Annotated in this window: 57 protein-coding genes and 2 tRNA genes; 21 read left to right on the top strand and 38 right to left on the bottom strand. The window is 70.9% G+C overall.

From position 1 onward, the window contains the following. Positions 1–5 precede the first annotated feature (5 nt). From ACWEK3_RS33390 to ACWEK3_RS33290, 21 genes are all read right to left on the bottom strand, one after another. Positions 6–326 carry an SCO5918 family protein gene (locus ACWEK3_RS33390; RefSeq protein ID WP_453251358.1) on the bottom strand — a complete coding sequence of 107 codons (321 nt, stop codon included), beginning with the start codon at positions 324–326 and terminating at the stop codon, positions 6–8. Positions 327–387: 61 nt separating this feature from the next. Then, positions 388–735 (bottom strand): CBS domain-containing protein, encoded by a 348-nt coding sequence (locus ACWEK3_RS33385; protein WP_453251357.1) that lies wholly within the window; start codon positions 733–735, stop codon positions 388–390. Between the two features lie 55 nt (positions 736–790). Next, on the bottom strand, positions 791–2281 hold the full coding sequence (locus ACWEK3_RS33380) for a DEAD/DEAH box helicase (RefSeq protein ID WP_453251356.1): 1491 nt from the start codon (positions 2279–2281) through the stop codon (positions 791–793). Between the two features lie 179 nt (positions 2282–2460). Next, a complete protein-coding gene (locus ACWEK3_RS33375; RefSeq protein ID WP_028799214.1) occupies positions 2461–2664 on the bottom strand; it encodes a cold-shock protein in 204 nt (67 codons plus the stop codon). A gap of 994 nt (positions 2665–3658) precedes the next feature. Continuing rightward, positions 3659–3847, bottom strand: coding sequence for a transposase (locus ACWEK3_RS33370; RefSeq protein ID WP_453251359.1), 189 nt, complete (start codon positions 3845–3847; stop codon positions 3659–3661). A gap of 9 nt (positions 3848–3856) precedes the next feature. Then, the gene (locus ACWEK3_RS33365; protein WP_453251355.1) at positions 3857–4873 is read right to left on the bottom strand and encodes a DNA-directed RNA polymerase subunit alpha; all 1017 of its coding nucleotides are present in this window, start codon (positions 4871–4873) and stop codon (positions 3857–3859) included. Positions 4874–5098: 225 nt separating this feature from the next. Beyond that, a complete protein-coding gene (locus ACWEK3_RS33360; RefSeq protein WP_453251354.1) occupies positions 5099–6652 on the bottom strand; it encodes a terminase large subunit domain-containing protein in 1554 nt (517 codons plus the stop codon). Continuing rightward, positions 6636–7229 carry a hypothetical protein gene (locus tag ACWEK3_RS33355; protein ID WP_453251353.1) on the bottom strand — a complete coding sequence of 198 codons (594 nt, stop codon included), beginning with the start codon at positions 7227–7229 and terminating at the stop codon, positions 6636–6638. Before ACWEK3_RS33355 ends, ACWEK3_RS33360 begins: the two co-directional genes overlap by 17 nt. A 40-nt stretch (positions 7230–7269) precedes the next feature. After that, positions 7270–7446 carry a hypothetical protein gene (locus ACWEK3_RS33350; protein WP_453251352.1) on the bottom strand — a complete coding sequence of 59 codons (177 nt, stop codon included), beginning with the start codon at positions 7444–7446 and terminating at the stop codon, positions 7270–7272. A 180-nt stretch (positions 7447–7626) separates the two neighbouring features. Continuing rightward, complete coding sequence (locus ACWEK3_RS33345; protein WP_453251351.1) at positions 7627–8091, bottom strand: hypothetical protein; 465 nt, start codon at positions 8089–8091, stop codon at positions 7627–7629. Between the two features lie 75 nt (positions 8092–8166). Continuing rightward, the gene (locus tag ACWEK3_RS33340; protein WP_453251350.1) at positions 8167–9618 is read right to left on the bottom strand and encodes a methyltransferase domain-containing protein; all 1452 of its coding nucleotides are present in this window, start codon (positions 9616–9618) and stop codon (positions 8167–8169) included. Further along, positions 9615–10373: a ParB/RepB/Spo0J family partition protein gene (locus tag ACWEK3_RS33335; protein WP_453251349.1), complete on the bottom strand. Its 759-nt coding sequence runs from the start codon at positions 10371–10373 to the stop codon at positions 9615–9617. The genes ACWEK3_RS33340 and ACWEK3_RS33335 overlap by 4 nt, the downstream gene beginning before the upstream one ends. Positions 10374–10433: 60 nt before the next feature. After that, on the bottom strand, positions 10434–11447 hold the full coding sequence (locus ACWEK3_RS33330; protein ID WP_453251348.1) for a DUF2637 domain-containing protein: 1014 nt from the start codon (positions 11445–11447) through the stop codon (positions 10434–10436). A gap of 198 nt (positions 11448–11645) precedes the next feature. Beyond that, complete coding sequence (locus ACWEK3_RS33325; RefSeq protein WP_453251347.1) at positions 11646–11981, bottom strand: hypothetical protein; 336 nt, start codon at positions 11979–11981, stop codon at positions 11646–11648. Next, positions 11953–12267 (bottom strand): hypothetical protein, encoded by a 315-nt coding sequence (locus ACWEK3_RS33320; protein WP_453251346.1) that lies wholly within the window; start codon positions 12265–12267, stop codon positions 11953–11955. The genes ACWEK3_RS33325 and ACWEK3_RS33320 overlap by 29 nt, the downstream gene beginning before the upstream one ends. 41 nt (positions 12268–12308) lie before the next feature. Continuing rightward, positions 12309–12722 (bottom strand): hypothetical protein, encoded by a 414-nt coding sequence (locus ACWEK3_RS33315; protein ID WP_453251345.1) that lies wholly within the window; start codon positions 12720–12722, stop codon positions 12309–12311. 6 nt (positions 12723–12728) lie between these two features. Further along, the gene (locus ACWEK3_RS33310; protein ID WP_453251344.1) at positions 12729–13064 is read right to left on the bottom strand and encodes a hypothetical protein; all 336 of its coding nucleotides are present in this window, start codon (positions 13062–13064) and stop codon (positions 12729–12731) included. Between the two features lie 260 nt (positions 13065–13324). Continuing rightward, positions 13325–13579 (bottom strand): hypothetical protein, encoded by a 255-nt coding sequence (locus tag ACWEK3_RS33305; RefSeq protein ID WP_453251343.1) that lies wholly within the window; start codon positions 13577–13579, stop codon positions 13325–13327. Between the two features lie 57 nt (positions 13580–13636). Beyond that, positions 13637–14758 (bottom strand): ParB/RepB/Spo0J family partition protein, encoded by a 1122-nt coding sequence (locus tag ACWEK3_RS33300; protein WP_453251342.1) that lies wholly within the window; start codon positions 14756–14758, stop codon positions 13637–13639. Between the two features lie 168 nt (positions 14759–14926). After that, a complete protein-coding gene (locus ACWEK3_RS33295; protein ID WP_453251341.1) occupies positions 14927–15112 on the bottom strand; it encodes a hypothetical protein in 186 nt (61 codons plus the stop codon). A gap of 109 nt (positions 15113–15221) precedes the next feature. Further along, positions 15222–15461, bottom strand: a complete 240-nt coding sequence (locus ACWEK3_RS33290; protein ID WP_453251340.1) for a hypothetical protein — start codon at positions 15459–15461, stop codon at positions 15222–15224. Positions 15462–15647: 186 nt separating this feature from the next. Between ACWEK3_RS33290 and ACWEK3_RS33285 the strand changes: the two genes are divergently transcribed. Continuing rightward, a complete protein-coding gene (locus tag ACWEK3_RS33285) occupies positions 15648–16613 on the top strand; it encodes a hypothetical protein (RefSeq protein WP_453251339.1) in 966 nt (321 codons plus the stop codon). A 21-nt stretch (positions 16614–16634) separates the two neighbouring features. Here ACWEK3_RS33285 and ACWEK3_RS33280 read toward each other — a convergent pair whose 3' ends face one another. Continuing rightward, positions 16635–17594: a recombinase zinc beta ribbon domain-containing protein gene (locus ACWEK3_RS33280; RefSeq protein WP_453251338.1), complete on the bottom strand. Its 960-nt coding sequence runs from the start codon at positions 17592–17594 to the stop codon at positions 16635–16637. A 12-nt stretch (positions 17595–17606) separates the two neighbouring features. Further along, the gene (locus ACWEK3_RS33275; RefSeq protein ID WP_453251337.1) at positions 17607–17837 is read right to left on the bottom strand and encodes a DNA-binding protein; all 231 of its coding nucleotides are present in this window, start codon (positions 17835–17837) and stop codon (positions 17607–17609) included. A 164-nt stretch (positions 17838–18001) separates the two neighbouring features. Here ACWEK3_RS33275 and ACWEK3_RS33270 point away from each other — a divergent pair, with 164 nt between their 5' ends. After that, positions 18002–19567: a tyrosine-type recombinase/integrase gene (locus ACWEK3_RS33270; RefSeq protein WP_453251336.1), complete on the top strand. Its 1566-nt coding sequence runs from the start codon at positions 18002–18004 to the stop codon at positions 19565–19567. 93 nt (positions 19568–19660) lie between these two features. On the opposite strand, the gene ACWEK3_RS33265 is transcribed toward ACWEK3_RS33270, so the two are convergent. The 3 genes from ACWEK3_RS33265 to ACWEK3_RS33255 all read right to left on the bottom strand — a co-directional run bounded on the left by ACWEK3_RS33265 (position 19661) and on the right by ACWEK3_RS33255 (position 22915). After that, a tRNA-Arg gene (locus ACWEK3_RS33265) sits at positions 19661–19736 on the bottom strand. A gap of 55 nt (positions 19737–19791) precedes the next feature. Further along, the gene (locus tag ACWEK3_RS33260) at positions 19792–21441 is read right to left on the bottom strand and encodes an IclR family transcriptional regulator domain-containing protein (RefSeq protein ID WP_453251335.1); all 1650 of its coding nucleotides are present in this window, start codon (positions 21439–21441) and stop codon (positions 19792–19794) included. A gap of 184 nt (positions 21442–21625) precedes the next feature. Continuing rightward, positions 21626–22915, bottom strand: a complete 1290-nt coding sequence (locus ACWEK3_RS33255) for a M6 family metalloprotease domain-containing protein (protein WP_450543959.1) — start codon at positions 22913–22915, stop codon at positions 21626–21628. 393 nt (positions 22916–23308) lie between these two features. On the opposite strand from ACWEK3_RS33255, the gene ACWEK3_RS33250 reads away from it, so the two are divergent. Together ACWEK3_RS33250 and ACWEK3_RS33245 are read left to right on the top strand one after the other, a co-directional pair. Next, the gene (locus tag ACWEK3_RS33250; protein WP_450543958.1) at positions 23309–23962 is read left to right on the top strand and encodes a TetR/AcrR family transcriptional regulator; all 654 of its coding nucleotides are present in this window, start codon (positions 23309–23311) and stop codon (positions 23960–23962) included. A gap of 233 nt (positions 23963–24195) precedes the next feature. Next, the gene (locus ACWEK3_RS33245; RefSeq protein ID WP_453251334.1) at positions 24196–25743 is read left to right on the top strand and encodes an MFS transporter; all 1548 of its coding nucleotides are present in this window, start codon (positions 24196–24198) and stop codon (positions 25741–25743) included. Between the two features lie 106 nt (positions 25744–25849). Here the strand turns inward: ACWEK3_RS33245 and ACWEK3_RS33240 are convergent, their stop codons facing one another. Next, the gene (locus ACWEK3_RS33240; protein ID WP_450543956.1) at positions 25850–26383 is read right to left on the bottom strand and encodes a MarR family winged helix-turn-helix transcriptional regulator; all 534 of its coding nucleotides are present in this window, start codon (positions 26381–26383) and stop codon (positions 25850–25852) included. A 101-nt stretch (positions 26384–26484) separates the two neighbouring features. On the opposite strand from ACWEK3_RS33240, the gene ACWEK3_RS33235 reads away from it, so the two are divergent. Together ACWEK3_RS33235 and ACWEK3_RS33230 are read left to right on the top strand one after the other, a co-directional pair. Further along, complete coding sequence (locus ACWEK3_RS33235) at positions 26485–27276, top strand: dioxygenase family protein (RefSeq protein ID WP_453251333.1); 792 nt, start codon at positions 26485–26487, stop codon at positions 27274–27276. 445 nt (positions 27277–27721) lie between these two features. Next, complete coding sequence (locus ACWEK3_RS33230; protein WP_450543953.1) at positions 27722–28720, top strand: sigma-70 family RNA polymerase sigma factor; 999 nt, start codon at positions 27722–27724, stop codon at positions 28718–28720. 387 nt (positions 28721–29107) lie between these two features. Here ACWEK3_RS33230 and ACWEK3_RS33225 read toward each other — a convergent pair whose 3' ends face one another. Continuing rightward, positions 29108–30106, bottom strand: a complete 999-nt coding sequence (locus ACWEK3_RS33225) for a helix-turn-helix transcriptional regulator (protein WP_450543951.1) — start codon at positions 30104–30106, stop codon at positions 29108–29110. 62 nt (positions 30107–30168) lie between these two features. On the opposite strand from ACWEK3_RS33225, the gene ACWEK3_RS33220 reads away from it, so the two are divergent. The 5 genes from ACWEK3_RS33220 to ACWEK3_RS33200 all read left to right on the top strand — a co-directional run bounded on the left by ACWEK3_RS33220 (position 30169) and on the right by ACWEK3_RS33200 (position 36334). Beyond that, complete coding sequence (locus ACWEK3_RS33220; RefSeq protein WP_453251332.1) at positions 30169–31725, top strand: MFS transporter; 1557 nt, start codon at positions 30169–30171, stop codon at positions 31723–31725. 216 nt (positions 31726–31941) lie between these two features. Beyond that, positions 31942–32703: a DeoR/GlpR family DNA-binding transcription regulator gene (locus tag ACWEK3_RS33215; RefSeq protein WP_450543948.1), complete on the top strand. Its 762-nt coding sequence runs from the start codon at positions 31942–31944 to the stop codon at positions 32701–32703. Continuing rightward, positions 32700–33647, top strand: coding sequence for a 1-phosphofructokinase (pfkB, locus tag ACWEK3_RS33210; RefSeq protein WP_450571493.1), 948 nt, complete (start codon positions 32700–32702; stop codon positions 33645–33647). The genes ACWEK3_RS33215 and pfkB overlap by 4 nt, the downstream gene beginning before the upstream one ends. 136 nt (positions 33648–33783) lie before the next feature. Further along, positions 33784–35967 (top strand): PTS fructose transporter subunit IIABC, encoded by a 2184-nt coding sequence (locus tag ACWEK3_RS33205; RefSeq protein ID WP_453251331.1) that lies wholly within the window; start codon positions 33784–33786, stop codon positions 35965–35967. A 112-nt stretch (positions 35968–36079) separates the two neighbouring features. After that, a complete protein-coding gene (locus ACWEK3_RS33200) occupies positions 36080–36334 on the top strand; it encodes a hypothetical protein (RefSeq protein ID WP_361412040.1) in 255 nt (84 codons plus the stop codon). Positions 36335–36401: 67 nt separating this feature from the next. Here the strand turns inward: ACWEK3_RS33200 and ACWEK3_RS33195 are convergent, their stop codons facing one another. Further along, positions 36402–37148: a DUF6227 family protein gene (locus tag ACWEK3_RS33195; protein ID WP_450543942.1), complete on the bottom strand. Its 747-nt coding sequence runs from the start codon at positions 37146–37148 to the stop codon at positions 36402–36404. Between the two features lie 206 nt (positions 37149–37354). Beyond that, positions 37355–38383, bottom strand: coding sequence for a P1 family peptidase (locus tag ACWEK3_RS33190; protein WP_453251330.1), 1029 nt, complete (start codon positions 38381–38383; stop codon positions 37355–37357). 95 nt (positions 38384–38478) lie between these two features. On the opposite strand from ACWEK3_RS33190, the gene ACWEK3_RS33185 reads away from it, so the two are divergent. Continuing rightward, positions 38479–38661, top strand: coding sequence for a hypothetical protein (locus tag ACWEK3_RS33185; RefSeq protein ID WP_450543939.1), 183 nt, complete (start codon positions 38479–38481; stop codon positions 38659–38661). Between the two features lie 29 nt (positions 38662–38690). On the opposite strand, the gene mscL is transcribed toward ACWEK3_RS33185, so the two are convergent. The 6 genes from mscL to ACWEK3_RS33155 form a co-directional block, all read right to left on the bottom strand. Next, positions 38691–39149, bottom strand: coding sequence for a large conductance mechanosensitive channel protein MscL (gene mscL, locus ACWEK3_RS33180; RefSeq protein WP_390727548.1), 459 nt, complete (start codon positions 39147–39149; stop codon positions 38691–38693). A gap of 63 nt (positions 39150–39212) precedes the next feature. Then, on the bottom strand, positions 39213–39812 hold the full coding sequence (locus ACWEK3_RS33175) for a hypothetical protein (protein WP_453251329.1): 600 nt from the start codon (positions 39810–39812) through the stop codon (positions 39213–39215). Positions 39813–40048: 236 nt separating this feature from the next. Beyond that, on the bottom strand, positions 40049–40882 hold the full coding sequence (locus tag ACWEK3_RS33170) for an S-methyl-5'-thioadenosine phosphorylase (protein WP_453251328.1): 834 nt from the start codon (positions 40880–40882) through the stop codon (positions 40049–40051). A 75-nt stretch (positions 40883–40957) separates the two neighbouring features. Next, complete coding sequence (locus ACWEK3_RS33165) at positions 40958–41296, bottom strand: FmdB family zinc ribbon protein (RefSeq protein WP_450543935.1); 339 nt, start codon at positions 41294–41296, stop codon at positions 40958–40960. Positions 41297–41363: 67 nt separating this feature from the next. After that, the gene (locus ACWEK3_RS33160; RefSeq protein WP_450543933.1) at positions 41364–42659 is read right to left on the bottom strand and encodes an MFS transporter; all 1296 of its coding nucleotides are present in this window, start codon (positions 42657–42659) and stop codon (positions 41364–41366) included. A 203-nt stretch (positions 42660–42862) separates the two neighbouring features. Further along, on the bottom strand, positions 42863–44374 hold the full coding sequence (locus ACWEK3_RS33155; RefSeq protein WP_361412090.1) for a potassium/proton antiporter: 1512 nt from the start codon (positions 44372–44374) through the stop codon (positions 42863–42865). A gap of 214 nt (positions 44375–44588) precedes the next feature. Between ACWEK3_RS33155 and ACWEK3_RS33150 the strand changes: the two genes are divergently transcribed. Continuing rightward, entirely contained in the window at positions 44589–47402 is a 2814-nt protein-coding gene (locus tag ACWEK3_RS33150; RefSeq protein ID WP_453251327.1) for a penicillin acylase family protein, read from the top strand. 115 nt (positions 47403–47517) lie between these two features. Here the strand turns inward: ACWEK3_RS33150 and ACWEK3_RS33145 are convergent, their stop codons facing one another. Further along, positions 47518–48132, bottom strand: a complete 615-nt coding sequence (locus ACWEK3_RS33145) for a 5-formyltetrahydrofolate cyclo-ligase (protein WP_450543929.1) — start codon at positions 48130–48132, stop codon at positions 47518–47520. 103 nt (positions 48133–48235) lie between these two features. On the opposite strand from ACWEK3_RS33145, the gene galU reads away from it, so the two are divergent. The 7 genes from galU (at position 48236) to ACWEK3_RS33110 (ending at position 53830) form a co-directional block, all read left to right on the top strand. Next, on the top strand, positions 48236–49162 hold the full coding sequence (gene galU / locus ACWEK3_RS33140) for a UTP--glucose-1-phosphate uridylyltransferase GalU (protein ID WP_450543927.1): 927 nt from the start codon (positions 48236–48238) through the stop codon (positions 49160–49162). A gap of 5 nt (positions 49163–49167) precedes the next feature. Then, positions 49168–50490, top strand: a complete 1323-nt coding sequence (gene glp / locus ACWEK3_RS33135) for a molybdotransferase-like divisome protein Glp (RefSeq protein ID WP_450543926.1) — start codon at positions 49168–49170, stop codon at positions 50488–50490. A gap of 86 nt (positions 50491–50576) precedes the next feature. After that, entirely contained in the window at positions 50577–51089 is a 513-nt protein-coding gene (gene moaC / locus ACWEK3_RS33130) for a cyclic pyranopterin monophosphate synthase MoaC (RefSeq protein WP_326802854.1), read from the top strand. After that, entirely contained in the window at positions 51086–51628 is a 543-nt protein-coding gene (locus ACWEK3_RS33125; RefSeq protein WP_450543924.1) for a MogA/MoaB family molybdenum cofactor biosynthesis protein, read from the top strand. Before moaC ends, ACWEK3_RS33125 begins: the two co-directional genes overlap by 4 nt. A 20-nt stretch (positions 51629–51648) precedes the next feature. Further along, entirely contained in the window at positions 51649–52275 is a 627-nt protein-coding gene (locus ACWEK3_RS33120) for a GNAT family N-acetyltransferase (protein WP_450543922.1), read from the top strand. 195 nt (positions 52276–52470) lie between these two features. Further along, positions 52471–53682, top strand: a complete 1212-nt coding sequence (gene sepX, locus ACWEK3_RS33115; RefSeq protein ID WP_453251326.1) for a divisome protein SepX/GlpR — start codon at positions 52471–52473, stop codon at positions 53680–53682. Positions 53683–53756: 74 nt separating this feature from the next. After that, positions 53757–53830 (top strand) — tRNA-Ala (locus tag ACWEK3_RS33110). Between the two features lie 241 nt (positions 53831–54071). On the opposite strand, the gene ACWEK3_RS33105 is transcribed toward ACWEK3_RS33110, so the two are convergent. Then, positions 54072–54554, bottom strand: coding sequence for a GNAT family N-acetyltransferase (locus tag ACWEK3_RS33105; protein WP_390727557.1), 483 nt, complete (start codon positions 54552–54554; stop codon positions 54072–54074). Between the two features lie 81 nt (positions 54555–54635). Between ACWEK3_RS33105 and ACWEK3_RS33100 the strand changes: the two genes are divergently transcribed. Continuing rightward, entirely contained in the window at positions 54636–55439 is an 804-nt protein-coding gene (locus tag ACWEK3_RS33100; RefSeq protein WP_453251325.1) for an exodeoxyribonuclease III, read from the top strand. Positions 55440–55530 lie beyond the last annotated feature (91 nt).

Here is a 55530-nt window from a genome sequence, read left to right as displayed (position 1 = left end):
CGTCGTCATACCGTCACGGGGCCGGTGCCGCCGAGCAGTGCCGACGCGGTGCGGGGCGGAGCGGGAGCGCCCACGCCCACAGGCGCGGCCTCGGCACGGTCGTGGCAGGTGAAGCCGAGGCGTGTCATGGCCGGCGTGACTTCGCCGACGGTGAAGTCACGCGGGTCCTGTGGCGTGATGATCTGGCCCACCTGCTTGACGGGGTAGTGGCGGCGGCCGATGGCCACGGACTCACCCGTGACGAGCTCGGGCCTGACGCCCTTCATCGAGGCCAGTGCCCCGGTCTTGGTCAGGTCGAACGGGTACCGGGCCATGACGCAGCGCATGATGCCTCGCAGGTGAGAAGTCGCGGGGAGAAGGAGAACGGGCTGCCCGGAGCGAGGCGGATCAGCGCGAGAGGGTGAGCGCGCCCGGAATCCGGCCGTACTCACCGACGCCGCCGGGGCGGGCGCCGGGCGAGGACAACGATCCGTCGAGGACGTCCCGCAGACGGATCCGGTCCGTGTACGCGGAACTGTCGCGGAGAACGGCGAGCCGGACCAGGGTGATCACACCCGTGCTCTGGTCGTCCCCGTCGCACATAGTCAGGTACTCGACCCGGGCACCCGCCATGACGGCCAGAGCCACCTCGACGGTCATGTCGTCACATACTCGCAGCGCGGGCCCTTCGATGTCGTCGACCACGGTCACGGGGGCGGGGTCCGGCATGCGGTACTGCGTCCGCGCTGGCGTCAAGGGTGTCTCCTTCGGTAAGGGATGGTCGGCTTGGGGCCCCGAGCACTGCGCCGGCCTAAGCAGCCGAGTTGCTCCCGGGCCGCCGCTGTGTCCTGCGGCGCGCCCCCGCGCCGACGGGTCGGCCCTGGCCGGTGCGGCCCCGGCGGTCCCGGGACGGCGAAGACGCGCGGCGGGGGCGTTCCAGGACAGGCGCGGTGATGACCATCGGGACACCGGAGGGCGCCTGGGCACCTGTGATGCGGCTCAGCTCCGCCTCACCCGAGCGGACCGGGGTGACGTGCGGGGTGATGCCGGCCGAAGCCATCAGCCGGGTCATACCGCGGCGCTGATCGGGGGTCACCAGGGTGACGACGCGGCCGGACTGCCCGGCGCGGGCAGTCCGGCCGCCACGGTGCAGGTAGTCCTTGTGGTCGCTGGGCGGATCCACGTTGACGACCAGGTCAAGGCTGTCGATGTGGATGCCGCGGGCCGCGACGTTGGTGGCCACCAGGACGGTGACGTGACCGTCCTTGAACTGCGCGAGAGTCCGGGTGCGCTGCGGCTGGGATCGGCCACCGTGCAGGGCCGCGGCGCGGACACCGCTGTTCAGCAGGTGCTTGGTCAACCGGTCCACGGCGTGCTTGGTGTCCAGGAACATGATGACCCGGCCGTCCCGAGCCGCGATCTCGGTGATCGTGCGGTGCTTATCCGCTTCGTGCACGTGGAGTACGTGGTGCTCCATCGTGGTGACGGCACCGGCCGACGGGTCGACGGAGTGAACGACCGGGTCGGTCAGGTAGCGGCGGACCAGCAGGTCGACGTTGCGGTCCAGGGTGGCCGAGAACAACATCCGCTGGCCCTCGGGGCGCACCTGGTCGAGCAGGGCGGTGACCTGAGGCATGAAACCCATGTCGGCCATCTGGTCGGCCTCGTCGAGAACCGTGATGCCGACGTCGGCGAGCCGGCAGTCGCCCCGGTCAATGAGGTCCTTGAGCCGACCCGGCGTCGCTACGACCACCTCTGCACCGGCGCGCAGCACACCGGCCTGCCTGCCGATGGACATTCCTCCGACGACGGTGGCGAGCCCCAGGCGCACGGAGCGGGCGTAGGGAGCAAGCGCGTCGGTGACCTGCTGGGCCAGCTCACGGGTGGGGACGAGGATCAGTGCCAGTGGCCGACGCGGTTCGGCGCGCCGGCCCGCCGTACGGGCCAGTACCGCGAGACCGAAGGCGAGGGTTTTGCCCGACCCGGTGCGGCCGCGACCGAGCACGTCACGGCCGGCCAAGGAGTTCGGCAGGGTCGCCGCCTGAATAGGGAACGGTACGGTCACGTCCTCCTGGCCGAGCGCGGCCAGCAACGGAGCCGGCATGGCGAGATCGGCGAACGCCTCGACAGCGGGCAACGCGGGCGTGACCGTCTTGGGCAGGGCGAACTCGCCCCCCGCGGACTGCCGGTTTCCGAAACCGTTGGAGCGGCGCGGAACGCCGGAGCGGCCTGTAGCGGCACTTTCCCCGAAGCGGCCGTATGTGCGATTGGTGCGTGCGCGAGTGGTACGTGTGCGGTACATGTGGAACTTTCCTTGATGCGGGCACGTATCAAGGAATTTCCGCAGCAGGATGAGCGGCGCAGAGAATCGCGAGAACGGGCCGAACATGCCAGGGTCGAATCACCCTGGGAATAAAGCGAGCCGGGAACGCACCCCAAGGTGCGGGTCCCGGCTGCGAAGTATGCGGCAGCGCCGGTGCGTCAGGCGGGAACGATGTTCTCGGCCGTCGGACCCTTCTGGCCCTGCGCGATGTCGAACGACACCTTCTGGCCTTCCAGCAGCTCGCGGAAGCCCTGGGTGGCGATGTTGGAGTAGTGAGCGAAGACGTCGGCGCCGCCGCCGTCCTGCTCGATGAAGCCGAAGCCCTTTTCCGCGTTGAACCACTTCACAGTGCCAGTAGCCATTTGTTTCTCCTTCGGAGACGGTGTCAGGAATGAACCTTGTGCACATTCCGTGTCGCCGTAATGATCAGCCGTCGGAAAAACCTTCTGGCAACCACACCCGCAACAGATGACGACAGTAGCACGTCGGCGTCGACCTCGCCTGGTAAATAATTCTGCGCCGCCTGCGGTCGCGGGAATATTTATCGTGTGCCGCGTCGATTTCTTACGTAGCGACCACAGATATTCGTTCCCGGCGGTGCAGTATTGCCGTCGAGCGTTTCTGCTCACAACGCTGTGACCTACTGTGAAGGTCTGTGCGCGGCCACTGTCATCATCGGCGGACGAGACACCGACGAGCGCGCCGGGACCCCGGGACGGAGACAAAGGCCACATGGCGGGCGGGGCGCGGCATTTCTGCCCTCAGCTCCTGCAGTCGCGCAGTCGCGCAGTCGCGCAGTCGCGCAGTCGCCGCATCGCGCTCCGCCTCCAGCCGAGTCCGCTCTCTACTGAGTGGGGGCGTCGGCACAGGCGTGCATCCACGTCCCGCAGAGCAGGCCCTTCCGGCTCCGAGTCGAGCAGGTTGCCCCCCGCGGCCTTGCACGACTCGTCATCAGGGGACTTGGCGGTGGCCCGCAGGTTCTCCCGGGTGCAGCGCCCCGCCTCCACCGAGGCCGCCTCGCGGGCCTGCGCGGAGGCTGCGATCTAGCTGAAGAGCAAGCGGCGACGGTTGCCGTTCAGCAGCGCAGCACAGCAACCACCGCAACCGCAGCCGGTCGTCGCGAACCGCCCCCTGCACCCCTGGCTCAACTCCGGCATGTGACGCGCTGGACGCTGGCGCAGCTGTCCGGCAACTTTATGGGCGAGGAAGGTGTCTGTGACAGGTTGCAGTGGGGTCTGCTGCCGGCTTCAGGTCAGTGAGCCGATGGCAGTGATGGCCGGCTAGAGGATGCGCGTTCCTGCTGGTGTCTCGCAGCCCAGGGATGGTCAGCCACTGACATGAGGTGTGCTTTGCGGCTCAGAGAACTGCCATGCGGCGGCACATCCCCAGGTGGTTGACTGCCATGAGGGCGGCAGATCGCAGCAGGCCGGTACGGAACTTGAACATGATGCCCTCAAGGACGTGGCGGTGATCCCGCCACCGGCCGCGAGCCTGGCCCGGAGGCGGCAGCAGCGGCGTGATCACTGCCCACGAGGCGTCAGAAATCTCCTTCGTTCAGTACTGCTCGTTCTCCATGAAACCTGTGCTCGCGTTATCGTCCGCGTCGAGGGCAGCGGCGGTCGGGTCGAATCCGGGCGGGCTGTCCTTGAGGGCCAGGCCCAGGCCGGCCAGCTTCGCCTTGACCTCGTCGATCGACTTCGCACCGAAGTTGCGGATGTCCAGCAGGTCGGCCTCGGAGCGCGCCAGGAGCTCACCCACCGAGTGGACGCCCTCGCGCTTGAGGCAGTTGTAGGAGCGGACGGTGAGCTCCAGCTCCTCGATCGGCAGCGCCATGTCGGCGGCGAGGGTGGCGTCCGTCGGGGACGGGCCCATGTCGATGCCCTCGGCGTCGATGTTCAGCTCGCGGGCGAGACCGAACAGCTCGACCAGGGTCTTGCCGGCCGAGGCAATGGTGTCACGGGGACGCATGGCCTGCTTGGTCTCGATGTCGACGATCAGCTTGTCGAAGTCGGTGCGCTGCTCGACACGCGTGGCCTCGACCTTGTACGTGACCTTGAGCACCGGCGAGTAGATCGAGTCGACCGGGATACGGCCGATCTCCTGACCCACCTGCTTGTTCTGCACGGCGGAGACGTAGCCGCGACCGCGCTCGACGGTCAGCTCCATCTCCAGCTTGCCCTTGCCGTTGAGCGTGGCGAGGACGAGGTCGGGGTTGTGTACCTCGACACCGGCCGGGGGCGCGATGTCGGCGGCGGTGACCAGACCCGGGCCCTGCTTGCGCAGGTACATCACGACCGGCTCGTCGTGCTCCGAGGAGACGACCAGCTGCTTGATGTTGAGGATCAGGTCGGTGACGTCCTCCTTGACGCCCGGCACGGTGGTGAACTCGTGCAGGACACCGTCGATGCGGATGGACGTGACGGCCGCACCTGGGATCGAGGACAGGAGGGTGCGGCGAAGGGAGTTGCCGAGGGTGTAGCCGAAGCCCGGCTCCAGCGGTTCGATCACGAACCGGGAGCGGAACTCGTCGACGACCTCTTCGGTCAGTGAGGGACGCTGAGCGATCAGCACGGGGTATTGCCTCCAGTGTTTGGCGCCCGCTATGTGACGCCGTAGAGACCACGAAGGGTACGGGCGGTTCAGCCTCCTATGAGACCGAACCGCCGGACCCCGCCCGTCCGCTGGCCGGTATGCCCTTGATCGTCATGGGCGGTGACGCTAGCAGCCGTGGCGGACAGGGGGTATTGGCGTAGCGTGCGGGACCGTTTGCCTTTATGGGGCCGTTTCCGGGGAGGGCTATCGGCGTCCGCCGAGGCGGTCGTCGTGAATGTGTCCGGCCACGGCGGCGAGCTGGTCGGGGTCGGCGAGTTCGGTCAAGCCATGGACGGCGGCGTCCATGCGGTCGGGGCTGTCCATGCCGACGACCCAGGTGACCATCTGGTCTTCCAAGGCTACGTGCGTGCCGACGTGGTGGACGAGGCCCTGGTCGTAGAGCTGGGCGATGGGTTCGGCGCGCAGGCGTTTGCCGATCTTGGCGGTGACTTCGAGGACGCGGGGCATGAGCTGGCCTTGGATGGTGCCTTCGCGGCGCAGCTGCTCCCACGCCTGGGAGAGGACCTGCCGGGCCATGTCGCCGCCGTAGTTCGACTCGACCACGATCGCGTCGGCCTTGAGGGCGAGGGCGAGATGGCAGGCGGTGCGGCCCCAGTCGTTGGCGCCCATGCTCCCGGAGTGGTCTTCGAGGACGTACAGGTGGCCGTCGTAGCCACGAGCGAGGCCGATGATGCCGGTTTCGTCACCGATGGCGGACTCTCCGCCGGCGGGGTCGACGGCGACGATGACGCGGGCGAGGTCGAGGCCGCCGAACTCGACGGTGGTGATGCGGTGCTCGGTGATCCAGGCGCGCTGCCAGACGCCGCCCTCGGGCGGGCGTGGCTTCTGCTGGTAGAGCGCGGCCCACACGCGTTCGCCGACGCGGCGGCGGGTGGTGGCGTGGTGCTCGGCGTCGAAGCGTTCGGGCCACAGCGGCGCGCCGACCTTCCGGCCGAGCGGGTCATCGTCGCTGTCGGCGAGGGCGGGCAGGTCGATGATCTTCCACTCGTTGGCCTGCGCGTCGGCGAGGATGCGCCCGGCGAGGTCGTCCTCGTTCCAGCGGGTCTGGATGACGCAGATCGCGCCGTCCGGCTCCAGTCGGGTCTGCAGGACGGACTGCCACCACTCCCACGTCTTGCGGCGGATGTTGGGCGAGTCGGCGGAGGCCATGTCCTGCACGGGGTCATCGACCAGGGCGATGGTCGCGCCCTTGCCGGTGAGGGTGCCACCGATGCCGGCTGCGACGAGGCCGCCCTGATGGCCTGCGATGTCGAAGCGCATCGCCGCCCGCGAGGACGGGTTGAGGTGGATGCCGAGCTCGTCGCCCCACGTCTCGATGGCGTCGCGGATCCACCGCGAGTGCTCCTCGGCGAGGTCTCCGGAGTAGGAGGTGATCGCCACGCGGCGGTCGGGGTGCTGGCGCAGGTACCACAGGGGCGCCCAGCGGGAGGCCCGGCGCGACTTGCCGTGACGCGGAGGCATGGTGATCATCACGCGGTCGGCGCGGCCCTCGGCCATGTCGATCCACGCCTGGTCGATGAGGTGGAGGTGCCGGGCCTGCATCTCGCGGCGCTCGGTGAGGACGGCGGCCATCGCACCCGGTGAGGCGTCCATGGCGATGCTGCGCTCGACGCGGGCGAGCTGGACCCGCAGCTCGGGGGACGCTTTCGCGGCCATGGCGCGGCGCAGTGCCGACGGCTGGGCCCGGTAGGCGGCCAGCAGCTTCGCTTCGCGTTCGGGGCTACTCGTCCGAGCCATGCGCGGCCTCCTCCGATATGCCGATCAGCGCCTCCAGCTCATCGAGGGCGACCGCGGTCAGCTCGCCGCCTGCCGTCTCCGGGGTGACGACCTTGGAGGGGGCTTCCTTGTCGAGGCGGTTGAGACGGGAGCGGCGTTCGAGGATGCGCAGCGCGCGGTCGATGGCCTGGAGGTTGCCGTCCTTGACGGCTTGGCGGTAGGCGACGAAGAACAGGCGGTCCAAGCGCAGGTTGTCGACCGCCCGCATCTCCTCGACCTTCTCCTCCAGGTCGGTGGTGCGTTCCTTCAGGGCCAGGCGCACGTCCTTGCACGCGGCGTGGATGAGCTGCTTGTCGTCTGGGGGTTCCAGGCCCTTGGCGTACCGCTCGATGCCGTAGCCCTGCGGGTAGGCGATGCGGTCGGAGTTGACGGCCGGGTCGGCGGCGAGCTTGCGGCCTACGGTGAGCCAGTCCACGCCGGCGAGATGTAGGTCGATGGCGTCCGCTCGCCGCCGTGCGATGGCGGCGCGCGCGGCCTTGTCGGGGCGTCCCACCGGCAGGGTCCTCTCGCTGATGCGCGCCCCCACGCCGAGATTCATGATGGCACTGCAAGATCCGGGAGGGTGTAGCGAGCAAGCGCTACCGGAATCGCGGGCGGTGCCGGGGAGGGGTGGGCATGGCGCCCTGGTTGGTGCGGGCTGTGGGCCCGGCCGCGATGCGTAGGCCGTCGTGCGGCCACTGGAACAGGCAGCGGATCTCTACGGCGGTGTCGCTCAGTTGCACGTCGACCTGGTAGAACTCGCGGCCGTCTGCCACTCCTGCCGGGCTGCTACGGGCGCCCGCCGCCATGCGCCCTGTGACCACACCTCGAGCACCGGTCGGCCGGACCGCGGGTACGTGGTGGCCTCCGGCTCGGGCCCGTCCTCGTCGCGGGGCCACGGGCGGGCCGGTACGGGCTCGGCCCGGCGCCGTGGGTTGGTCGCCGGGCCGCCTGGCCTATGGGAAGGTCAGCTGCTGTGGTGCGTTGGGATCTTCCGGCGGCTGCCAGGTGGAGGGCGGTGCGTCGGGTGCCTCCCGGTTGGTTCGCAGCCACCACGCGAACTGCCAGTTGCGGCAGGTCCGGTACCTCCACGAGTCCCGTTTGCGGGCCCAGGCGGGTATCGACTGCTCTCCCCATCCGGTGACGGGGCGAGCGTTCTCGAGGGTGACCTGCAGGCCACGCACCATGGCGGGGCCTTCCCACTGGTGGCCTTCGGCGTACTCGAAGCCCAGGTGCGCGTTCTTCGACCAGTCCCACGGGTGGGGCAGGGCGCACAGGTACCAGGCCAACGGCGGGTCCTCCGCCGGCAGGGTGACGCTCTGGCGGGGGGCCCGCGGGTTGACTTGGTGGCGGTCGGAGACGCCGAACGATTCCAGGCAGTGGCGGTCGAGGTTGATGTTACGGACCCCGGCGAGCCACATGATTAGGTACGGTGCGGCGCTGTTGATACCGACCCTTACGGGCGGCTGCGGCATTCGATATTTCCCATCTTGGTATTAGGCGGAGGGGCTTTCCCTTTCTTTAACCAATTTTATCAAAATTTCCACGAGTTGCTTATGGCGCCCATGCCGGAATTCGTTGGGGTAAGGCATATTGAATTCCTCATCGAGGGCTTTCTCGTAATCGTGGTCCGAGAGCCTGAGGGGGTTCTTGCAGACGGCGCGCAGCGTGGCGTTGGAGCGGCCGGCGACCTTCACCTCCCCGAAGTACGCCTCCAGCAGCTCCTGCAGCGACTCGGGGGTGTGGTACCTGATCCGCATCCACTTGCCCTGCATGAACCGCATGTCGACGTTCTCGGCGTCGAGGAAGCTCAGCCGGGTGGACTCGCGGCTGGTGGAATGCTGCGAGTTCTCGAACGCCTGCTCGGCCAGCAGGTTGCGGGTGCCGATGCACACCGTGCCGTCGGCGGCGCACAGCGCATTCACCGTGGTGAGCACCCAGTGCTGGTAATCCAGCGAGGTGGTCGCGTTGATGACGGAGTCGAGGACCACCATGTTGTACAGGCCGTGCGCTTCGAGCCGCTTCTCGACGGTGCGGACCATGCCGACGACGCCCTTGATGTCGACGGCGTACTTCCCCGGCGTGGTGCGGTACGGCTCGTAGTCGTCGATGCTGTAGCCCTCGGGCCGCAGCTTCTTGGCGTAGTCGCCGTGCCCGGCGCCGAAGTCGACCACCCGCAGGTCGGGCTGCTCACGCAGCCGGGGCAGCGCCAGCTTCTCCCACACCTCCGACTTGTAGGCCAGCTTGCCCTGCTTGCGCAGCGAGGTGTACTTGCGCAGCCGCTTGGGCTGCACGATGTGCTGGTTGTAGACGGGCGCCTGCTCCTCCAGGCCGGACCAGTCGTACACGCCGTACTCGCCGGTGAGGTCCGCAACCAGCATGGCCGCCTCCGAGGAGGGGCAGGTCCAGGCGAGGACGTCGAAGTGGTTCTTCGCGGCGACGACCGCGTACTCGGCGTTCAGCGCGATCTGGCCCTGGTCGTCGACGACGACGCTGCCCCACGCGCCGTGCCCGCCGGTCATGTACGAGATGGCCTGCTGGAACGGCTTGTTGCGGGAGTTGACGACGTCGATGCTCTGCCACGGGATCCACGACCACTCGCCGATGGGGCCGGGCTCGGCGTAGACGATGCTCGCCTCGGTCTCGACCCTGTTGTGGAGGAGGTTGAACTGGATCTCGTCCGTCAGGCGCACCTTCGTGCCGAGCATGACGGCCGGCGTGTGGCTGATGCCCAGCGCCTTCATGGCCTTGGTTCTCTGGTGACCCGCGACCAGAGTGCCGTCAGCATTGAGGATGACCGGCTTGACGATGCCGTGCTTGCCGATGGACTCCTTCAGCCGTGCGAAGGCCTCCTCGGACAGGTGGCGCGGGTTGTAGTCGGCGGGCCGCAGGTCCTTGAGCGGGTACGCCTCGTAGAACGTGGTGGTGGGGGCGCTGCTGCCGCTCATGCGTCCTCGTCCTCCCCGTCCTCGTCCTCGTCGTCCAGGTCCTCGCCGTCCTCGCCGGCCGCGTCGGCGGGCGCGGGCTCGACGGCGACGGCCGGGGCCTCGACGACATCGGAGTGGGCCTCCTGCAGCAGGTGCCAGCCGAAGCCGAGGTCGGAGCGGGACTCGGCCACGAACCGCTCGTAGATCGCGTTGAGGGTTTCCACCTCGGCCGCCGTGATCTGCACGCGGATGGTGGACCACTGCAGGTAGCCCCACTGCAGGTACTCCAGCTTGGCCATGGACCCGGTGCCCGCACCATCCGAGGGCAGGTCGATCGTCTCGGGCAGGGCCCGGGAGTCCAGGAGCTTGTCCAGCGCGTCCTGGTCGTAGCCGGTGCCGTCGAGGTCGGGCAGTTCCTCGAGGAGGTCGGCCAGCAGCTCGCTGTCGTAGCCGGCGAGGTCGGAGGTGCGGTTGTCGACGACGACGATGCGGGCCGCGTCCTCGTCGGCGACGTCGATGAAGGTGGCGGCGATCCGCTCCCAGCCGAGCTGCTTGGCAGCAGTCCAGGTGTGGTTACCGGCCAGGATCTCGTTGGGGCGGCCGGTGTGGGTGCCGCGGTTGACGACGATGGCCTTGTACTGGCCGTTGACGCGCAGCGATTCGGCGATGGCGTCGACGTCGCCGGTCCGCGGGTTGCGGTGGTAGGCGACCAGGTCGTCGATCGGCACCGCCAGCGGCAGCAGCGACTCAGGGATGCGGGCGGGCGCAGCACTCACAGCAAGGTGCCCTTCGTGTAGGAGCGTGCCCCCGCGCCCTACGCCCGCCAGATTAGAGGATCACGCGCTCAGCAGCTCCAGCTGAGCCTGCGGTTCGTCGTCGGCGGGCGGCTTGCGGGCCGCGCGCAGCAGATCCCGCGCCCGCGTCTCGCCCTTGCTGATGTCCACCGACCACTGCGGTGCTGCCAGCTTGGGTCGGCCGGTCAGCGCCTCGCGGGTCAGGGCGACGCGCTCCTCCTCGGTGCTGCACTCCTCGTACAGCACCGCCCAGGGCCTGCTGGTGTCCGGCTGCAGCGGGGGCCGCTGCCGCTGCGGGCGCTGCTGGGCGCTGTCGTCGGCGACCGTCTGGTGCTGCTGCTCCTGCTGTTCGGGCTCGGTGTGCTGCCGCTCGGCGTCGTCGGCGTGCTGCGTGGTGCTGTCGTCTGCTGCCGCTGCTGCCTCGTCCGGCGCTGCCTCCGGTGCTGGCGCTGTCTCGGGTGCTGCCGCCGCTGCTTGTGCTGCCGCTGCGGGCGCTGCTGGCGCTGCCTCGGGCGCTGGGGCAGCTGCTGGCGCTGGTGCTGCCACGGGTGCTGGCGCTGCCTCAGGTGCCGCTGCTGGTGCGGGCGCTGCCTCGGGCGCTGCCGCTGCTGCTGCCGTGCCGGGCTGCTGCAGCAGCAGGGCGCGCAGCTCCTGCATGCCCATCTCCAGGGCGACCATCTGCGCGAGCGGTGCGACGGTGGCGACCGCCCACCCTCCGGCCGTACGGGGCGCGTTGGAGACGTTGAAGCCCCAGCTGACGAGGGTGAAGCCGATCGTGACGATCCAGTACGGCCTGGTGGAGCGGCGGCCTGCCAGGGCGCGGACGACGCCGATGGAGCCGAGGACGATACCGCCGTCGACGAGGACGGGGAACATCCACGCGGAGTGCTCGGGGACGGCGTTGTCGACGGCGACGGTGTGCAGGGCCTCGTAGGAGAGGCGGAAGCCGACAGACTCGAACGCGGCGACCGCGACGAGGAAGACGCCGGTGACCAGCACTCTGGTCGTCCTGGTGCGGCCGGTGGCTGCGGGCGCGGTACGGTACGGATCAGGCACGGGAGGCTCGCTCTCCTGCTGCTCAGGCCCTCGGCTGGTGTGACCGCACCGCCGGGGGCCGTTTCGTTGTTGGGTTGTGCTGCCTACCGTAGCGGTGCTGCCGAAGGCCTGCAGCAGCAACAGCAGTGCCACCAGCAGCGGTTGGCGGCGGTGCTGGTGGCAGGTGCTGGCGCTGCGGTGCTGGCGGCGGGGCGGCGGTCAGGTGCTGGTGTCGTGACCGGGCAGGCACAGCACTGCTGTGTGGGTGCGGATGCGCAGGTACTGCTGCTGCCTGGTGTGCCCGTCATGGCGGGCGCGGACGTCGCCGGCGGGGACCCGCTTGACGTGGTCGAACAGCAGCAGGTCGGCGGGCGGGATCGGCCAGGTGAACTGCCAGCCCCCGGCGCGCAGGAACAGCATGTGCCAGCCGTCGCCGGCGTCGGGTGCGGGCGCCAGCACGCTGGTGTGGAAGGCGGCGAGCCACGCGGCGAGGTGGTTGCGCTCGCGCAGCGCGGCGGTCACGGCCTTATCGACGACTTGGGGGGATGTGCTCATGTGCTGTTCCTGTGGGCAGTGCGGCGGCGGCAAGGCGCCGGGCGTGCGGGGCCGGGATGGGATGGCCGAAGCGGTTGACGCACGGGCAGCTGGTGGCGGCCTGGCAGGTCGGGCATTCGACGTCGAGGGCGGGGCGGGCACCGTTGGCGAGCTGGCGTGTGAGGCGTGCCGTATGGGCCGCAAGGCCCGTCTGGCTGGCGATCAGGTGCTCTACGCCGGCGCGGAGCCGTTCGGCCTCCGCGGTGGTGAGGGCGCGGGATTCGGTGTGGCCGAGCAGGCTCCGCATCTGCTCTACGGTCGGCTGTTCCCGGCCGCGGCGGGCCCGGCTCACCGGCTGTGCGCCCTGTCGGCTTTGCCCCAGCGTCGCAGCAGGGTGCGGCGCTGGTGGGGGTTGAGCCGTACGGCGCGGGTGTAGACGGACAGGATGCGGGCGGTGGGTGCGCACCAGGTGGGGAAGGGGTCCTCGGTGGAGGGCTCCAGCTCGCCGACCGGCTCGACGGTGTAGAGGTCGCCCAGCCAGTAACGCGAGGCGTAGAAGCGGGCGTAGTCGCGGTCGGTGGTGATGTAGACGCGGTCGGGGCGGCCGGTGGGCGGGTCGATGGGTCGGCCGCCGGCGGTGGTGGCCGTGCGGCCGTTCGCGCGGGCCTCGCAGACGGCGCAGCCGTCGATGACGTTCGGGGCGTGCGGGGTGATGAGGTCCCCGGGCTTGAGCCTGGGGACTCCACCGTGCCAGTAACGCAACGCCGCCTACCGGTTGTTGCAGCCGCAGATGCCCTGCGGGGTGCACCAGCTGTCGCACGCGTAGCACCAGACGGCGCCGACGTAGGGCGGGACACGCTCGGTTCCAGGAACGGAGCGGCCGTCGACCTGGGCGACCTCCTTCTTCAGCACGGCGTAGTGCTCGGCCGCGTGAGGGTCGGGCATGGACTGGTAGGCGGGGGCCATCTGACGTCTCCGGTTACGGGCAGGTCGGGGCGGTTGGCTTTCGGCCAGGACCTTGTCCAGCGGTCCGTAGCGTTCCCTCATGAGCCGTTCGAACAGTTCGGGGTCGGCGGCATGGTCGGAGCGATAGGTCGCGGTCACAGGGTTACTCCTGGGGACGCGGGGACCCGCCCGGCCGGAAGGCGTGGGCGGGTCCATTCGCGGGTGCGCGCAGCGGTGTCCCCGTGTGGCGCCGCATGGGCGGGGCCGGCGTCTGACGGGCAGGGCGCGGGGGTTTTGCCGCCCGTCAGACACCGTTGGGGGATGCCGCGTGCCACGGCATTGCTGAGGGGCCGGTTCCGCGGCTGCAGCCGTTCCCGATCAGCGAGCAGAACATAACACGATCGAGTGTTGTGGCACATCTAGTGGCCGGGGTGGTCTGGATCGGCCGGGGGCTTGCCGTCCTGGTCAGCCCACAGGGGGGCGGCGTCGTAGCGCAAGCCGCCCGGGACCTTGGTGCCGCCGTCGTCGGCCTCGTCGACGGGGAACAGCGCATCGGTGCCGCCGGCGTCGAGCTCGTCGACGAGGATCAGCGCCTTCTGATCGGGCTTGATGCGGCGGCCGAAGTCGGCGGGCTTCATCCGCGACCAGTCGGGGCGGCCGGTGGTGTCGCTCACAGGGTTTCCTCTCGCTGGATGGGGCGGCCCGCCCCGGGTGGGGCGGGCCGTGCCGGGTCAGACCGCGGCGGGCTTGGCGGGTTTGGGAGCGGCGGCCTTCTTGGCGGCCTGCCGCCTGGGCGCGCGCGGCTTGGGGACGGCGCGCTCGGGTGCGGCCTTCTTGGCGGGGGCCTTCGGCTTGGGCCCCGGCTTGGGCGCGGCCGACTCGGCCTTGGCGGCGTCCTCGGCCTGGGCCTGCGGCTTGGCCTTGGCGGCCAGGCTCTCGTGCTCGGCGTCGGGGTTCAGGCGGGCGATCTCGCGGGCCTCGGCGTGCGCCTTGGCCTGCCGCAGGTTCCAGCGGGCCTTGGCGACCGCGTCGGCCACACGGTCCATCTGGTCCATGCGCTTGCCGACCTCGCCCTCCAGGGCCAGGGCGAGCTTCATCGGGTCGGCCTTGCCCAACTCCTCGAGCAGGCCGAGGACCCGCTCGATCCGGTCGATCTTGTTGCGGGTCTCGGTGCGCTCGCGCTGCCGCTCCTCGCGCTCCTCGGGGCTCATGTCCTCGACGAGCATCGCGACGACCTGGCCCTGCTGCTGCTTGAGCGCGTACGCGAAGTGGACGAGCTCGTTGTCGCCCGCGAAGGCGCCCTTGGCCCACTTGGCCATGACCGCGCGCTGGTTGCCGGGGGTCAGGGCCGCGATCTGAACGGCGGCCTGCGTGCCGATCGCGCCCGAGTTGACGTGCTGCTGGACCTCTTCGGTGAGGTTCAGCAGGGCCAGGCGCAGCATCACGTACTGCGAGGACTTGCCGAACTCCTTGGCGACGTCCTTGGCTTCGGCGCCGTCCTGCTCGTCGAGGAGGCGGCGGAACGCCTTGGCCTCCTCCATCGGCGTCATGTCGGCGCGGTTGATGTTCTCGGCCACCGACCGCTTGAACCGCTCGATCTCGCTCAGGCCGTCGTCGGTGATGATGGCCTTGATCTCCGTGAGCCCGGCGAGCTGGTGGGCACGCCAGCGGCGCTCGCCCGCGACGATCTCGTAGCCGCCGGCCTCGGCGTCCTTGCGGACCTCGATCGGCTGCATGAGGCCGAACCGCTTGATGGAGTCGGCGAGCTCCTGCAGGGCGGTGGGCTCGAAGAACTCGCGCGGCTGGCGCTCGTTGCGGCGGATGTCGCTGACCGGCAGGGTCTGGATCGTCACGGCCTGTCTCCAAGAGGCTGGTGGGCTGGGGGCTTTTCCCCTGCCCGCTGCCTCTCATTCTAGCGACAATGTGGGTTTGGGGCTAGATTTTTTGGGGCAATTTTCGCAGGTCAGGACATGCGTCAGGGCGGGCACCACGTGCCCGCCCCAATCGAACGCAACGGCCGCTCAGCTCGCCCGCACCAGCGACACCTCGGCGCGCGAGACCTCTCGCGGCACCTGCTCCGGCGCCTCCTCGACCACCACGGCCAGCGCACGCAACGCCACGCGCGCCTCCCAGACACCCGGAGCAGGGCGGCCGGAACGCTCGGCCTCCTCCATACGTCTCCGAATGCGTGCCGGATCGATCGCCACTTCGCTACCCCTCCCGTACGGCGGGACTCCCCGCCCCAGACCTACGCCACGCTTGCCAGCTCCACACGCCCAAGATGTGGTGCGGTCCCCCCTGGGCGCTCACGGCCGGCTACCAGGTGGTGTCGGCCCGCTCGACGGTGTGACCGCCGTTGGCAGCGTTGTCGACGGGAACGGACCAGGTCGTGTCGTCCGGCTGGGCCGTGAAGTCGCCACCGGCGACGGGCACGTTCCAGGTCGTGTCGGCCTTGACCCGGTGCTGCGCCGCCTGCGGCGTCCCCACCGCGACGAGAGCGACGAGCGCGGCGAGCGCGACAGCGAAAGAGGCACGGAAAGCACGCTTGAATACCACTGATTCCCCTGAAGTCACATACGCGATGGGAGACGGGCAGGCGTCCGAGCGGGCAGCAACCATCCAGCTAGGGCCACGAGTTCGCGCCATGCACCCGTCACCACTCACCTTGTAACGGAGATGTGGGCAAGATCAAGTCGAAGAGTTACCGTACTTTCACGAGTCGCATAACTCAGGGGATGTTAGGTGCCACAAGTTCCCGACCTGCCGGATCTGTCCGAGCAGGCAGCAGCCGTGTACCAGCGCATACTTGACGGGCAGTCAATCCCGCCGGACACCCCGGGGCTGGCCGAATTGCTCATGGCCGGTCTCGCAGTGGAGACCCCTCCGCGCAAAGACACCTACAGCGCCGTCCAACCCCAACACCCGGCGCTGAAGATAATCCAGCAGATTCACACCCACCTATCCACGCTCGCCGCGTATGCAGGGGAATTGCCGGGATTCCTGGCCACTCTCCAGGGCCAGTACGACGCATCAAGGCCGCCGCACGAGTCGATCCAACACCTGGTCGGCCGCGACCTGGTCAACCGGCACATCTCCCAAGAGCACTCCGGTGCCCGCACTGAGATCATCTCCGCGCAGCCCGGCCAACGCAGGCCTGAAGAGTTGGCGTTCTCCTTCGGCCGCGACCGCCGCGCCCTCGAACAGGGCGCGCAAATGCGGACGCTGTACCACAGCTCCGTACGCCGCGTCGCCACGGTCGGCAACTGGGCGAAGGGCATGGCCGCCGCCGGCGCAGAGGTCCGCACGTTCAACGGCCGCTTCCCCCGCAGCATCATCTTCGACCGCCGTGTGGCCTTCATCCCCGTGCACACCGCGGGCGACCCTTCCCCCGACGAGGCCGTCATGGTGTCCGATCCGCTGATAGTGGCGCGGATCGTCGCGGTCTTCGACCTGTTCTGGGAGCGCGCCACCCCGTGGCACGGTCGAACCGCCGGCGACAAGAGCCTGGTCACGACCGCCAGCACGCGCGCAATCCTGCGGGAGCTGTGCGCGGGGCGCACGCAGGCGCAGGCCGCGAAGAACCTCGGGTTCGGCTCCGCCTGGGTCAACGAGCAGCTGGGTCAACTGCGGCGAAAGCTCGGCGTGCAGACCCTGAATGAGGTCATTTACTGGTGGGCGACTTCCCCCGACCACGAGGTACAGGACTGACGCACCCGGCGTACGCCACCCTTACGCGGCGACCGGGCTGTGCCACGTCAGCGTGACCCGGTCGTCCACATCGCGTACTCCACGCGCCCGCGCCGAGCGGACCTCGACCCTCTTCAGCAGCAGCATCGCCAGCCCCCGCTTGGAGCTGGACGGGGCGTGCTCCCACCAGCGCGCGAGGTCCTCGACCCCGCCCAGTGGCACATTCACGGCCTGCTCCAGGAACCGCAGCCGCGCCCGTTCCTTCTTCACGCTGGCGGTGACCTGCTGGTCGACGGCGACGTACGCGCTCCGCGACAGCTGGCCGGCCGCGTATGGCTCGGCCAGCTCCGTCCGTGACCTCTCCAGGTCGGCGATCCGGCCGCGCACCTGCTCGGCCTCGGCCGCCAGGCCCTCCTGGACCTGCTCCAGCGCGGCCAGCGCGCCCGGGCGCATCAGCTCACCGAGAACATGCTCGGCGACGTGATCCTCCAGCAACGACGCGGTGATGCGGACCTTGCCGCAGCCGCCGCGCCCCTCGAAGGTGGTCGGGCAGCGGTAGGACGGAGTGCGCGCGCCAGTGCGGCCACCGGTCAGTTGCTGCCCGCACAGGCCGCACACGGCCAGCCCGCCGCTCAGCCAGTAGTCGTAGTCGGGTTCGCGATTCTCAGCACTTCGCACACTGCCCGCCCGGCCGGGACGCTGCTCCAGCCACCGGAACTCCTCCGGTGTGATCAGCGCCTCCCGGCCAGTCTCACGCAGCTCACCGCTCACGGGGTCACGCTCCAGGCCGGCGATCGCCGGATTGTCCAGCAGGCGACCCAGCGTCATGGTGGTCCACTCGCCGCCCATGGTGCCCCGGTGACCCTCGGCCGTCATCCAGGCCGCGACCGCAGCCTGCGACTGCCCGGCACGCAACCGACCGACGGCCTCCCGTACAACTTGCCGCTCCGCGTCACGCACACGCGTCAGAGCCTGGTTGTCGAAGCCGTACAAGCGCGGCATGCCACCCGTTCCCTATTCACTCGCCGGTCTACGCAGGTCCCCCTGGCGCAGAGAGCCAACTCCAAGCGCCTCCCACAGGGCGGCCGTCGGAATGCGGATCGTGCTCCCCATCGTCAGGGTCCGCACGGGGAACTGACCGGTCTTGATCAGGTCATACGCCTTGTTGTGTCCGATACCCAGCGCACGGGCCGCGGTCACCACGTTGACCGTCGCGGGAAGCGCCAAGACCTCGTCCAGGCTCATTCCGCGCCGATCGGCGGTCAGAGTGCTTGATGTCGCCATCTCGTTGTCGCGTTCTCCCCCGCGCCAACCTGCGCACACGATACACGGGGAAGCAATGTATGGCCCGGGAACTTCCGGTAAGAATGGGCGCCGACAGTGACAACCCGGCGTAGGGGTGGGGGACGGTGTTCGAGGACAAGACGTACAAACGGTGCTCCTGTAAAGGGCCGCTGGTCGATAAGGACGGCAGACCCGTCATAGACGGCGACGGCAAGCAGAAGATCGGCCACCTGGAAAAGACCTGCCCCAAGCTGAAGCAGCGCGACCACGGTTCCTGGTACTACTCCATCGAGCTGCCGCCCGGCCCGGACGGCAAGCGCCTTCCCCGGGCGAAGAAGGGCGGCTTCCGCACGAAGAAGGACGCGGCCGCCGAGGCTGAGAAGGTGTGGAAGCTCGCCCAGAGCGGCGTGGACGTCCTCAGCGAGGAAACCGTGGCGGACTACCTCCACCGCTGGTTCGCCAAGCGCGTCGACCTGAAGAAGTCCACCCGCAAGGGATACGAGGACTACATCGAGCGGGTCTTCATCCCCTACCTCGGCGCGATCAAGCTGCTGTCGCTGCGCACCCGCCACATCCAGGCGATGTTCGAGAAGATGTGGGCCGACAACGAGGTCCACGCAGAGAACCGCATCAAGGCGCACCAGGCCGTCGCGGCCGAACGCGCCGCCCACACGGCGTGGAAGGACTGCGTGGAGCGGCCCCGGCCCAGGGAGCTGCGCCAGGCATGGGAAGACGCCAAGGCCGCCGTGAAGGAAGCCCGCGCCCTGCCCTGGCATGTGACCGGCCCCGGCACGCAGGTGAAGATGCTCAACACCCTCTCCGGCGCCCTGGACGACGCCGTGAACGAGAAGCTGGTCGCCGAGAACTGGACGAAGCAGGTCGTCCTGCCGAAGTACGTCCGCCCCAAGCCGCTCGTGTGGACGCCGGCCCGGATCGAGGCGTGGCGCCAGACCGGCGAGAAGCCCGGCAAAGTCATGGTGTGGATGCCGGAACAGACAGGGGAGTTCCTTGACGCTGTCGCCGGGCACCGCCTGTACCCGATGTTCCACCTGATGGTTTTCAGGGGGCTGCGCCGCGGCGAGGCGGTCGGCCTTCCGTGGGCCGAGACCGACCTGGCACTGGGCACCGTGCACATCAGCGAGCAGCTGGTGGCCTCGTCGTACGACGTGTGGGGGGACACCCCCAAGAGCGAGAGCGGCGAGCGGACGATCAAGCTCGACTCGGAGACGCGGACGCTGCTGGCACTGTGGCGCGAGCGGCAGGACAAGGAGCGCGCCGACTGGGAGGCGCACGCCAAAGCCTGGAAGCGCACCGGCCTGGTGTTCACCTGGGAAGACGGAAGCGCCTACCACCCGGAGTACCTGTCGCAGGTGTTCATGCGCCTGATGAAGAAGCTCAACCTGCCGCCGGTGCGCCTGCACGACCTGCGGCACTGCGCGGCGACCCTGTCTCTGGCCGCCGGACTGCACATGAAGGCCATCCAGACACTGCTGGGGCACTCCTCCTACTCGCTGACCGCTGACACGTACACCTCGGTTCTGCCGCAGTTCGAGGAAGCTCAGGCCGAGGCCCCGCTTGCTCTGGTTCCGCGCAAGTCTCCGGCGCGGCGTAACGACCCCCAGGAGCAGAGGGAGGCGCTCGCCGTTCCCACGGAAGAGGGCGCTGAGGCTCCCACGGAGGACGCTGCATAACGGCCCGTTCCCATGGTGTTCCCATGGAGGTTCAAAAGGCCCCTCGGAGATCACCTCCGGGGGCCTTTCTGGTGCATCGCGCCTGGTCAGACATGGTGCCCCCGGCAGGATTCGAACCTGCGACACCCGCTTTAGGAGAGCGGTGCTCTATCCCCTGAGCTACGAAGGCGGATCGTGGCGTGTGGGCCACAGGCGTCAGCGTACCGGATTGGGGCGGTGGGGAGTCAGGTCAGGGCGACACGGGTGAAGCGGGAGGCCATGTGGAGGTCTTCCTCCAGGTGGTGGGCGGTTCGGGTCAGGGCGGGGAGGAGGTCCTCGACGCACTCCTCGCGGGTGTGGCGGGCCGCGTGCAGGGCGATGTTCGTCGCGGCGACCGCTCTGCCCGCGCGGTCGCGGATGGGGACGGCGATCGAGCGCACGCCCGGTTCCAGTTCCTCGTCGACCAGGGCGTAGCCGTGGCCTGCCAGGAGGGCTCGGCCCAGGGACGTCGCGCGGGCCGGGAGGCGGGCGCCGACCGTGATGTCGACGCTCATGATGCGGCTCGTGGTGGCACGCGCCGTGTACTGGATCTCCTCGCCGGACGGCGTCAGCACGGCGAGGGAGGTCGTCTCGTGCACGTGGGCCGCCAGGTCCTCCAGATGCGGCTGGGCGATCCCGGACAGGGAGGCGCGGGAGAGGGGCGGGAAGCCCAGGGACAGGACCCGGGGGGTGAGGGTGAACGTACGGGTGTCCCGGGACTGGCTCACCAGGCCCAGGTGCTCGTAGGTGATCAGCGCCCTGCGCGCCGTCGCCCTGGCAAGGCCCGTGGCCTTGGCCACCTCCGTCAGGGTCAGGGCGGTCCGGCCCTCGTCGAAGGCCGTCAGGACCGTCAGTCCGCGGGCCAGGGATTCGATGAAGTCGCGGCCCAGTTCCTGTTTCGAGGCGGCCGTCCAGGTCGCCAGGCCCGACGGCGGCGGGACGGGCGCCGGGGGCGGGGTCTCGCGCAGGTCCCGTTCCATGGCCGTGATCGTCTCCCGCAGGCGGGGCAGCAGCGTCGTGCGCAGGTCACGTGCAGAGTGGCGGCTGGTGTGGCTCACCACGCTCGCCACGCACGCGATCCGGCCGTCGGCGGGGTTCCGTACCGGGACGGAGACCGCGACCAGGCCCGGTTCGATCAGCTGGTCGTCCAACGACCAGTCCTCCCGGCCGGCTTGAGTGGTTCGTTCCTCGAAGTCGTCCGGCTGTCCCGGGGAACGTGGCGGTACCGCCGGGAAGTTCCGGTCCTCCGGGTCGGCCGAGCGGCGCTCGTGCCAGCGGCGCCAGTCCTCGTCCGTCCACTCCGTGGCGAACAGCGCGCCCGGCGCGGTGCGTTCGGCCGGGAGCAGGTCGCCGATGCGGAAGCTCAGGGACATCGCGCGGCGGCGGGTCGCCTGGTGGATGAAGCGGATTCCGTCGCGGTCGCCGACCGCCAGGGACACCGACTCGTCCAGTTCGTCGGCGAGTGCGTCGGCGCGCGCGCCGAGCAGGGCCGGCAGGTGCAGGGCGGCCAGGTAGGCGTTGCCCAGTTCCATCAGGCGGGGGGTGAGGACGACGTCCCGGCCGTCGAGGCGGACGTATCCCATGCGGGCGAGCGTCGCCGTGATGCGGTCCACCGTCGAGCGGGCGAGGCCCGTCGCGCGCTCCAGGGCGCTGGGGCTCAGCGCGCCCCCGGCCAGCGTCAGCTGCCGCAGCACCGCCACGCCCCGCATCAGCGGGGCGACCGCCTCGGCGGGGGCGGCGGGTGCCGCAGGTGCGGCGGGTGCGGCCGGGTGCGTGCCTGCCGTGGAGGGCCCGGTGCGGGCGTCGGCGCCGGCGACCCTGTGGGCCTCCGGATCCGTCGTGGTGTTCGCGGGCATCGGTTCGGCTCTCCGGTACGGCGGCGGTCGCAGCAGGCCTACGGTAGTCCGTTCGCGAACTCGTCCGCGTCGCTCACCCCGCCTCGCCGCCGGCCTCACCCCGCCTCCCCCTATCTCATATCTCACCCCATCTCGCCCACCTGCCTCGGCCCCAGTGCGCTCCCGCTCCCGCAGACTCCGCGCGTCACTGCCGAGTGACCCGCACCCGGTAGTTCCCCGCGCGGTCGGCCGAGATCACGTCCACGCGGATGTGTGCCTTGGGGTCCTTGAAGGACTCGCCCGGTGCGAAGGGCGCGTCGGAGAGTTCCGCCTCGACGTTGGGGCTGCGGGTGCAGCCGCCGGAGTGGGGGTGGGAGTCGTGGACCTTGATCGGGCCCTGCCCGGTGTCGACTTCGGCGTTGACCTTGTAGACCAGGATCCCCGGCCGGCACACCTCCTCGTCGTTGCCCTCCCGGGTGCGCAGTTCGAGGGCGTAGCCGGTCCGTCCGTCGAGGGGGACGAAGACCAGTTTGTGGCCGCCCGCCCGGCCCAGCGGGGTGAGGGTGTACTCGGCGGACCCCTTCTTGGACGCGCAGCTCACCTGGGAGGCGTCCAGCCAGCCCAGCTTCCACTTGTGCCAGCCGAGCAGGTCGTTGTTGGCGCCCCAGTCCTCGCTCATGATGTCCCAGTGGCCGACCGCCTCCCCGCCTTCCTGGGTGTAGAGGTCGGGGAGGCCGAAGACGTGGCCGTTCTCGTGGGGCAGGACGCGGAAGCCGGTGCTCTCGTACGAGCCGGAGCCGTCGTCCTGGCGCGAGTAGATGAAGGAGACGTTGGCCATGGCGACGCCGTTGGCGACGGGCGCGTCCGAGTTGCCGGCGAAGGTCACCGACAGGACGGTGTCCAGGGCGGAGGGGCCCGCGTTCGGGGTCATGAGGATGTTGATCAGGTCGTAGTCCCGGAAGTCCACCGTCGGTCCGGCGGACTCGACTATGTCCTTGATCAGTTGGCGGTAGCCCGGGTCGAACGGGGCGCCGCGCTCCAGGCCGTAGTCCTTGAACGGCTTCGGCATGCGCAGCCACCGGGTGATCGGGGTCTCCGCGCGGTAGTCCAGGCGGCCGTAGGAGGCGGTTCGGAACCACTCCTGGGTCTGCGGGAAGAACTCGTGGAAGCGGTCGAGCGCGTTGTCCGCGCCGGGCGCGTCGGAGAAGTCGATCATCAAGGTCAGAGCGTGGACGGTGCCGAGGGAGCGGGCGTAGCCGCCGGTGGTGGGGACGCCTTCCGACATCTGGACCGAAGAGGCTCCGCTGATCATGCAGGGGATCAAGGCGGGGGAGAGCGCAGCCGTTCCGGTCCCGGTCTCCGGGCCGCCCGCCCTGAGGTGACCGGTTCCCGCAGAGGTGCCGACCGCGAGTATCAGCGCCGTGACGGAGCCCAGGGCGACCGCACGGCGCTTGGGTATCGGGCCTTTACGGCGGCGGGGCGGCTGCACCTGCATGCGTTCACCTTTCGCGCCGGGCAGCCACCGGTTCCCGGCTGCACCCTTGTGATCACCCTGTGTCGCTGGGCCGTTCGGCGCGCGCTGGAGCGGTCCGGTCGTGGGACAGGCCGCCCGGTCGTGCGAAATGCGTGCGTCCAGATGGGTGTGACCCAGGTCACGGAAAAACTCGCGGCGGTCGGGAAATAACCGGGGACCTCTTCCCCGTTTGGTCATGTGTCCGAGCGAAACGGGGACTCGCTCCCCGGATCGCCCCGCCCGCCCGACTCACCGCCCGCCCGCCCGGCTGACCAGCGGGTCGGCTGGACGATCGACCGCCCGACTGCCCGACTTACCGACGGGCCGGCTGACCAGTCGGCCGCCCGACTGACTGACCGACCCGAGGAGTACGCCGTGAAGACCGCGACGACCGCGAATCCCGAACTGCGCAAGGCGACCCGGCCTCGCGCCGACGCCCTGCGCAACCGGGAGCGGATCGTCACGGCCGCCCGCGAGATGTTCGTCGAGCACGGGCCCGAGGTGCCGCTCGACGAGATCGCCCGCCGGGCCGGCGTCGGCAACGCCACGCTGTACCGCAACTTCCCGGACCGCGACGCCCTCGTACGCGAGGTCGTCTGCTCCGTCATGGACCGTACGGCGCGGGCGGCCGAGCGGGCGCTCGCCGAGACGGGCGACGCCTTCGACGCCCTGGAGCACTTCGTGCACGCCTCCGCCGACGAGCGGATCAGCGCGCTGTGCCCCATGGTCTCCAGCACGTTCGACCGGAACCACCCCGACATGGAAGCCGCCCGCGCAAGGGTCGAGCACCTCGTCGAGGAGGTCATGGACCGCGCCAAGGAGGCCGGGCAACTGCGCCCCGACGTGGGCGTCGGCGATGTGATGGTCGCCGTGGCCCAGCTCTCCCGGCCGCCGGCCGGCACCGGCTGCGGCAGCATCGACCGCTTCGTGCACCGTCATCTGCAACTGTTCCTGGACGGGCTGCGGGCCCCGGCCCGATCCGCCCTGCCGGGTGCGACCGCGACCCTGGAGGACCTCCGCCAGGCCTGACCAGCCGGGAGCGATCGGCCCGGATCCGTACTCCGGCCGTCATCGCGTCACGGCCGGCCGCCGCCCCGCCCACCGAACTCATCATCCGCAACCGAGCCCCGGGCCGACCGTGACGGTCGGTGCGATCTTCCGACACCACTTTTTCCGTCTTTCCTCGTCTTCTCCCGCCTCTTCCCGGCCTTCCCGGCCTTTCCTGTCTTTTTCCGTCACGAAGTTCCGAAGTGGGTACCCCCATGTCTGAAACAGCCGCAAAGGCTCCCGGCGTCCCGGACAAGTCCGGCGACCCGGGCCGCTGGAAGGCGCTCGTCTTCATCGCGCTCGCCCAGCTGATGGTCGTGCTGGACGCGACCATCGTGAACATCGCCCTCCCCTCCGCCCAGCAGGACCTGGGCATCTCCGACGGCAACCGGCAGTGGGTCGTCACGGCCTACGCCCTCGCCTTCGGCGGACTGCTGCTCTTCGGCGGCCGGATCGCCGACCTGTGGGGCCGCAAGCGCGCCTTCGTGACCGGTCTGATCGGCTTCGCGGTGGCGTCCGCGCTCGGCGGCGCGGCCACGACCGGCGCGATGATGTTCGGCGCCCGCGCGCTGCAGGGCGTCTTCGGCGCGCTGCTCGCGCCCGCCGCGCTCTCCCTGCTCGCGGTGACGTTCACCGACGCCAAGGAGCGTGCCAAGGCGTTCGGCATCTACGGCGCGATCGCAGGTGGCGGTGGCGCCGTCGGCCTGATCCTCGGCGGATTCCTCACCGAGTACCTGGACTGGCGCTGGACGTTCTTCGTGAACATCCCGTTCGCCGTCGTCGCCGCGGCCGGCGCCTACTTCGTCATCCGTGAGCCGGCCGGCGGCCGCAACCGCTCCCCGCTCGACGTCCCGGGCGTGGTGCTGTCCACTCTCGGCCTGGTCGCCCTGGTGTACGGCTTCACCCGCGCCGAGTCCGAGGGCTGGAGCGACACCCTGACCATCTCGATGTTCGTCGCGTCCGCCGTTCTGCTGGCGACCTTCGCGCTGGTCGAGTCGCGGGTGAAGGCCCCGCTGCTGCCGCTGCGCGTGGTCACCGACCGCAACCGCGGCGGGATCTACCTGTCGCTGGGCCTCGCGGTCATCGGGATGTTCGGCCTGTTCCTCTTCCTCACGTACTACCTCCAGGTCGTGCGGGGGTACACGCCGGTGCGGACCGGCTTCGCCTTCCTCCCGATGGTCGCGGGCATGATCACCGGTTCCACCCAGATCGGCGCCCGCCTGATGACCCGCGTGGCACCGCGGCTGCTGATGGGCCCCGGCTTCCTGGTCGCCGCCACCGGCATGCTGCTGCTGACCCAACTGGAGATCGGCTCCTCCTACGCCGCCGTGCTGCTGCCGGCGATGCTGCTGCTGGGCCTCGGCATGGGTACGGCGTTCATGCCCGCCATGTCCCTGGCCACGCAGGGTGTCCAGCCGCGGGACGCGGGCGTCGCCTCCGCGATGGTCAACACCTCGCAGCAGGTGGGCGGCGCCATCGGTACGGCCCTGCTGAACACGATCGCGGCCTCGGCCACGACCTCGTACATCCAGGACCACATCGCGGATGCCGCCACCAAGCCCCAGCGGCAGCTGGTGCAGTTGCAGGCCATGGTGAACGGCTACACCAGCGCCATCTGGTTCGCCGTCGGCATCCTGGTCGTGGCCGCCGTGATCGCCCTGACCCTCGTCGACGCGGGTCGCCCGGGCGGTACCAAGGTGACCGGGTCCGGTTCCGGCGCGGGCGCCGAGGACGAGGTGGCGGTGCCGGTCATCGCCCACTGAACCACCCACTGACCCCCCGCTGAACCACCCTCTGAGGCGCCCGCTCAGACCCTGTTGAGGTGCCCCCGGGCGGTACGTACTTCAGCCCCTCCGGGCCGTACGTACCTCAGCGGAGCCAGGGCAGGTCCGCACCCGCTTCGTTCGGCTGGAGTCCCTCGGCGACGATCTGCATGATCTCGCCGAGGGACTTCTGCTGTTCCGGGCTGAGGCGGTCGAACAGCGCCTGGCGTACGGCGGTCACATGGCCCGGCGCGGTGCGTTGCAGCACCTGGAGGCCCTGGTCGGTCAGGACCGCGAACTGGCCGCGCTTGTCGGAGGGGCAGTCCTCGCGGCGCACCCAGCCGTTCTTCTCCAGGCGGGCGATCGCGTGGGAGAGGCGGGAGCGGGTGATCTTGGCGTCCATGGCCAGCTCGGTCATCCGCAGCCGGCGCTGCGGGGCCTCGCCGAGCCTGACGAGGAGGCCGTAGTAGATATGCGGCATGCCCGCGTCGCGCTGGAGCTGGCGGTCGAGGTGGTCCTCGAGCAGGGTGGTGGCGTGCCGGTAGGAACGCCAGACGCGCTGCTCCTCGGCGGTGAGCCAGCGATGGGCATCGGCCTCGGCGGGGGCGGGCTCGGGGGCGGAAGCGGGTGCCGTGTTCATACGTCCACTGTACGAGCTACTTCTTGAAGGTTAAACAAACCGCGCGTAATGTGAGGGCAGAGCTTTAGCTTTCAAGCATCCAGCCGCAGGGAGTCGCCACCATGTCCGCCACCACCCGGGAGCGCATGCCCGCCCTCTACCTCAGCCACGGTGCCCCGCCGCTCGCGGACGACCCGGTCTGGCCCGGCCAGCTCGCCGCCTGGTCCGCCGAGCTGCCCCGCCCCAAGGCGATCCTCGTCGTCTCCGCGCACTGGGAGGAGGCCCCGCTGGCCCTAGGCGCCACCGTGACGGTTCCGTTGGTCTACGACTTCTGGGGCTTCCCCGAGCACTACTACCGGGTGCGGTACGACGCCCCCGGCGCGCCCGAACTCGCTGAGAGCGTACGGGAGTTGCTTCGCGCGCCCGGAACGCCCGTGCAGGACGTCCCGGACCGCGGCCTCGACCACGGTGCCTACGTCCCGCTCGTCGAGATGTTCCCCGAGGCCGACATCCCCGTGCTCCAGGTCTCCATGCCGACCCTCGACCCGGTCCGGCTCATGGACATCGGCCGCAGGCTGGCGCCGCTGCGCGACGAGGGCGTGCTGATCGTCGGCTCCGGCTTCTTCACCCACAACCTGGCCGCCCTGCGGCACACCGGGGGCGGGGTGCCTGGCTGGTCCGCGGAGTTCGACGACTGGGGCAGGCGTGCCCTGGAGACCCGCGACTGGGACGCCCTGCTGGACTTCCTCGACAAGGCCCCGGCCGGCCGGTACGCCCACCCGCGCACCGAGCACTTCGCCCCGCTGTTCGTGACCATGGGCGCGGCGGAGGCCGGCGGTGAGCTGGGCACGCAGAAGTCCGTGATCGACGGCTTCTGGATGGGCCTGGCCAAGCGCTCGGTGCAGTTCGGCTGAGAGATGTACGCCCCCGCTGCGTAAGACGAGGGTGTGGAGAGTCTTGGATTTTCCCGAGAGTCCGGGTTTGCGGCAACCTTCCATCGGAGCGATTCGTCAATCAGGGTGGAAGGCGGTCGAAGAGGTCGAAGGGGACGCTCTTCCCGAAGTGGCGCCATTGGTGTGAGCGGAGTCTCACATACGGGGCATTCGGCGGGGTCCGTGAGGGACCTGGGAAGCCCTCGGTGTCGCGCTGACCTGCGGTTCCGTATCCGTCGGCGGCGACGTTCGACGGCTGCGGCGAAACAGGGTACTGCATGATCAGAAAATTGGGGGGCGGGTTGGGAATTCTGTCCGGATTCCAGTCGTTGTTTCCATCGGATGCCGGGCACCCGAGGAGAGTTCCGAGGCAGGTGCCAAGCATCTGAAGGACCACCCGCTGACCCACCATCGCAAGGGAGCACGCATGGCAACCCGTGCCGTCGCCCGTCGTCAGTCCGCCACCGGCGAGACGGCCGACGCGGCAAGCAGTGTTCGCGCCCATGGCGGCGAGATCGCCGATCGCGACCTGGTCGGCATGTATCTTGACGAGATCGCGCGTACACCGCTGCTCGACGCCGCCAAGGAAGTCGAGCTGTCCCAGATCATCGAAGCGGGTGTGTTCGCGCGGCAGGTCCTCGACCGGCACGAGGAGACGAAGGCGGACGCCACCGACGCGGAGCTCCGGGCCCTGGTCGCCCAGGGGGAGCGGGCGAAGGACGTCTTCATCCGCTCCAACCTGCGCCTGGTTGTGGCGGTCGCCCGGCGCTACCCGCGCAGTGGCCTGCCCCTGCTGGACCTGATCCAGGAGGGCAACGCCGGCCTGGTGCGCGCGGTGGAGAAGTTCGACTACCGCAAGGGCTTCAAGTTCTCGACGTACGCCACCTGGTGGATCCGCCAGGCGATCACGCGCTCGATAGCGGACCAGTCGCGGACCATCCGGCTGCCCGTCCACCTCGTGGAGGAGCTGGGCCGCATCCGCCGTGTCCAGCGCGAGTTCAACCGGGAGCACGGCCGCGACCCGGAGCCCGCGGAGATCGCCGAGGACCTCGGCTCGACGCCCGAGCGCGTCTCGGACGTCCTCGACTGGGCCCGCGACCCGGTCTCGCTGAACATGTCGGTGGACGACGAGGGCGAGACCCAGTTCGGGGACCTTCTGGAGGACACCTCCGCGGTGTCGCCCGAGCAGTCGGTCATGACGCTGCTGCGCAGCGAGGGGCTCGACGACCTCATCGGCCGCCTCGACCAGCGCACGGCCTCGATCATCAAGATGCGGTACGGCATAGAGGACGGCCGCGAGCGTACGCTCACCGAGGTCGGCAAGGAGCACGGCCTGACGCGTGAGCGTATCCGCCAGATCGAGAAGCACGCGCTGCTGGAGCTGAAGAAGCTGGCCCGCGACACCGGGTTCGACGCGGCGGCGTGAGGCCGTTCCGAACGGGATCCGGTCAGGGAGACGTCCAGGGGCGCGCAGGGATGCCTGTCCCCGTGGACGTTCGTCCCGGCCGGGGCGTGGTGAGACCGGGCGGGTGAGGCTGTCGGTGCACCGGGCGACCGCGTGCGCCCGGTGGCGAAAGGCCGCGCAAACATGGCCGTGTACCGCCGCTTCAAGCGGCGGGGGCACGGGAACAACCCTTCAGAGCCCAGGAGTTCGACCGCCGGACGGGTTCCGGACCGGACCGGCTCCAGGCCGCTTCGGCGGAACGCACTGACGTCCAGAGCCACGTCCCGACGCACTCCCCCCGGCGCCGGGACTTTCCCAGAGCCGGGTTTCGGCGCCTCTCCCCCCGGGGCGCCGGAGCCCGGCTCCACTTCATTCGCCCGGGGCGCGCGCCGCAGGGAGGCCGCCGCCCTCGCCGGCCCGCGTCAGCCGCGCCCCCAACCGCCGTACGCACTGCACGAGTTCATCGGGCTCCTCCACCGTGAACTCGCACCCCAGCATCGCCAGCCGCACCGCGAGCCACTCCACCCGGTCGCCGGCCGTGGCCCGCAGTCGACAGCCGCCCGTGTCGAGCGGCTCCGGTGCGCCGAGCCACGAGGGCAGCCGCGCCGCGACCACCTCGGCCGGGTCGGCGAAAGCCACCGTGAACGTGTAGGTCTCCTGCCTGCGGTACATCGACTGCCTGAGGTACTCGGCCGCGCTTCCGGTCGGCAGCTCCCGCGGAGCGAACCGCGCACCGGTGGCGAAGGGCTCGCTCACCCGGTCGACGCGGAACGTCCGCCAGTCCGCGCGGTCCAAGTCGTACGCCACGAGGTACCAGCGCCGACCGGTCGACACCAGCCGGTACGGCTCGGTCAGCCGCCGCGACACGGCCCCGTCGCCGGCCCGGTAGGCGAACCGCAGCCGCTCGTACCCCGCCACCGCGGAGGCCATGACGGTGAGCGTCTCCGTCGCGACGCTCGCCCCGTCGCCGCTGGTCAGCGGAGTCGTCGCGGCCTGAAGCGTGGAGACGCGGTGCCGCAGCCGGGTCGGCAGCACCTGTTCCAGCTTCGCCAGCGCCCGCACCGACGCCTCGTCGACGCCCTCGATCGCGTGCCCGGCCCCCGCGCGCAGCCCGACCGCGATCGCCACCGCCTCCTCGTCGTCGAGCACGAGGGGCGGCATGGCCTTCCCCGCGACCAGTCGGTAGCCGCCGTCGGCGCCCTTGGTCGCCTGCACCGGATAGCCCAGCTCACGCAGCCGGTCGATGTCCCGCCGGACCGTACGCCGGGACACCCTGAGCCGGTCGGCGAGTTCGCCGCCGGGCCACTCCCGGGGCGTCTGGAGGAGGGAGAGGAGCTGGAGGAGCCGGGCCGGAGTGTCCGTCGTCATGAATCCGAGGATGCCGCAAAAATAGGACACGATCTGACCTAATGCCTGCGTAGTTTGGCGTCATGTCCTCCACCGAAACCCTTGCCGACAGCCCGGCCCCGGCCCCGGCCCCGGCCCCGGCCGCCGACCGCCGTCGCTGGTTCGCGCTGGCGATCGTGATGACCGCGGCCTTCATGGACCTCGTGGACGTCACGATCGTCAACATCGCGATTCCGTCCATCCAGCAGGACGCCGGCGCGTCCTTCAGCCAGATCCAGTGGATCACCGCCGGGTACGCCCTCGCCTTCGCGGCCGGGCTGATCACCGGCGGTCGGCTCGGCGACATCCACGGCCGCAAGCGGCTGTTCCTCCTCGGCATCGGCGGCTTCACCCTCGCCTCCGCGCTGTGCGGCTTCGCCGCGAACCCCGACATGCTGGTCGCCGCCCGTCTCCTGCAGGGCGCCATGGCCGCGATGATGGTCCCGCAGGTGCTCTCGATCGTGCACGCCACCTTCCCGGCGCACGAACGCGGCAAGGTCTTCGGCCTGTTCGGCGCGATCGTCGGCCTGGGCGCGGTCTCCGGGCCGCTGCTCGGCGCACTGCTCACCGAGTGGAACCTGTTCGGGCTGGAATGGCGGCCGATCTTCCTGATCAACCTGCCCGTCGGCGTCCTGGCCCTCGTCCTCGGCAACCGTTTCATCAGCGAGTCCAAGGCCCCCCGGGCCCTGAAGCTGGACCTCGTCGGGGTCGCCCTGGTCACCCTGGGCCTGCTGATGCTGCTCTACCCGCTGACCCGGGGCCGCGAGCTGGGCTGGCCGCTGTGGGGGTACGTCTCGATGGCGGGCGCGCTGGTGGTCTTCGCGGCGCTGGTGGCGTACGAGCGGAGCAAGGCGGCGCGGGACGGCTCGCCGCTCATCGAACTGTCGCTGTTCCGGGTGAAGAGCTTCGCCGCGGGTATCGCGGTGCAGACCGTCTTCGGTGTCGCGCTGGGTGTGTTCTTCCTGGTCTGGACGCTGTACATGCAGGTCGGCCTGGGCTGGAGCCCGCTGCGGGCGGGCCTGACGGGCGTACCGTTCTCGATCGCCGTGTCCGTCGCGGCCGGGATGTCGGTGCAGAAGCTGGTCCCGCGCTTCGGCCGCAAGGTGCTCCAGGCCGGCGCGCTGGTGATGGCGGCCGGTGTCCTGCTCTACATCTGGGAGTCCGAGCGGTACGGCCTGCACATCGCCCCCTGGCAGATGGCGCTCCCGCTGGTCGTGATGGGCCTGGGCATGGGCCTGATCGTGGCGCCGCTGACGGACGCGGTGCTCTCGGAGGTCCCGCGTGAGCACGCGGGTTCGGCGTCCGGCCTGATCAACACCGTGCAGCAGATGGGCAACGCGCTGGGACTCGGCCTGGTGTCGGTGGTGTTCTTCGGGGTCATCGGCGACCGCCTGGCCCCGGCCGAGGTGGGCCCGGCCTTCGTCAACGCCTTCCAGCACGCGCTGGTGTGGGTGGCGGCGGTGCTGGGCGTCATCTTCGTCCTGATGTCGGCCCTGCCCAAGCGACCGGGCCGACAGGCGGAGGACGCCGAGGAGGCCGGGGCGGAGGCGGCCGGGGAGCCGGCCGTGGTGGCGCAGCGTGCGGGCGAGCTGGTGGGCTGACCTGCGCGAACGTGGGTCGATCCCGAACGTGGGTCGATCCCGAACGAGGGCCGATGGGCCCGGCACCCTCGGTGCCGGGCCCATCGGCGTACCCGGACACAACCGGAAGTCCGTTCATGCCCGGTTCCATGCCCGAACCTGTTTACTTCCGGGACATCCCGGCGTAGCCTCCGGGGAGAAACCACAAGTTCGGGCATCAGTCGGAGGCGAGCGGACATGTACGCACCGGAGCGGCAGCAGGAGATCCTCCGGCTCGCCCGGGACGGCGGCCGCGTGGACGTCGTGTCGCTCGCCGAGGAGTTCCAGGTGACGGCGGAGACGATCCGCCGCGACCTGAAGGCCCTCGATCGCGCGGGCCTGCTGCGCAGGGTGCACGGCGGCGCCATCCCGGCCGGCCGTCTCGACTTCGAGCCCGACCTCACCGAGCGCGAGTCCACCGCCGCCGACGAGAAGGACCGCATCGCCAAGGCGGCCCTGGCCGAACTGCCGGCCGAAGGCACGCTGATCCTCGACGCAGGCACGACGGTGGCCCGTGTGGCCGCCGCCCTGCCCCTGGAGGCCTCGCTCACCGTCGTCACGCACTCCCTGCCGATCGCCGCCCGCCTCGCGGACCACCCCGGTCTCCAGCTCCACCTCGTGGGAGGGCGGGTGCGCAACCGCACCCGCGCCGCCGTGGACGCCTGGGCGCTGCGGGCCTACGGCGAGATCCGCGCCGACGTGCTGTTCGTCGCCGCCAACGGCTTCTCCGCCGAACACGGTCTCACCACCCCCGACCTCGCCGAGGCCGCGGTGAAGCGCGCGGCGATCGCCGCCGCCCGCCGTGTGGTGCTGCTCGCCGACTCCGCCAAGCACGGCCAGGAGCACTTCGCCCGCTTCGGCGGCCTGAACGACGTGGACCTGCTGATCACCGACAGCGGATTGAGTCTCGAGGACGCGGCCGCCATCGAGCGCGCCGGCACGGAAGTAGTACGCGCATGATCGTCACCGTCACCCCCAACCCCTCCCTGGACCGGACCTACGAGGTCCCCTCGCTCGAACGCGGCCAGGTCGTCCGGGCCACCGGCGAGCGCATGGACCCGGGCGGCAAGGGCGTGAACGTCTCACGCGCCGTCGCGGCCGCCGGCCGGCGCACGGTCGCCGTCCTGCCCCTCGGCGGTGCCCCGGGCGCGCTCGTCGCGGACCTGCTCGACGCGCAGGGCATCGACGTCGCGCCGGTGCCGGTCGCCGGGCCCACCCGCTCGAACATCGCGCTCGCGGAGGCCGACGGCGTCCTGACGAAGATCAACGCACCGGGTCCGGAACTCTCCGCCGAAGAGCAGGAGTTGCTGCTGGAGACCGTGCGGCGGCAGTCGCACGGCGCGGACTGGATCGCGTGCTGCGGCAGCCTGCCGCGCGGACTCGCGCCGTCCTGGTACGCCGACCTGGTCGCGCGGGCGCACGCGGCCGGTGTGCGCATCGCTCTCGACACCTCCGGGCCCGCCCTGCTGGCGGCGCTGCGCGAGGGCCCCGACGTGGTCAAGCCCAACGCCGCGGAGCTCGCCGAGGCCGTCGGGCGCTCCCTGGCGACGGTCGGCGACGCGGTGAAGGCGGCCGAGGAACTGCGCGGGCTCGGCGCGCGCACCGTGCTCGCGAGCCTGGGCGCCGACGGGCAACTGCTCGTGGACGACGCGGGCGCCTGGTTCGGCAGCGCGCGCGTGGACGCCGTCCGCAGCAACGTCGGTGCCGGCGACTCCTCCCTCGCCGGGTTCCTGATCGCCGGCGGCACCGGGCCGGAGGCCCTGGCCCTCGCCGTCGCACACGGCGCGGCCGCCGTCCAGCTGCCGGGCAGCCTGATGCCGACACCCGCCGACCTGGACCCGGCGGCGGTGACGGTCACGGCGGACGTGCCGGTGGACCGCGCGCTGACGGAGCCGGTGACATGACCCCCCGCCCGTCCCATACCCGGTGCCGTACGACACCTCCGCCGACCCGCACCCCTTACGACTCTCCCCGCACTGCCCCCGTCCCCACCCCCGCCCACCCCACTGACCGGGCGATACGCGCGCTAAGGAGCCCGCGATGAGCGACATGATCACCGCGGACCTGGTCGACCTCGACCTGTCCGCCGACACCAAGCAAGCGGCGGCGCGCTCCCTCGCCGAACGGATGGTGGCCCTGGGCCGGGTCACCGACCTGGAGGGCTTCCTCGCCGACGTGGCCGCCCGCGAGGCGCAGATGCCGACCGGTCTCGACGGCGGCATCGGCATCCCGCACTGCCGCAGCGAGCACGTCGTCGAGCCGACGCTGGCCTTCGGGCGCAGTGAGGCCGGGATCGACTTCGGCGCGGCGGACGGCCCCGCCGATCTGATCTTCCTGATCGCGGCCCCGTCCGGTGCCGACGACGCCCACCTGAAGATCCTGTCGTCGCTGGCCCGGCAGCTGATGAACAACGAGTTCACCTCCGCACTGCGCTCGGTGGACAACGCGGCGGCCGCCGCCGCGCTCATCCGCGGGGACGAGACTCCGGGCGAGGCCACGGCAGAGGCCGAGGGCTCCGCGGCGGACGCCGAGGGTTTCGCCGCGACCACCGAAGGCGCCTCCGCCGAGGCGCAGGACACCCCCGAAGACACCGCCGCGACGCCGGGGGCGGCCTCCTCCGGCGCCGTGGCGGGCAGCACGGCCCCGACGCCGGACGCGAGCGCCAAGGACGTGAGCGGCGAGGGCGTGAGTGCCAAGGACGTGAGCGGCGAGGGCGAGCGTCCGTTCCGGATCGTCGCCGTCACCTCCTGCCCCACCGGTATCGCGCACACCTACATGGCGGCCGAGTCGCTGGAGAACGCCGGCCGTGAGGCGGGCGTCGAGGTCGTCGTCGAGACCCAGGGTTCGGCGGGCTTCACCCGGCTCGACCCGGCGGTGATCGCGGCCGCGGACGGCGTGATCTTCGCCCACGACGTCCCCGTACGCGACAAGGACCGCTTCGCCGGAAAGCCGGTCGTCGACGTCGGCGTGAAGGCGGGCATCAACCGGCCCGGCGAACTGATCACCGAGGTCCGCGGCAAGGCCGCGCGCGGCGAGGCGACCGCGGCGCCCGCGCCGGGCGGCACCCCGGTCGAGCGGGCCGGCGAAGCGGGCGAGGGCTACGGCACGAAGCTGCGCAAGTGGCTCATGTCCGGCGTCAGTTACATGGTTCCCTTCGTCGCCGCGGGAGGTCTGCTGATCGCTCTCGGGTTCGCGATCGGCGGCTACGAGATCAACAAGGCGCCGTCGGTGATGGACCACTTCGTCTGGACCCAGGGCGACAGCTGGGCCGCCCTGCTGTTCCAGATCGGCGGTGTGGCCTTCGCCTTCCTCGTCCCGGTGCTGGCCGGCTACATCGCCTACGGCATGGCGGACCGCCCCGGACTCGTCCCCGGCTTCGTCGGCGGCTCGATCGCGCTCACCATCAACGCCGGATTCCTCGGCGGCCTGGCGGCCGGTCTGATCGCCGGTGGTGTGGTGATGGCGATCCAGAAGGTGCGCATCCCGGCGGCCCTGCGCGGCATCATGCCGGTGGTGGTGATTCCGCTGATCTCCTCGGCGGTCGTCGGGTTCCTGATGTTCGTGGTCATCGGAAAGCCCATCGCCACCGCGCAGAAGGGCATGACCGACTGGCTGAACGGGCTGACCGGCACCAACGCCGTCCTGCTCGGCGCGCTGCTCGGCCTGATGATGTGCTTCGACCTCGGCGGTCCGGTCAACAAGGTCGCCTACACCTTCGCCACCGCCGGTATCGCGGTCTCCGACCCCAGTGACTCCGCGATGAAGATCATGGCCGCGGTGATGGCGGCCGGCATGGTCCCGCCGCTGGCGATGGCCCTGGCCACGACCGTGCGCGGCAGGCTGTTCACCCACACCGAGCGGGAGAACGGCAAGGCCGCCTGGGTCCTTGGTGCCTCCTTCATCTCCGAGGGCGCCATCCCGTTCGCGGCGGCCGACCCGCTGCGCGTCATCCCGTCGTCGATGGTCGGCGGCGCGCTCACCGGCGCCCTGTCGATGCTCTTCGGTGCCACGCTCCGTGCCCCGCACGGCGGCATCTTCGTGGTCCCGCTGATCGGCAACCCGTTCCTCTACCTGGTCGCCATCGCGGCGGGCGTGTGCGTGACCACTGCCCTGGTGGTCGCCCTGAAGACCCTGCGCAAGCCTGTGCCGGGCACGGCGGCCGCCGAGGCGGGCGAGGGCGCGCCGACCGAGCCCGCCGACCGGAAGCAGCCGGTGGCGGCCTGAGCGGCTCCCTCCTGCCCCTTGTCCCTTTGGTGCACTGTGAGTTGTTCACGGCACCTGCGAGATACATCACGGTCCGGGGCCAAAGTCCCGGACCGTGGTGTCTACTGAGCACATGCCTCAGCATGTCTCGACCCTGATGTGGATAGGTGTGGCCGTCCCCGCCACGCTGACCGTCGCCTGCCTGATCGGTCTCGCCCGCATCCGACGCGGCATCCGCCTCGAGACCGCTCGACAGCAGTCCACCCCGAGGCTGTCGGGCCTCCCGCTCCAGCGCGGGGCCGGACCCGGCCGGGAGTTCGTGGAACTGACCCCGGAGGAGAAGGACGCCTTCGCGGGCCTGGTACGTCGACTCGGCAACGGCCGCTGAGGCTCACCCCGGCCGAGCGGGCGGCGGCCGCCTCCACGCCGTACCCGTCGGCACCGGCCGGCGAGGTCTAGGACATCTGCGCCGCGCGCCGTTCCATCGCGCCGCGGGCCGCGTCCTCCGTCACGTACACCTCGCACATGTGGCGACCGTCGGGGGTCGCCGTGTGCTCGACCTCCCAGAGTGAGATCTCCACGCCGTCGTCCAGCAGGAACGCGTGCTCGTAGAGCGAGAAGCACAGTCCCGCGCGGCCCGCGCGGCAGGGGCGGCCGAAGGCCTGGGTGATCCGGTGACCGGACGCCGCCGCCAGCAGGGACGCGACGTCCGCGCCCGGCCGGTCGGCGTTCTCCGCGCGCCGCAGCAGACGGCGTGCGTGGTCGGCGGAGTCGTCGCACGCGTACGCGTGCCGTGCCTGGGGCAGCGGCGAGAGCTGGACCAGCACCGGCAGCTCGAACTCCGGCGCGTCCGGCGGGAGCGGCAGCCGCGCCGTGGCGGTGCTCAGCTCCTCCTCGTCGTCGTACACCTCGTGCTGCACCTCGCTGCCCGGCGCGGTGTTGTGCACCAGCTCCCACAGGGTGAGCGCCGAGCCGTCGGCGAGCAGCCAGGTGTGCCGGTAGGTCTCCCGGTGCAGTCCGGCGCTGTGGTGCGCCGAGTGCAGCGAACCGTCGTAGGCCAGGGCGCAGTCGAGTCGCCGTATGGTCTCGTCGGGTAACTCGAAGGAGTTCAGGGCGCGGCCGAGCAGTCGCGCGAGGTGCTCCTCCGGAGACTCGGGCGACTCGCGTGGCTCGTACGCAGTCGTCTCGTACGGAACGCTCAAGGTTTCTCCCGGCGTTGCTGCATGTCACCTTGTGGGTGCATACCGTAGCCCCTCGGTCGAGCGTCATGTCCGCGAACCGAGAAAACGTCCGCGAGGAAAACGCCCGGCCCGCGCGAGAAGTTCCCGTGTGAGCCGTCGTTCCGTCAAAATCCGCTGGTCAACAGGGTGTTGTGAAGCGGGGACCGGACAGAGGGAGGCACCGGAGGTCAACGGGCGCCGTACAGCTCCTCGTAGGCCGGCCAGTCCCCGCCCGGTCCGGTCACCGCCTCGGCGGCCCGTACCGCGCGGACGATCGCGCGGGTCACCTGGTCCGCGCCCGCCGCGAGGATCTCGTTCAGGGCGAGCGGGGAGCCGGGGTCGAGCGGACGCGCCCCGGTGGCCAGCGCGAACACCGTGTCGCCGTCGTTGAGCAGGTGCACCGGACGTACGGCGCGCGCGATGCCGTCGTGCGCCGTGCCGGCCAGCTTCTGCGCCTGCGCCTTGGTCAGGTCCGCGTCGGTGGCGACCACCGCCAGGGTGGTGTTCAGCGGGGGCGGCGTGTTCCTCGCGGCAGCCTCGGCGAGGCGCCGCCGCGCGGCCTCGTGCACCCGCGCGTCGGGGTAGTCCACCGGTCCCTGGAACAACTCCCCGTACAGCACCCCCGTTTCCGGATCGACCGGCGAGCCCACCGCGTTGGCCACCGCCAGGGCGGCCACCGTGATGCCCGAGTCGAGCACCGTGCTCGCCGTGCCGACTCCTCCCTTGAGCGGTCCCACGGCCGCTCCGGTCCCGGCGCCCACGCACCCCTCTGGCACGCGCCCGCCCACTTCGCTCGCCGCCGCGGCCTCGACCGCGGCGCGTCCGGTGACCGCGTCCGGCCGGGCCCGGAAGTCACCGCCGCGGCCCAGGTCGAACACGCAGGCGGCGGGTACGACCGGTACGACATGCGAAGGGTCCGGGCCGACCTTGACCCCGCGCCCCCGCTCCTCCAGCCAGGCCATCACCCCCGAGGCGGCGTCCAGTCCGTAGGCGCTGCCGCCGGTCAGGACGACCGCCTCCACCGTCCGCACCAGGTTGCGCGGATCGAGGGCGTCGGTCTCCTTGGTTCCGGGGCCGCCGCCGCGCACCTCCACGGCGGCGACGGCGCCGCCCTCCGGCGCGAGCACGACCGTCGTGCCGGTGAGCCAACCGCCGCCCGTGCGCGTCGCATGTCCCACCCGCACGCCTTCGACGTCCGTCAGAGCGTCCACAGTCATGGGAGCCAGTCTCCCGGGCGCGGCGCAGTCACGGGCCTCTTCGGAGGAACGGCGTGCAACGTCACGCCGCCTGACGCGGACCGTACCCTTGAAGCATGAGTACCGCCCCCGAGCCCGCCCCCGAACCGCGTGACCCGAAGGCCGCGCTGATCTTCGACGACCCGCTGAGCCAGCAGTCCACGGACGACACCGACCGCGGGTGGGGCGAGCACACGGACGGCGACTCCGCCGCCGACCTCAAGCGCTTCCTGGACGAGAAGCCTCCCCACCACCTCTGAGGCGCGCGGGGCCCGCCGGAGCGTGGCGGCTACCGCTCGCCGTATTCGGAGCGGCGCCGGGCGACCAGCTCGTCGCGGATCTGCTTGAGCACCTCCAGCTCGGTCAGCTCCACGACCTCCTCCGTGCCCTCCCTGGCCTTCTTCCGCGCCTCCTGGCGGGCCAGGAACTTGGCCATGGGCAGGACCATCAGGAAGTAGACCACCGCGGCGGTGATCAGGAACTGGAGAGCGGCGCCGAGCACCGAACCCCACATGATCTGGATGCCCTGATCGCCCTTGCAGGTGGCGCTCAGGCACGAGTCGTAATGGTCGAGGTTCTTGGTGCCGATCGCTCCGATGACCGGACTGATCATCCCCTTCACCACCGCGTTGACGATGTTGGTGAAGGCGGCGCCGACGACCACCGCTACTGCCAGATCGACGACGTTCCCGCGCATCAGGAAGGCTTTGAAGCCCTGCCAGACACTCGGGTCCTTCTTGTCGCTCACCTGGGGCCCCTCCTTGGACATGCAATTGCAACGTGCGGAACGAACAGCTCCGCAACCTACGGCTCACCACAGGGTCACCGCCAGCCTGGCCGTCGCGCTCGCCCCGGCCAGCCCCGCCGCGGTGGAGCGTGGTACCGACAGTGCCACCAGTGCCCCGCCCCCGGCCGCGTCGTCCACGGGCTCCGGGACCTTGGCCACCCGGGCGCCGTGTGCGACCACCCGGGCCTGCCCGCCTGTCGCCGGATCCTCCGCGGCGATCACGTCGACCCGGTCGCCGGGGCGCAGCAGCCGGACCGTGGCCGCGTCCGCGATGCGCACGGGCGCGATCACCGTGCGCACCTCGTCCGCGCCGCGGCGCCCGGCGGCCTGACCGGCTCCGTCGGCCGGTGCCGGCTGCCCGCGGGCGGGTCCGCCGCGAGAGGGGTCCGGAGCGTCCCGTGGGCCCGCCGCCACGAGCGCGGCCGCGGTCACGGCGAGCCCGGCCGCCACCGCGCGCCCCCGGTGCCGTACGGGCCGGCGCAGCCCGTACCGACCGCCGCGCACGCGCACCGGCGCGAAGTGCGGCACCTCACACGTGGCCGGGGCGTCCGTACCGGGCGCGTACGGAGAGGACCGCGTGAGGGACGCCGAGGAAGCTGAAGTGCCCGGCCAGGGGGAGGGCATCGGAGAGGAAGGCAGGGGAGTGGGCGGCACCGGAGAAGACGGCAACGGCCAGGACGAAGACGGAGAGGAGGGAGACGGGGAGGACGAAGACGGCAGGGACATGCGGACCACCACCAGCGACGGGGATTTCGGCTTGTCACGCCCACGATGAGGCATCGCGCCGCCGCCCGCCGGAGCCCGTGTGCTACCCGCCGGTTGTGGACAACTCCCTCACCCGAAGGAGCAATTCCGTCCCACTACGGCAGCGCGAACCCCGGGTCCATCCCGCCCAGCGCGCCGCCGCACAGGCAGTCCCGCTGCTCGGTCGTGGGCAGCGCGGCCACCGCGTCGAACAGAACGCCCCGCAGCCGTTCCACGTTGGCCGCGAACACCCGCAGCACCTCCTCGTGCGAGACGCCCTCGCCGGTCTCCGCGCCCGCGTCCAGGTCGGTGACCAGCGTCAGCGAGGTGTAGCAGAGCTCCAGTTCACGGGCGAGCGCCGCCTCGGGGTGGCCGGTCATGCCCACCACCGACCAGCCCTGCGCCTGGTGCCACAACGACTCGGCCCGGGTCGAGAAGCGAGGTCCCTCCACCACGACGAGGGTGCCGCCGTCCACCGCGTCCCAGTCCCGCCCGCGCGCCGCCTTCAGCGCGACGGTCCGGCCCACGGGGCAGTACGGGTCGGCCAGTGAGACGTGCACGACGTTCGGCATCGTGCCGTCGGGCTGCGGCAGCCCGTCGAAGTAGGTCTGCGCCCGGGACTTCGTACGGTCGACGAACTGGTCGGGAACGAGCAGCGTGCCAGGACCGTACTCGGGGCGCAGCCCGCCCACCGCACAGGGCCCGAGCACCTGGCGCACGCCCACCGAGCGCAGCGCCCACAGGTTGGCCCGGTAGTTGATGCGGTGCGGCGGGAGGCGGTGGCCCCGGCCGTGCCGGGGCAGGAAGGCGACCCGCCGGCCGGCGACCTCACCGAGGAAGAGGGAGTCGCTGGGTGCCCCGTACGGCGTGTCCACCCGGACCGCGGTCACGTCGTCGAGGAACGAGTAGAAGCCGGAACCGCCGATGACACCGATCTCTGCGTTCGCCATGACCAGCACACTAGCGCCCGCGCACACGCCGAGGACCCCACCGTCCCACGACGGCGGGGTCCCGGAAAGAAGACGTCAGGCGGCGGAGCTGCCGGCCGAGCTCGTGGACGTCGAGGACGACCCCGACGTTCCCGACGAGGAGGACGAGCCGGAGGAGGACTCCGACGAGGAAGACGAGGAACCCGAAGAAGACGGGCTCGACGACTTCGACGACGCCGGGCTGCTGCTCGAGGAGGAGCCTCGGCTGTCGTTGCGGTAGAAGCCGGATCCCTTGAAGACAATGCCGACCGCGGAGAACACCTTCTTCAGGCGGCCACCGCAACCGGGGCACTCGGTGAGCGCGTCGTCGGTGAACTTCTGCACCGCCTCGAGGCCCTCGCCGCACTCGGTGCACTGGTACTGATAGGTGGGCACTGTCTTCCTCCTGGCACTCTCACTCGATGAGTGCTAACGACGGTCCATAGTGACGTATTCCCGAGGATCAGTCCACTGTGACGTGAGCGCGGTGACCGACGCCACGTGCGACTGTGCGGCCGTGCGACCGGGCCGCGAGCCGCGACCTGAGGGCGATCAGGGTGAGGAGGGCGAGCACCGTGCCGGCCATCGGCACCAGGAAGCCGGCGCCGCCCCACAGGCGGTCCTCCAGCTGCCCGGCGACGGTGACCGCCGCCGCCTGGCCGAGCGCGACCGCGCCCGTGAGCCAGGTGAACGCCTCGGTGCGGGCGCCGACCGGGACCAGGCTCTCCACCAGGGTGTAGCCGGTGATCAGGGTGGGTGCGATGCACATGCCGACCAGGAGGCCGAGTGCCGCCAGGAGCGGCACCGAGTGCGCGGTCCACAGTGCGGACGCGGCCAGCGCCAGGGCGGTGTAGCCGACGAGGAGACGGTGCTGCGGGGCGGTCTTCCAGGCGATGGCCCCGCAGACGACGCCGGAGAGCATGTTGCCCGCGGCGAAGGTTCCGTACAGGACGCCGTTGAGGCCGGGCTCGCCGATCGACTCGGTGAACGCGGCCAGCGAGACCTGCATGCCGCCGAAGACCGAGCCGATGCCGAGGAAGGTCGCGATCAGCACCCGCACCCCGGGGACGCGCAGGGCGGAGGTGTGCTCCACGCGCGCGTGCCCATCGCCGGTGACGGACGGCTGGGTGCGCTTCTGCGCGGCGAACAGCAGACCGCCGACCAGGGTCAGCGCGGCCTCCGTGACCAGCCCGGCGGCCGGGGCGACGGTGGTGCACAGGGCGGTCGCCAGGAGGGGGCCGACGACGAACGTCAGCTCGTCGGTGACGGACTCGAAGGCGGCCGCGGTGGTCATCAGCGGCGAGTCCTTGAGCGTGACGCCCCAGCGGGCGCGCACCATCGGGCCGACCTGCGGCACCGAGGCGCCGGTCGGCACGGCCGCCGCGAACAGCGCCCACAGGGGGGCGTGCGCCAGGGCGAGCGCGGTCAGCGTCAGTCCCGCGAGGGTGTGCGCCAGAACGCCGGGGACCAGTACCGCGCGCTGCCCGTACCGGTCGGCGAGGCGCCCGCTGTAGGGCGCGAAGAGCGCCATGGAGACGCCGGTGACGGCCGCGGTGGCGCCGGCCGCGCCGTAGGAGCCGGTGGTGTGCTGCACCAGCAGCACGATGGAGATGGTGAGCATCGCGAACGGCTGGCGCGCCGCGAAACCGGGGAGCAGGAACGTCCAGGCGCCGCGGGTGCGCAGCAGCTGCCCGTATCCAGGGCGGGAGGATGCCGTCGCGGTCGGCGCCGGTTCGGTGCTGGTGACCGTGGATCCCACGGCCGTGCCTTTCTGCCGCCTGGTAGCGCGGGCCCGGGCGTGCGGGCGCGCCGAGAGCTGTCCTCTTGCGCAAACTGCGGTAGATACCGGCGCCCACTGCGGGGGACTACCCGGCCGCCATACGGTCGCGCCAGCTCTGCGTCAGGCAGAGTTGGTTCGATCAGGGTGCGTCCTCATCGTACAGGGGCGCGGGGAACACCCCTTCAGCCTCGGCTGCCCGCCCCCGCTCCGCCGGCGCCCAGCCATCCGGCCAGCTTGCCGCCCTTGCCGACCGCGCGCAGTCGCTGTTCGGCCGCCTCCCGGACCGGGTCGGTGGCGACCACGAGGAGTTCGTCGCCGCGCCGCAGGGTGGTGGTCGGCAGCGGTACGAACGACTTGCCCTCGCGGACGACCAGGGTGACCGCGGACCCGGACGGCAGCCGCAGCTCGTTGATCTCGACGCCGTGCATCCGGGACCCGGCGGGGATGGCGACGGACAGCAGGTGGCCGCGCAGCCGCTCCAGGGGCGCCGACTCGATGCCGAGGTCGGCGGCCTCCTCGCCGGAGCCCAGCCGCAGCTTGCGGGCGAGCCAGGGCAGGGTCGGCCCCTGCACGAGGGTGTAGACGACGACCAGGACGAAGACGATGTTGAAGATGCGGTGGGTGGCGTCGACCCCGTTCACCATGGGGATCGTCGCCAGGATGACGGGCACGGCGCCGCGCAGCCCGGCCCAGGACATCAGGGCCTGCTCCTGCCACGGCACCCGGAACGGCAGCAGGCTGGCCACCACGCCCAGCGGACGCGCGACCATGGTCAGCACCAGGCCGATGACGAGGGCGGGCCAGACGTCGTCGAGCAGCTCGTGCGGGGTGACCAGCAGGCCGAGCATGACGAACATGCCGATCTGGGCGATCCAGCCGAGTCCTTCGGCGAAGCCGCGGGTGGCGGGCCAGTGCGGCAGCTTGGCGTTGCCGAGCACCATCGACGCGAGGTAGACGGCGAGGAAGCCGCTGCCGTGGGCCAGCGCGCCGGCGGCGTACGCCGTGACCGCGATCGCCATGACGGCGATCGGGTAGAGGCCGGAGGCGGGCAGCGCCACATGCCGCAGACCCCAGGAACCGAGCCAGCCCACCGCCAGGCCGATGGCCGCGCCGATGGCCAGCTCCAGGGCTATCTCGCCCACCAGGACGTACCAGTGCTCGATCGGTCCCGCGGTGGAGAAGGCGACGACCAGGATGACCACCGGGGCGTCGTTGAAGCCGGACTCGGCCTCCAGGGTGCCCGTCACGCGCGCGGGCAGGGGGATCTTGCGCAGCACCGAGAAGACGGCCGCCGCGTCCGTGGAGGACACCACCGCGCCGATGATCAGCGACTGACGCCACCCCAGGCCGCTGAGGTAGTGGGCCGCGGCCGCGGTGACGCCGACGCTCACCGCGACGCCGACCACCGCCAGGGCGGTGGCGGCCGGAAGGACCGGCTTGATCTCCTTCCACTTCGTGCCGAGACCGCCCTCGGCGAGGATCACGACGAGGGCCGCGTAGCCGATGACCTGGGTCAGTTCGGCGTTGGTGAAGTGGATGCCGCCGAGGCCGTCCGAGCCCATGACGACGCCTATCCCCAGGTAGACGAGCAGGCTGGGGAGCCCGCTGCGCGAGGAGATCCGCACCGCGGCGACCGCGACGAGCAGGACGACCGAGCAGGCGAGCAGGAGCTGGTTGAGGTGGTGAACAGTCAGCAGCGGTTCCTTCCGCGAGTTCCCGGTTTACTTCGTTACCTTACCTAACTCTTGACGCTTTCTTGACGCGTCCCGTGACGAGATGAAGACGTCTCACCGCCGCTGGACCCGACTCCGCGTCAAGTGCTACCGGGCCCTGCGCCTATGGTTGCTCCAGCGCTCATTCGAAGTCACAGCCCGACCTGCCGCTCGCGTTAGGACAGCAAGGACAGCGATGCCCCCGAACACCACCGCCTCAACGGGTGACAAGGCCGGCAAGTCCGGCAGGAAGAAGGGGCGAAAAGCCCGCTTGGCCGCGCTTGTCCTGGTCCTGGCCCTCGTCGGAGGCACCGCCTACGGCGCCTACTGGTCCGTCAGCACCGTGCGCGCCTCCTTCCCGCAGACCAAGGGCACCATCACGCTGCAGGGCCTGTCGGGACCCGTCGACGTCAAACGGGACGGAAGCGGCATTCCGCAGATCTACGCCTCCAGTTCGGAGGACCTGTTCATGGCGCAGGGCTTCGTCCAGGCGCAGGACCGGTTCTACGAGATGGACGTGCGCCGGCACATGACCTCCGGGCGCCTGTCGGAGATGTTCGGCGAGGGCCAGATCAAGAACGACGAGTTCCTGCGCACTCTGGGCTGGGACCGGGTCGCCCGGCAGGAGTACGACAAGACGCTGTCGGCCTCCACCAAGAAGTACCTCCAGGCGTACTCCCAGGGAGTCAACGCCTACCTCAAGGGGCGGGAAGCCAAGGACATCTCCCTGGAGTACGCGGCCCTGGGCTTCGCCAACGACTACAAGCCCGGGCAGTGGACTCCGGTGGACTCCATCGCCTGGCTGAAGGCGATGGCCTGGGACCTGCGCGGCAACATGCAGGACGAGATCGACCGGGCCCTGATGACCAGCCGCCTCGGCCCGAAGCAGATCAAGGACCTCTACCCGGACTACCCGTACAGCCGGAACAAGCCGATTGTCAGCGAGGGCCAGTACAACGCGCTCACCCAGGCGTTCGAAGCGAGCGGCGGCGCGACGGACACGAGCGGCGGCACCTCGACCGGCACCGGCACCGGTACGCCCGGTTCGGCCGACTCGACGGGCACGGGCGGCGCCACCGGCACCGCGACGGACGCGAGCGGCTCCTCCGGTGTGCAGAGCCAGCTGATGGGCCTCCACGACGTCCTGGACGGCCTTCCGACGGCCGTCGGCGTCAACGGCAACGGCATCGGCTCCAACTCCTGGGTCGTCTCCGGGCGGTACACGATCACCGGCAAGCCGCTGCTCGCCAACGACCCGCACCTGTCGGCCTCGCTGCCCTCGGTCTGGTACCAGATGGGCCTGCACTGCCGCGAGCTTTCCAAGGCGTGCCCGTACGACGTCACCGGCTACACCTTCGCGGGCATGCCCGGTGTGATCATCGGCCACAACCAGGACATCGCCTGGGGTATGACCAACTCCGGTGTCGACGTCACCGACCTCTACCTGGAGAAGCTGAGCGGCGACGGCTACCTGCGCGACAACAAGACGGTGCCGTTCCGGACCCGCGAGGAGACCATCAAGGTCGCCGGCGGCACGTCCAAGACGATCGTCGTGCGCGAGACCAGCGACGGAATGCCCCTGCTGTCCGACCGCTCCGACGAGCTGATGGCGGTCGGCAAGAAGGCGGCGGTCAACACCGCGGCGCCCGACCGCGGCGACGGTTACGCGATCGCCCTGAAGTGGACCGCGCTGGAGCCGGGCACCAGCATGGACGCCGTCTTCGCCATGAACGGCGCGAAGGACTGGAAGTCCTTCCGGTCGGCCGCGGAACTGTTCGACGTGCCCTCGCAGAACCTGATCTACGCCGACACCAAGGGCAACATCGGCTACACGCTGCCCGGCCGCATCCCCACGCGCGCGAAGAACGACGACGGCTCCGTCCCGTCGCCGGGCTGGGACTCCGGCTACGACTGGACCGGCTACATCAAGCCGCAGGAACTGCCCTACGAGTACAACCCCGAGCGCGGCTACATCGTCACCGCCAACCAGGCCGTCGTCGACCCGAAGTCCTACCCGTACACGCTCACCACGGACTGGGGCTACGGCACCCGCAGCCGGCGGATCACCGACCTGATCCAGAAGAAGATCGACGGCGGCGGCAAGATCTCCACCGACGACATGCGCCAGATGCAGATGGACAACAGCAGCGCGATCGCCAACCTGCTGGTGCCCAAGCTGCTGAACATCGACATCGGCGACAAGGACGTCCGCGAGGCGCAGAAGCTGCTGGAGGGCTGGGACCGCACGCAGGACGCCGACTCGGCCGCCGCCGCGTACTTCAACGCCGTCTGGCGCAACATCCTCAAGCTGTCCTTCGGCAACAAGCTGCCCAAGGAGCTGCGGGTCAAGGGCCAGTGCCTGTGGGTGGAGCCGACCGGCAACACGGGCCCGGCCGACGAGAACCAGAAGGTCCGCGAGTGCGGTCAGCGCGACGCCGACCAGGCGCAGCCGGACGGCGGCGACCGCTGGTTCGAGGTGGTCCGGGGGCTCGTCGAGAACCCGGACAGCGACTGGTGGAAGACTCCGGCGTCGGGCACCCGCCCCAAGGCGGACAACCGCGACGAGCTGTTCAAGCGCGCCATGATCGACGCCCGCTGGGAGCTGACCGCCAAGCTCGGCAAGGACATCGACACCTGGAGCTGGGGCCGGCTGCACCGCCTGTTCCTGAAGAACCAGACCCTGGGCACCGAGGGGCCCGGCGTCCTGAAGTACGTCCTCAACCGCGGGCCCTGGAAGCTGAGCGGCGGCGAGGCCGCGGTCAACGCCTCCGGCTGGAACGCCGCCGGCGGCTACGGCGTGGTGTGGGTGCCGTCCATGCGGATGGTGGTCAACCTCGACGACCTCGACAAGTCCAAGTGGATCAACCTCACCGGCGCCTCCGGGCACGCCTTCAGCGCCCACTACACCGACCAGACGGGCAAGTGGGCCAAGGGCGAGCTGCTCTCGTGGTCCTTCTCGCCGAACGCGGTCGACAAGAGCACGAGCGACACACTGGTGCTCAAGCCGTGAGCCGCTGAGGCCACAACGGCGGCGAAGGCCCTCCACGTGCGCGTGGAGGGCCTTCGCCGTACCCGAGCCGTGCCGGCGGCCGAAGCGGTGCCGGCCGTGCCGAAGGCCGTGCGCGTCAGGTGAAGCGGCGTACCCCCGAAGGTGTCACCACGGCCTGCACCGGTCGGTCGTGGGGCTCCTCGGGGAGGTGCTCGACGACCTCCGTGTCGTACAGCAGGACCACGAGGGCGGGATGCGCCCGCGCCGCCTCCAGGCGGGCCAGGACACGGTCGTAGGACCCTCCGCCGCGCCCCAGGCGCATCCCGCGCGCGTCGACGGCGAGGCCGGGCAGCAGGACCACGTCGGCCGTCGCCACGGCGTCCGGGCCGAGACGCTCCCCGGCCGGCTCGAACAGCGCCATCCTCCCGCCGTGCTGCACGCGCGTGAGGGAGCCCTCCCCGGTGTACGCGCCCCAGTCCAGGTCGTTGTCGGGCAGCAGCGCGGGCAGCAGCACACGCACGCCCCGCGCGCGCAGCGCGTCGAGGAGCGGAGGTGTTCCCGGTTCGGTGCCCACGGAGACGTACGCCGCGATCGTGCGCGCCCGCGTCAGCTCGGGCAGTTCCAGGGCACGCTCCGCCAGCGCGTGCGCCGCCTCCCGCACTTCATCCACGGTCAATGTCTTCCTCACCGTGAGGATTTCTCGCCGCAAGGTGCGCTTGGCAGGCTCGGCGTCGTGTCCGTTGTGGCTCACTGGTCCTTCCGTACCCTTCCTTATGCCGGTATGTCTGCTCATATGAGAGTCAATTAACCGGAGAGGCAGATTCCGCGCAAAGGCAGCGGATAGGGTTGCGGCCATGACACAGGCGCACCCCAGGATCAGCAAGGCTGTCATTCCCGCGGCAGGTCTTGGCACCCGGTTCCTGCCGGCCACCAAGGCCACTCCCAAGGAGATGCTGCCGGTCGTCGACAAGCCGGCGATCCAGTACGTGGTCGAGGAGGCCGTCTCCGCGGGCCTCGACGACGTCCTCATGGTGACCGGCCGGAACAAGCGGCCGCTGGAGGACCACTTCGACCGCAACTACGAGCTGGAGTCCGCCCTGGAGAAGAAGGGCGACGGCGAGCGGCTCGCCAAGGTGCAGGAGTCCAGCGACCTCGCGTCGATCCACTACGTCCGCCAGGGCGACCCCAAGGGCCTGGGCCACGCCGTGCTGTGCGCGGCCCCGCACGTGGGCAGCGAGCCCTTCGCCGTCCTGCTCGGCGACGACCTGATCGACCCGCGCGACCCGCTGCTCCAGCGGATGATCGAGGTCCAGGAGACCTACGGCGGCAGTGTGATCGCCCTCATGGAGGTCGCGCCCGAGCAGATCCACCTCTACGGCTGCGCGGCCGTGGAGGCCACCGAGGACGGCGACGTCGTCCGGGTGACCGGCCTGGTCGAGAAGCCGGACGCGGCGCAGGCCCCCTCCAACTACGCGATCATCGGCCGTTACGTCCTCGACCCGCACATCTTCGACATACTCCGCAAGACCGAGCCCGGTCGCGGCGGTGAGATCCAGCTCACCGACGCCCTTCAGCACCTGGCCGAAGCACACGCGTCGGCGACCACCGACGAGCAGCGGGCCGGCGGCCCGGTGCACGGCGTCGTCTTCAAGGGCCGCCGCTACGACACCGGGGACCGTGGCGACTATCTGCGTGCCATTGTCAGACTCGCGTGCGAACGTGAGGACCTGGGCCCGGACTTCAGGGCCTGGCTTCAGCGGTACGTAGCCGAGGAGATGTAACGACGTTGAGCAGCGCCGAGCCCCGCACCGCCGGCCCGGACCACCTGTGGTCGGTGGACGAGCACCTGGAGGACATCCTCACCACCGTCCGCCCCCTGGAACCCATCGAGCTGCAACTGCTCGATGCCCAGGGCTGTGTCCTGGTGGATGACGTCACGGTGCCGCTCTCGCTGCCGCCGTTCGACAACAGCTCCATGGACGGCTACGCGGTACGGGTCACGGACGTCTCGGGCGCGAGCGAGGAGTTCCCGGCCGTGCTGGAGGTCGTCGGGGACGTCGCGGCGGGCGCGGCCGGCCTGCTCCGGGTGGGCCCGGGACAAGCGGCGCGGATCATGACCGGTGCCCCGCTGCCGCCCGGCGCCGAGGCGGTCGTCCCCGTCGAGTGGACCGACGGCGGGCTCGGCGAGGGCCCGGTGAGCGCGATGCGCGCCCGGAGCCTCGCCCCCGAGGGCGCCGACGGGCACGTACGCGTGTACCGGCCGGCCGAGGCACGCGCGCACGTGCGCGCGAAGGGCAGCGATGTGGAGGCGGGCGAGCGAGCCCTGCGGGCCGGTACGGTCCTCGGGCCGCCGCAGATCGCGCTGCTCGCCGCGATCGGCCGCGGCACGGTCCTGGTGCGCCCGCGCCCGCGCGTGGTGGTGATGTCCACCGGCAGCGAACTCGTCCAGCCCGACGAGCAGCTCGGCGACGGCCAGATCTACGACTCCAACAGCTTCGCCCTGACCGCGGCCGCCCGGGACGCGGGCGCCATCGCCTACCGGGTGGGCGCCGTCGCCGACGACGCCGACACCCTGCGGTCCACCATCGAGGACCAGCTCGTCCGCGCCGACCTGCTGGTCACCACCGGCGGGGTGAGCGTGGGGGCGTACGACGTGGTCAAGGAGGCGCTGTCCGACGTCGGCGACGAGGGCGAGCCGGGCGGCGGCGTGGAGTTCCGCAAGATCGCCATGCAGCCCGGCAAGCCGCAGGGCTTCGGGACCGTCGGCGCCGACCACGTGCCGCTGCTGGCCCTGCCCGGCAACCCGGTGTCGTCGTACGTCTCCTTCGAGCTGTTCGTCCGCCCCGCCATCCGCACCCTGATGGGCCTTCAGGACGTCCACCGGCCGACCGTGCGCGCGACACTGGCCGCGGACCGGGCGCTGAGCTCGCCGAAGGGACGCAGGCAGTTCCTGCGCGGGGTGTACGCCGACGGCGAGGTCAGGCCCGTGGGCGGCGCCGGATCCCATCTGATCGCGGCCCTCGCGCTGGCCGACGCGCTCATCGTCGTCCCCGAGGACGCCGAGTCCGTCGAGCCCGGTGCCGAGGTCGAGGTGGTCCTGCTCGGCTGAGCCGTGCGGGGTGGCGGTACCGTGTCGCGCACAACAGGCCCGTGCGCCGCACGGCGACGGGCCCGGACCGGGAGCCCCACACGATCATGACTGTGCCTTCCCGGGGGGAGACCCCCGGACCTCCAGCGCCGGACCGGCTGACGCACATCGACGACGCGGGCGCCGCCCGCATGGTCGACGTCTCCGGCAAGGACGTGACCGCGCGCACCGCCCGCGCCAGCGGTCGCGTCCTCGTCTCGCCCCGCGTGGTCGAACTGCTGCGCGGCGAGGGGGTGCCCAAGGGCGACGCCCTCGCCACCGCGCGGATCGCCGGGATCATGGGCGCCAAGCGCACCCCGGACCTCATCCCGCTGTGCCACCCGCTGTCGGTGTCGGGTGTGAGACTGGAGCTGTCGGTCGCGGACGACGCCGTGGAGATCGAGGCCACGGTGAAGACCACGGACCGCACGGGCGTCGAGATGGAGGCGCTCACCGCGGTGTCCGTCGCCGCGCTCACCGTGATCGACATGGTCAAGGCCGTCGACAAGGGAGCGGTCATCACGGACGTGCGCGTGGAGGAGAAGACGGGCGGCAAGTCGGGCGACTGGAGCCGGGCATGACACTGGACGCATCGGCCGGAGACGCACTGCTCGCGCCGTACAGCGCTCTGGTGGTCACGGCCTCCAACCGGGCCGCCGCCGGGGTCTACGAGGACACGGGCGGTCCGCTGGTCGCCGACGGCCTCCGGCGCCTCGGCTTCGCCGTCGACGGGCCGCGGGTCGTACCGGACGGAGACCCGGTGGAGGCCGCGTTGCGCGCCGCCGTCGAGGCCGGGTACGACGCCGTCGTCACCACCGGCGGCACGGGTGTCTCGCCCACCGACCGGACGCCCGAGGCGACCCGCCGGGTGATCGAGGCCGAGGTGCCGGGAATCGCGGAGGCCATCCGGGCGTTCGGCATGCGGAAGGTGCCGACCGCGGCGCTGTCCCGAGGGCTGGCCGGAGTGGCCGGAGGGACGCTGATCGTCAACCTGCCGGGCTCCACGGGCGGAGTGAAGGACGGACTGGCCGTCCTGGAACCCCTGTTGAAGCACGCCGTCGACCAGTTGCGCGGCGGCGACCACGTCAGACCTGGTGCCGGTAGTGGGGGTGCGAGCTGAACAGCCCATCCTGGCCCGTCGTGCTCGCGGAGGGCGATGTCGTCCTCCGTCCGATAAAGCTGCGCGACCAGCGGGCCTGGCGCGAGGTGAACCGGCGCAACCGGGACTGGCTCAGGCCCTGGGAGGCGACGATTCCGCCGCCCACGCCCGGCGGGCCCATCACGCACCGGCCGACCTACCGGCAGATGGTGCGCCACCTCAGGTCCGAGGCGCACGCGGGCCGCATGCTGCCGTTCGTCATCGAGTACCAGGGCCGGCTGGTCGGGCAGTTGACCGTCGCCGGGATCACCTGGGGCTCGATGTGCTCGGGCCACGTCGGCTACTGGGTCGACGAGTCGGTGGCCGGCCGCGGGGTGATGCCGACGGCCGTGGCGATGGTCGTGGACCACTGTTTCCGCACCGTCGGACTGCACCGCATCGAGGTCTGCATTCGGCCCGAGAACGGGCCGAGCCGACGGGTGGTGGAGAAACTCGGATTCCGCGAGGAGGGTCTGCGGCCCCGTTATCTCCACATCGACGGCGGGTGGCGCGACCACTTGGTGTTCGCGCTCACCGCGGAAGAGGTGCCCGAGGGGCTGCTGAACCGCTGGCGCCGGACCCGGGCTCTGAGGACGCCGAAGGAGAATCCTGCCTCACCCGGAAATTGAATGAATGTTCGAAATTGATCGGCCTGCGATCCGACCCGGACCCGCTCGCGATCGTCCGGGTGGCATTGAATTCGCGTCCTTGACGTCCTGCTGATCACATCGATCGCAAAAAAAGTTCGAAATATCAGCCAGATCGTGCGACACACCGGCGCAATTGGCAGATGGCCTCATGCAAACCCCTCTACCGTGGGAGGCGTGAGCAGCAGCGGCCTCATCTACGCAGTCATCGTCGGGGCCTGGGCCGCCTACTTGGTGCCGATGTGGCTCCGTAGGCAGGACGAGCTGAACGAGGCCCGTCCGACGGAACGCTTCAGCACCGCCATCCGGTTCCTGTCCGGACGGGCGGGGATGGAGCGCCGGTACGCCAAGGACCTCAGGGCGCGCTCCGCCGAGGAGGGGGAGCCCGCCGACGGGGAGCCGGACGCCGTCACCGACTCGGTGGACGTCCGGGCCTTCGCCATGCCCCCGGGCAGGTCGCCGGAGCGGCAGCAGCCGCCGGCGCGGGAGGAGCGGGAGCCGGTCCGCGGCCACGACGAGCGCGACCGGACCGGCAAGCCGGCCGCCCGGGCCGCGTCCCCGGCGGCGGCCCCGCCCGCCGACGCGTCCGCGCGTCCGCGGGTCCCAGCGGCCCGGCGCACGCCCCGCGCGGAGGTGTCCGCGGCGCGTGCCCGGCGCACGAAGGTCCTCGCACGCCGCAGACGCACCACCGTCCTCCTCTTCCTCGCCTTCACCCTCGGCGCGATCGTCGCCGCGGTCGGCGGGCTCACCTTCCTGTGGGCGCCCGGAGTGCCCGCCGTGATGCTCAGCGCCTACATCGCGTACCTGCGCTCCCAGGAGCGGCGCCGCTTCGCCTACCAGATGGACCGCCGCCAGGCCGAGGTCGCCGCGCAGCGGCTGCGTGAGAGCCGCCGCCAGCCGCGTCGGCGCACGCCCCTGGACCCCGCCGCGGACGAACCGGAAGCGGGGCCTGAACCGGAGACGGAGCCGGGCCTTTCCTCCCTCGCCGCCGACCGGCGCGCCCTGGTCGAGCAGACCGACCACGCCGAGTGGCTCGACCAGCAGCGCGAGCGCCAGCGCCGCCCCGGCCAGGGCGACAGCTGGGACCCGGTTCCGGTGCCGCTGCCCACCTACGTCACCGCCCCGGTCGCCCCGCGGGCCACCTCCGACGTGGACCTCGGCGCTCCGGACGCCTGGAGCTCGGCGCGGTCGTCCGCCGCGGTGCCGGAGCAGGAGGCGGCGGCCCCGGCCGCAGCCGAGCCCCCGCCGCACGCCGAGGACAGGTCCGCCGCCGACGGCCGCACCGACGCCCGCCGCGCCGCCTCGGCCCGCCGCTCCCGCGAGCGCGGCCGCACCCCCCTCTTCGACCAGTACGAGGACGGCGACCGCCGCCGCGCGGCCAACGAGTGACTCCCGCCCCTGACCAGCCAGGGAACGGATTACCAACCACCCGGGCGAGGATGCTAGAGTTTCACTCGTTGCAAGGGCCTGTGGCGCAGTCCGGTAGCGCACCTCGTTCGCATCGAGGGGGCCAGGGGTTCAAATCCCCTCAGGTCCACGCAGCTCAAAGCCCCGGTCGGGAAACCGACCGGGGCTTTGACGTGTCACGCGGGGATCACAGGAGCAGCGGTATGAGCGACCGGGGCGCGTGATGGCGGGTCAGTGGATCAGGTTCACCACGGCCGCGCAGTGCGGATCGGGCGGCGGCGCGCCCACCACCCTGCGCAACGTCATCCACTACAGCTGGTAGCGCGAATTGAGAGCCCCTTCCGCCGCGCCGTGGCGGGAGGGGCCTCGCGTCAGGACTGGAGCGGCTTCGCCAGGCAGATGCTCGACTCGTACTCGCGGTAGTAGCCGAACTTCGTGCACGGCTCGTAGCCGGTGGAGGCGTACAGGGCGACGGCCTCCGGCTGCTGGTCGCCCGTCTCCAGGACCATGCGGACGCGCCCGGCGGCGCGGGCGTCGTCCTCCAGGGCGGCGAGGATGCGGCGGGCCAGACCGCGGCCGCGCATCGACTCGATCACGTACATCCGCTTGAGTTCGGCGTCGCCGTCCTCGTTGCCCTCGGCGTTCTTGTCCCGGCTGCGCCAGCCGCCCGTGGCGACGGGGGTGCCGTCCTCGTCGTAGGCGATCAGGTACGCGCCGTTCGGCGGCCGGAAGTCGGCCGGGTCGAGGGGCGTGGCGTCGCCACCGTCGCCGTAGCGGACGTGGTACTCGGCCTGTACCTCGTCGTTCAGCTTGACGGCGTCGGGGTGGTCGAAGGGCACGGGGCGGATGTTCATGTGGGAACCGTCTGTCGATGCGGATGTCGGGGCAGGTGGCCTCCGGGAAGACCTCGTCCAGTGTGCCGGTAGGGTGCCCGGGTGCTGACTGTGACCTCCGTCAATGTGAATGGACTGCGTGCCGCCGCCAAGAAGGGCTTCGTGGAGTGGCTCGCGGGGACCGGGGCCGACGTGCTGTGCCTCCAGGAGGTGCGGGCCGAGCCGCACCAGTTGCCGGAGCACGTCCGCACGCCGGACGGCTGGCACGTCGTGCACGCGTCGGCCGCCGCCAAGGGCCGCGCCGGCGTCTCCCTCTACACCCGCCGCGAACCCGACCGGGTCCGGATCGGGTTCGGATCGGCCGAGTTCGACGGCAGCGGGCGCTACGTCGAGGCCGACCTGCCCGGCGTCACGGTCGCCAGCCTCTACCTGCCCTCCGGCGAGGTCGGCACCGAGCGGCAGGACGAGAAGGTCCGGTTCATGGACGAGTTCCTCGCCCATCTCAAGGAGTTGCGGGAACGGGCCGCCGCCGACGGCCGCGAGGTGCTCGTCTGCGGCGACTGGAACATCGCCCACCGGCAGGCCGACCTCAAGAACTGGCGCGGCAACACCAAGAACTCCGGCTTCCTCCCGGAGGAGCGGGAGTGGCTGAGCACGGTCTTCGCCCCCGAGGCGGGCGGGTACGCCGACGTCGTGCGCGAACTGCACCCGGACGGTGAGGGGCCGTACACCTGGTGGTCCTACCGGGGGCGGGCCTTCGACAACGACACGGGGTGGCGGATCGACCTCCAGGTGGCCACGCCCGGGCTCGCCGCCAAGGCCGTCAAGGGGTACGTCGAGCGGGCGGCCACGCACGCCGAGCGCTGGTCGGACCACGCCCCGGTGACGGTCGTGTACGACCTCTAGTGCCCCGACAGGCAACGTTCGCCCCGTCGCGACGCCCGGCACGCCCTCTCGCCGCACCGGCCGAAAGCCCAAGTACGTCCAGTACGAGGAC

The sequence above is a fragment of the Streptomyces sp. NPDC004721 genome (assembly GCF_053601495.1).
This window is presented reverse-complemented; position numbering and strand designations above follow the sequence as displayed.

Excerpts from the sequence above, each read along its gene's own strand:
- ACWEK3_RS33390 (WP_453251358.1), bottom strand. The coding sequence starts at position 326 with ATGCGCTGCGTCATGGCCCGGTACCCGTTCGACCTGACCAAGACCGGG.
- ACWEK3_RS33380 (WP_453251356.1), bottom strand. The coding sequence starts at position 2,281 with ATGTACCGCACACGTACCACTCGCGCACGCACCAATCGCACATACGGC.
- ACWEK3_RS33375 (WP_028799214.1), bottom strand. The coding sequence starts at position 2,664 with ATGGCTACTGGCACTGTGAAGTGGTTCAACGCGGAAAAGGGCTTCGGC.
- ACWEK3_RS33360 (WP_453251354.1), bottom strand. The coding sequence starts at position 6,652 with ATGGCTCGGACGAGTAGCCCCGAACGCGAAGCGAAGCTGCTGGCCGCC.
- ACWEK3_RS33355 (WP_453251353.1), bottom strand. The coding sequence starts at position 7,229 with ATGAATCTCGGCGTGGGGGCGCGCATCAGCGAGAGGACCCTGCCGGTG.
- ACWEK3_RS33345 (WP_453251351.1), bottom strand. The coding sequence starts at position 8,091 with ATGTGGCTCGCCGGGGTCCGTAACATCAACCTCGACCGCCACTGCCTG.
- ACWEK3_RS33340 (WP_453251350.1), bottom strand. The coding sequence starts at position 9,618 with ATGAGCGGCAGCAGCGCCCCCACCACCACGTTCTACGAGGCGTACCCG.
- ACWEK3_RS33325 (WP_453251347.1), bottom strand. The coding sequence starts at position 11,981 with ATGAGCACATCCCCCCAAGTCGTCGATAAGGCCGTGACCGCCGCGCTG.
- ACWEK3_RS33320 (WP_453251346.1), bottom strand. The coding sequence starts at position 12,267 with ATGCGGAGCCTGCTCGGCCACACCGAATCCCGCGCCCTCACCACCGCG.
- ACWEK3_RS33280 (WP_453251338.1), bottom strand. The coding sequence starts at position 17,594 with ATGCCGCGCTTGTACGGCTTCGACAACCAGGCTCTGACGCGTGTGCGT.
- ACWEK3_RS33275 (WP_453251337.1), bottom strand. The coding sequence starts at position 17,837 with ATGAGCCTGGACGAGGTCTTGGCGCTTCCCGCGACGGTCAACGTGGTG.
- ACWEK3_RS33260 (WP_453251335.1), bottom strand. The coding sequence starts at position 21,441 with ATGCCCGCGAACACCACGACGGATCCGGAGGCCCACAGGGTCGCCGGC.
- ACWEK3_RS33255 (WP_450543959.1), bottom strand. The coding sequence starts at position 22,915 with ATGCAGGTGCAGCCGCCCCGCCGCCGTAAAGGCCCGATACCCAAGCGC.
- ACWEK3_RS33245 (WP_453251334.1), top strand. The coding sequence starts at position 24,196 with ATGTCTGAAACAGCCGCAAAGGCTCCCGGCGTCCCGGACAAGTCCGGC.
- ACWEK3_RS33240 (WP_450543956.1), bottom strand. The coding sequence starts at position 26,383 with ATGAACACGGCACCCGCTTCCGCCCCCGAGCCCGCCCCCGCCGAGGCC.
- ACWEK3_RS33235 (WP_453251333.1), top strand. The coding sequence starts at position 26,485 with ATGTCCGCCACCACCCGGGAGCGCATGCCCGCCCTCTACCTCAGCCAC.
- ACWEK3_RS33230 (WP_450543953.1), top strand. The coding sequence starts at position 27,722 with ATGGCAACCCGTGCCGTCGCCCGTCGTCAGTCCGCCACCGGCGAGACG.
- ACWEK3_RS33225 (WP_450543951.1), bottom strand. The coding sequence starts at position 30,106 with ATGACGACGGACACTCCGGCCCGGCTCCTCCAGCTCCTCTCCCTCCTC.
- ACWEK3_RS33220 (WP_453251332.1), top strand. The coding sequence starts at position 30,169 with ATGTCCTCCACCGAAACCCTTGCCGACAGCCCGGCCCCGGCCCCGGCC.
- ACWEK3_RS33215 (WP_450543948.1), top strand. The coding sequence starts at position 31,942 with ATGTACGCACCGGAGCGGCAGCAGGAGATCCTCCGGCTCGCCCGGGAC.
- pfkB (WP_450571493.1), top strand. The coding sequence starts at position 32,700 with ATGATCGTCACCGTCACCCCCAACCCCTCCCTGGACCGGACCTACGAG.
- ACWEK3_RS33205 (WP_453251331.1), top strand. The coding sequence starts at position 33,784 with ATGAGCGACATGATCACCGCGGACCTGGTCGACCTCGACCTGTCCGCC.
- ACWEK3_RS33200 (WP_361412040.1), top strand. The coding sequence starts at position 36,080 with ATGCCTCAGCATGTCTCGACCCTGATGTGGATAGGTGTGGCCGTCCCC.
- ACWEK3_RS33190 (WP_453251330.1), bottom strand. The coding sequence starts at position 38,383 with ATGACTGTGGACGCTCTGACGGACGTCGAAGGCGTGCGGGTGGGACAT.
- ACWEK3_RS33185 (WP_450543939.1), top strand. The coding sequence starts at position 38,479 with ATGAGTACCGCCCCCGAGCCCGCCCCCGAACCGCGTGACCCGAAGGCC.
- ACWEK3_RS33175 (WP_453251329.1), bottom strand. The coding sequence starts at position 39,812 with ATGCCCTCCCCCTGGCCGGGCACTTCAGCTTCCTCGGCGTCCCTCACG.
- ACWEK3_RS33170 (WP_453251328.1), bottom strand. The coding sequence starts at position 40,882 with ATGGCGAACGCAGAGATCGGTGTCATCGGCGGTTCCGGCTTCTACTCG.
- ACWEK3_RS33150 (WP_453251327.1), top strand. The coding sequence starts at position 44,589 with ATGCCCCCGAACACCACCGCCTCAACGGGTGACAAGGCCGGCAAGTCC.
- galU (WP_450543927.1), top strand. The coding sequence starts at position 48,236 with ATGACACAGGCGCACCCCAGGATCAGCAAGGCTGTCATTCCCGCGGCA.
- moaC (WP_326802854.1), top strand. The coding sequence starts at position 50,577 with ATGACTGTGCCTTCCCGGGGGGAGACCCCCGGACCTCCAGCGCCGGAC.
- ACWEK3_RS33125 (WP_450543924.1), top strand. The coding sequence starts at position 51,086 with ATGACACTGGACGCATCGGCCGGAGACGCACTGCTCGCGCCGTACAGC.
- ACWEK3_RS33105 (WP_390727557.1), bottom strand. The coding sequence starts at position 54,554 with ATGAACATCCGCCCCGTGCCCTTCGACCACCCCGACGCCGTCAAGCTG.